This window comes from Microbacterium sp. NPDC078428, from assembly GCF_044542535.1.
Classification (GTDB): Bacteria; Actinomycetota; Actinomycetes; order Actinomycetales; family Microbacteriaceae; genus Microbacterium; species Microbacterium limosum.
The window spans coordinates 1-56,229 of record NZ_JBITUP010000005.1 but is presented as its reverse complement, the minus strand read 5'-3'; the positions used below and the strand labels follow the sequence as shown (position 1 = coordinate 56,229).

The following is a 56,229-nucleotide window of genomic DNA, read 5'->3' as shown; positions in this document are numbered from 1 at the left end:
GTCGATCGCGTGCGCGAGGAGGCCGAGCGGCTGCACGCCTACCTGACCGGCGAGCGCTGGTTCCAGCGCATCGAAGGCGATCGTCCCGCACAGATCGCCTACTTCTCCCCCGAGTTCGGGGTCGACGGCTCCCTCCCGCAGTACTCCGGCGGCCTCGGCATCCTCGCGGGCGACCACCTCAAGAGCGCCTCCGACCTCGGCGTCCCGCTCACGGGCGTCGGCCTCTTCTACCGCGCCGGCTACTTCCGCCAGTCCATCGGCGACGACGGCTGGCAGCGGGAGAGCTACCCGCTCCTCGACCCGTACGGCCTCGGTCTCACCCTGCTGAGAGAGGACGACGACACGCCCGTCGAGATCTCGCTCACGATCCCCGGCGACCGCGTACTGCACGCCCGCGTGTGGATCGCCGACATCGGGCGCGTGCCCCTCCTCCTCCTCGACTCGGAGACGCCCTCGAACACCGAGGAGCTGCGCCGCGTCACCGACCGCCTCTACGGCGGCGGCGGCGAGCACCGCCTGCTCCAGGAGCTGCTGCTCGGAGTCGGCGGCGTGCGAGCGGTGCGGGCCTTCACCCGCCTCTCGGGCCGCCCCGAACCCGACGTCTACCACACCAACGAGGGTCACGCGGGGTTCCAGGGCCTCGAACGGATGTCGGAGTACATCACCCGCGACGGGCTGGACTTCGGCGCGGCTCTCGCGCAGGTGCGGGCATCCACCGTCTTCACGACGCACACCCCGGTGCCCGCCGGCATCGACCGCTTCCCGAAGGACCTCGTCGCATCGTTCCTCGGCGGCGGCCTGCTCGCGGGCGTCGACCCGCAGCGCGCTCTCGAGCTGGGCCTGGAGAGCTGGGACGGCGGCGATCCCGACGTGTTCAACATGGCCGTGCTGGGCCTTCACCTCGGCCAGCACGCCAACGGCGTCTCGCTGCTGCACGGGCGCGTGAGCCGCGGCATGTTCGGCCGGCTCTGGCCAGGCGTCGACACCGACGAGGTGCCGATCACCTCGATCACGAACGGCGTGCACCCCCCGACCTGGTTGCACCCGACGCTCAAGGCCCTGAGCGAACGCGCGTTCGGAGACGCGCTCGTCGAGACGCACGACTGGCGGGATGCCGCGGTCGTCTCCGACCGCGAGCTCTGGGACGCCAAGCAGTCGATGAAGGGCGAGCTCGTCGAGCACGCCCGCAGCGCCCTCTGCCAGCCCGACATCCTCGACCCCGGCGTCCTGACCATCGGCTTCGCCCGACGCGTGCCCACCTACAAGAGGCTCACGCTCATGCTGCGCGATCCGGAGCGCCTCACCCGCATCCTCACCGACCCCGATCGCCCCGTCCAGATCGTCGTGGCCGGCAAGTCGCACCCCGCCGACGACTCGGGCAAGATCCTCATCCAGCAGCTCGTCCGGTTCAGCCGCGATCCTCGGGTGCGCGGGCGCATCGTCTTCCTGCCCGACTACGACATCACGCTCGCCAAGACCCTCTACCCGGGGTGCGACGTGTGGCTGAACAACCCGCTCCGGCCGCTCGAGGCCTGCGGGACCTCGGGGATGAAGGCGGCGCTCAACGGAGCGCTGAACCTCTCGATCCTCGACGGCTGGTGGGACGAGTGGTTCGACGGCGAGAACGGGTGGGCGATCCCCACGGCCGACACCGCCGCGTCCGACGAGGAGCGCGACGACGCCGAGGCGGCCGCACTGTACGACCTCATCGAGCACCAGCTCACCCCGGCGTTCTACGAGCGGCAGCACGGGATGCCGGGGCGCTGGCTCGCGATGCTGCGTCATACGATGACCGACCTCGGCACGAAGGCGACGAGCGACCGCATGGTGCGCGAATACGTCGACCGCCGCTACACCCCCGCCGCCGTCCACGACGCAGCGCTGCGCGCCGACGGATTCGCGGGCGCCAGGGAGCTCGCCGCCTACACCGCGCGCGTGAGGGCGGCTTGGCCGGCCGTGCACATCGTGAGCGTCGACAGCTCCGGCATCCCGCAGCAGGCGCAGGCGGGCGGCACCGTGCCCGTGTATGCCGAAGTGGCGCTGGGGGGCCTCGCTCCCGAGGACGTCGCCGTGCAGCTCGTGTACGGCGCGACGGACGCCGACGATGCGATAGCGGCCGAGCGCCACATCGTGCGCCTCTTGCCCGAGGACGCACGGCCCGACGGGGTCACCGCCTTCCGCGGCCTCCTCCCGCTCGAGATGACGGGCACGTTCGGCTACACCGTGCGGGTGGTGCCGACGCACCCGCAGCTCGTCTCCGATGTCGAGCTGGGGCTCGTCACCTCCGCGTCGTAGCCCGTGAAGCCCTTCATCCTGATCGCGACGCGCGCCGAGGACGAACCCGCCGACGAGGAGTACGCCCTCTTCCTCCGGGCGAGCGGTCTCGACGAGCGTGACCTCGTGCGGATCCGACTCGAGGCGGGCCCCCTGCCCGCGCTGGACCTCGACGCGATCTCCGGCATCATCGTCGGCGGCGGCCCGTACAACGCCTCCGATCCGATCGAGCTGAAGTCGCCCGCCCAGCGCCGCGCGGAGGCGGAGCTGGCGACGCTGCTCGACGAGGTCGTCGCCCGCGACATCCCCTTCCTCGGCGCGTGCTACGGCATCGGCACTCTCGGGCTGCACCAGGGCGCGGTCATCGACCGCCGCTACGGCGAGCCCATCGGGGTGACGACGGTCACGCTGACGGATGCCGGGGCAGCCGACCCGCTCTTCGCCTCGATGCCCACGCGATTCTCGGCGTTCGTGGGCCATAAGGAGGCGGCGTCGACCCTGCCGCCTCACGCCGTGCTGCTGGCGGGTTCGGCCGCCTGCCCCGTGCAGGCGTTCCGCATCGGGCGGAACGCCTATGCGACGCAGTTCCACCCCGAGCTCGACCTGCCGGGCATCACGACCCGCATCCACGCCTACGCCGGGTACGGGTACTTCGCCGCGGGCGAACTCGAGGCGACCCTGGCCGCCGCCGCGCGGGAGCCGGTGGAGCACACCGACCGCGTGCTGGCGAACTTCGTGTCCCGTTACGCCCGCTGATCCCCCGCCGGGCGCGGGACGCTCTGGACCGCGACCTCCACGGCGGGCCGGACCTTGGCCAGCTGCGGCGCCAGCCCCAGGTCGACGAGCACGATGCGGCCGGCGAACTCCGGCCCGCGCCCCGTGACGAGGCCGGTCTTGAGGGCGCCCATCGTCACGGTCGTGTCAGCGGGGAGGACGACGCCGTCGCTCTCTCCCGTGTCGGGGTGCAGTCCGCTCGGCAGGTCGACGGCGAGCACGGCGGCGTCCGAGGCGCGGATCGCGGGCGCGAGTGCCTCGACGGTCGCGCGGGCGAGGCCCCGCAGTGCCGGATCGTTCGAGGTGCCGATGCCGAGGATTCCGTCGATCACGAGCCGGTACCCGAACGCCGCGTCGCGCACGTCGTCGAGATAGCGGCAGGTCGCACCCGCGCGGCGCGCCGCCCCGAGCGCCGCGCTGTGCGCGCCGTCGGAAGTGAGGAGCATGTCGACGCGGCATCCCCCGCTCGCCAGCTCGGCGGCCGCGAAGAGCGCGTCTCCGCCGTTGTCGCCGCGGCCGGCCAGAACCAGGACGGGGCCCGGCTCGCCGTCGAGCATCGCCCGCGCCTCGGCCGCGATGGCGGAGGCGGCGCGCTCCATGAGAGGCTCACCGGCATCCAGCAGCGGCTTCTCGGCGGCACGGACGGCCGCCGCCGTGTAGGCGGGCAGCCTCGCGGGCGACGAGCCTTCGGAGCGATGCGGCGTCGCATCCTGTGTCATCGGTGGTCCCCTTTGTCTGATGGCGAGAGCGCGTCCTCTCGCTCCTTCTCCTCGTCGCGGCGCGCGGCCGTCAGCTCGTCGGCGGCCTTCTGGACGGACCGCTCGGCGCGCTTGACGCGGCGCTGCGCGAACGTCGCCGAACCGTGGCGGGACCGCACTCGATCCTGCTTCTCCTCCATGCCCGTCAGCACGTAGGCGGAGGCGAGGAGCAGCACCTGGCTCGAGAGGTTGAACCAGAGCAGGAGGGCGATGAGGGCGGCGAAGGAGGCGAGCAGCGGGTTCGACCGCGCGCCGCCGACGAACAGGCCCGACAGCTGCTGCAGCACGACCAGGCCCACGCCGCCGAGCAGCGCGCCCGGCAGCACCGTCCGCACCGACACCTTCAGACCCGACAGCACGACGAACACCCCGGCGATCACGAGCACGTCGATCACGAAGACGACGGCGGTGGACATCAGCCACGTCGCCCAGCCGGCGAGGGGGTGATCGGCGGGGAGCCCGAACCATCCGGCGACGACGTCGATGAGTCCCGTGGCGAGGAACGTCACCCCCGCGGCGACGGCGAGCAGGACTGCCACGCCGATCGCGACCGCGAGGTTTCGCAGCATGGCCCACACGATGAAGATGTCCTGGTTCGGCTCGTCGGCGAGGGTGCGGATGGCGGCGCGCACCTGCGAGACGGAGCCGATCGCCGCCGCGATGAGACCGAGCGACGAGGCGACACCCGTGATGGTCAGGCCGGCGGGGGCCTGGATGTCGGAGGGATCGACGATGCCGTCCTCGCCGACGAGACCCGGGATGAAGGAGTTCACGGCATCGAGCAGCGTCTGCCACGCGACGGGATTGCCCGCGAGCCAGAGGGCCGCGATGGAGAACCCCAGCAGCACGGCGGCGAAGACCGCGAACAGGAGCCGGTAGGTGACGCTGTCGGCGAGCATCGGACCACGGTGCTCCGAGTAGAGCAGGAAGGCGCGCACGGGCTTCTTAGACAGCGCCCACGCGATCGCGCGCTGGATGATCGAACCGGATGCCGAGGTCTGCGCCATGCGTCCCAGGCTATGCCTGCCGCGGCATCCCTCGCCCGGGGTTGACACCCGGGCGGCGCACCCCCGGGAGGACGCTCAGCCGTCCGCCCCTCTCCCGCGGATAGGATGACCGCGGGAGAGGGAGGGCTCGTGCGCGGAATCGCTCAGACGCTCGTGCTGACGGGGGCGGTGCGCGCCGCCGACATGTCGGCCGTGCTCGCCCGGTTCGGCGAGACGCCCGAACTCGAGCGTCACCTCGTCGATTCACGGGTCGTGACCGAGCTGCAGCTGGCAGAGGCGGTGGCGCTGCACACCGGGAACCGGCTGGTCGACCTCTCGAACGCCGTGCTCGACCAGTCGATCGTCTCGCTCGTGCCGGGCGCGCTCTGCCGCCGCTACCGCGTGATCCCCATCGAGCGTGTCGGCGAACGCCTCACCCTCGCGATGCTCGATCCCACCGACATCATCGCCCTCGACGACGTGACGAGCCTCACCGATATGCGGGTGGAGCCCGTGGTCGTGGCCGCCGACGCCCTGCAGCAGGCCTTCGAGCGCTACCTCCGCTCCGATGAGGAGCTCAGCGACCTGTCGGAGCAGATCGGCGAGACCGGAACCACGCCGGGCGCGGTCTTCACCGAGTCGCTCGACGAGCAGGACGCCGACGCGCCCATCGTCCGGTTCGTGAACCTGCTGATCGCGCAGGCCATCAACGACCGCGCGAGCGACATCCACGTCGAGCCGGGTGAGCACGAGCTGACCGTCCGGTTCCGCATCGACGGCGTGCTGCACGAGATGCAGCGCGCCGACCGCGGCATCCAGGACGGCATCATCTCGCGGCTGAAGATCATGTCGTCGATCGACATCGCCGAGCGGCGCCGCCCGCAGGACGGCCGGCTCTCGGTTCAGCACGAGGGACGCCAGATCGACCTGCGCGTGGCGACGCTGCCGACCGTGTGGGGCGAGAAGATCGTCATGCGCATCCTCGACACCTCGGGGCAGAGCATGGCGATGAGCGATCTGCAGATGTCGCCCGCGAACCTCGAGCGCTTCGCGGAGGCGATCCATCGCCCCCACGGCATGGTGCTCGTGACGGGGCCGACCGGGTCGGGCAAGTCGACGACCCTCTACACGGCGCTGCGGGACGTCGCGAACCCCAAGGTCAACGTCATCACCGTCGAAGACCCCGTGGAGTACCGGATCGCCGGCATCAATCAGGTGCAGGTCAACAACCGGGCGGGCCTGACGTTCGATGCGGCGCTGCGGTCGATCCTGCGCAGCGATCCCGACGTCGTGCTCGTCGGCGAGATCCGCGACCACGAGACCGCCGTCATCTCGATCGAGGCCTCGCTGACCGGCCACCTCGTGCTCTCGACGCTGCACACCAACGACGCCCCCAGCGCCCTGACGCGGCTGATCGAGATCGGCTGCGAGCCGTTCCTCGTCGCGACGGCGCTCACCGCGGTCGTCGCCCAGCGCCTCGCGCGGCGGCTGTGCGTGCGCTGCCGCGGGCCCGTCACCGAACCCACCGGCGTGCTCTCGGCGCTGGGGTTCCCGCACGACCCCGCCGACCCGCCGCAGCTGTTCCGCGCGGTCGGGTGCCCCGCGTGCTCGGGCACGGGCTACCGCGGCCGGATCGCGCTGCACGAGGTGATGACGCTCACCGAGGAGATCGAGCAGCTCGTCGTGACGCGCGCGACCGGCACCGAGATCCGCCAGACCGCGCTCGCGCAGGGCATGACCTCGCTGCGCGAGGACGGCTGGGTCAAGGTGGCGCAGGGGCTGACGACGATCGAAGAGGTGCTGCGCGTCGCGGCGTGAGCGGCGTCGCGCTCAGCCGGTGGCGCCCATCTCGCCGTAGAGGCTGAAGATCGGCATGTACAGCGAGACGACCATGCCGCCGATGATGATGCCGATGCCCACGATGAGCACGGGTTCGATCGTCGACGCGAGTTGGTCGGTCGCGGTCTCGACCTCGTTCTCGTAGACGTCGGCGATGCTCGCGAGCATGTCGGCGAGGGTTCCCGACTCCTCCCCGACCGACACCATCTGGGCGACCATCGGGGGGAACACGCCCGCCTTGGCCAGCGGCACCGAGAACGACCGGCCCTGCCGGACCGAATCCTGGATGTCGTGGACCGCGCGCTCGACGGCCCAGTTGTTGGATGCCTGTCCCACGATCGCCAGGGCCTGCAGCAGCGGCACGCCCGCGTGCAGCATCATCGAGAGGCTCCGGGCGAACCGCGCGACGGCGATCTTCGTCACCAGTGTGCCGAACACCGGCATCCGCAGCTTCAGCGGGTCCATGACGCGCCGCACCCGATCGGTCGTGCGGTTGCGCACCCACCAGACCCAGCCCAGCCCGGCCGCAACGCCCAGCAGCGGCAGGATCCACATCATGTTCTTGGACAGCGTCACGAGCAGCTGAGTCGGCAGCGGCAGCTCCGATCCCATCCCCGCGAACATGCCCTCGAAGATCGGCACGATGAACGTCACCATCGCCAGGACGCCCACGAGCGCGACCACGAGCACGACCATCGGGTAGGTCGTCGCCGTGCGGATCTTGTTCTGCAGCTCCGCCTCCCCCGCGTAGGTCTTCGCGATCGACGCGAGCGACTGCCCGAGGAATCCGCCGGTCTCCCCCACCCGCACGATGCTGATGAGCAGGGGCGGGAAGACCTTGGGATGCCGCGCGAGCGCCGCCGAGAACGACGACCCCGACTCGACATCCGCATGCACCGACACGAGGGCGCGCTGCAGCGTCTTGTCCTCGGTCTGCTCGATGAGGATCGACAGGGTGCGCATGAGCGGCAGGCCGGCGTTGGTGAGCCCTGCCATCTGCTTGGCGAACATCGCCAGCTCGGCGACCTTGACGCGCTTCTCGAAGCCGGGGATCTGCAGCTCGGCGTTCAGCCCCGTCTTCGACACGGCGGAGACCTGCAGCGGCGTGAGCCCCTGGGCGCGCAGCTTCGCGGTGACGGCGTGCTCGCCGGCGGCCTCGATGACGCCCTTGACGACGCCCCCGCCCGTGAGGTCGACGGCCCGGTAGCTGAACTCTTGGATGCTCGGCATCACTGGCTCCAGCCGGAGAGCTGCCGCTCGCCCCCGTGCATCGACCACGCATCGGCGTCGAGCTCTGCGGGTCGCACGCGCACGTCGTCGAGGCTCTTGGGATCGGCCGCATAGCTCTTCGCCACGGCGAGGGAGACGGTTCCGGCCTCGACGAGGCGGCGCAGATCCTGATCGAGGGTGTGCATCCCGAGAGCCGATCCCGCCTGCATGGCCGAGTAGAGCTGACCCACCTGCCCCTCGCGGATGAGGTTGGCGACGGCGGGCGTGTTCACGAGCACCTCGGTCGCGATCGTGCGGCCGGCGCGCTGCGCGAGGGGCAGGAGGCTCTGACTGATGATCCCCTGCAGCGTGTCGCCCAGCTGCGTGCGGATCTGATCCTGCTGGTGCGAGGGGAAGACGTCCACGATGCGGTTGATGCTCTTCGCCGCGCCCTGCGTGTGCAGCGTGGAGAGCACGAGGTGGCCGGTCTCGGCGGCCGAGAGCGCGGTGTGGATGGATTCCTGGTCGCGCAGCTCGCCGATGAGGATCACGTCGGGGTCCTGACGCAGGATGCGCCGCAGCGCTTCGGCGAACGAGGCCGTGTCGGTGCCGATCTCGCGCTGGTGGACGAGCGAGCGCTTGCTCGTGTGCTGGAACTCGATCGGGTCCTCGATCGTGATGACGTGCGCGGGCAGCGTCGAGTTGATGATGTCGACCATCGCCGTGAGCGTCGTCGACTTCCCCGAGCCGGTGGGGCCCGTGACGAGCACGAGGCCTCGGGGCCGCAGCGCGAGGTCGCCGCAGATGGCCGGAGCGCCGAGCTCGGCGAGTGTCGAGACGCGGGTGTTGATGAAGCGCAGCGCGACGGCGGTCTGCCCCACCTGGCGGAAGACGTTGACGCGGAAGCGCCCGAGATCCGCAGCCGTATAGGAGAGGTCGACCTCGCCGTGCGCGGCGAAGTCGGCGCGCTGGTCGGGCGTGAGGATTCCCGCGACGGCCGCCTCGAGCCACGCGGCCGGCAACGGCTCCGTGAACCCCGGCACGGGGGCGAGGTCGCCGTCGATGCGCAGCTGCGCCGGCGCGCCGGCCGTGAGGTGCACGTCGGACGCGCGGGCGGATGCCGCGGCGTGCAGGATCGGGTCGAGGGTGGGGGTCATCGGGGCCTCCTCAGCCGTCCAGTCGGACGAAGGTCAGTGCGGCGACGGTCAGGTCGTAGCCGTCGGTCGTGGGCGAGAGCGCGGCGTGCTCGATCGAGACGAGTCGCGGACCGCGGCCGAGCGCGTCGATGAAGGCGACCGCCTGCGCCGGGTCGGCGGCCTGCACGGCGATCGAGAAGGGCACCTGCGTGCGCGGCGATTCCGCGTCGGGAGCGGGCTCCGCGCCGGGCGGGGCCGACGGTGCGGGGGCGGGGGTGGATGCCGCGGCCTCCTCGGGCACGGTGGCCGCGGCATCCTGCTGGTCGGAGTCGGCCGCGGCGGGCTCGGTCCACGTCTCCGGGTCGACGGCGGCGACGCTCACGATGGTCACGCCGGTCTCGGCGGCCGCGGCACCGACGATCTCGAAGACGTCGTCGCTCCGGACGTCGGCGGGGATCTGCTCGCGCAGCTCGGCGACGTCCGCCGAGATCGCGTCGAAGCGGGCGGCGTCGGCGCGGAGCGACTGCACCTGCGCGTCGTACACGACGTTGCCCTGCTCGACGGTGGCCGCCGCCTGGTGGGTCTGGTCGGCCTTGAGGAACAGCGGCAGCGCGGCGAGGAGCACCCCGGCCAGCAGTGCGCCCAGCACGACGAGCGCGCCGGCGACGTTGATGAGCTGTTTGGCGATCATCCGGTGGGCTCGCTCTCTGCGACGGCGTCATCGGCGGCGGGGTCGCCGTCGGCGGCGGGCGCGTACGCGTCGGAGTACACGCTCTGGTCGAAGGTCACGGTGAGCCCGTAGACGTACGTGCGCGCCGCCCCCTCGCCGGTCTCCGACGTGACGTCGCGGGCGTCCGCCGAGAGCACGCCGGGAAGCGCGCGCACCGCGCGGACGGCGGGAGCGATGTCGATCGCGGTGGGTGAGGCGAGCGTCAGGCTGCCTTCGAGGCCCGGCGTGGCCTCCCGCTCCTCCTCCCCGACCGGCACCCCTCCGACGGTGAGATCGAAGCCCGTCAGCCCGACCCCCTCCGGCAGGGCGGGCGCGAGGGTGTCGAACACGCCCTGCCACCGGAGATCGGCGGCCATCGCCTCCGAGCGGAAGGCGGTGAGCTCCGCCTCGGTCGACAGCGCCCGACGCACGTCCTGCAGCGTCGCCAACTGGGCGAGCAGCTCGGTCGTGCGGGTCTGCGCGGCGGCGTGACGCTGGTCGGCGGCGAGGGTCATCGTGTAGGCGGCGGCGCTGAGGGCCAGGATGCCGGCGAGAGCGGCGACGAGTCCCCAGCCCCACCGGCGCAGCAGGGCGTCGCGCTCTCGGCGCTGCGTCTCGCTGCGGGGCATGAGGTCGACGGTGGGCGGGCGCGTCATCGCAGACACGGCGGCGCGCCGGTTCAGCGGCAGGCGCAGCTGCCTGCGGCGCGGCGTCAGGCGCGAGACCACGCAGGCACCTCCCTCAGGAGCACACCGAGCGCGGGCACCAGGTCGAGCGGCAGATCGCCCTCGGACGGCGCCCCCGGCCCCGGCAGCAGCTCACCGGCGGTGACCGCGAGCATCGGCACCCGCATGGCCTCGCCGAGCGCCGCGTCCATGCCGGAGGCGGCGAATCCCGCGCCGCTGACGAAGACGCCGGAGACCGGGCGGATCGTGCCGGGCCGCTCGTCGTAGAACGTGATCGTGTCGTGCACGCGCGCCACCATCTCCGCCACGACGGGATCGAGCGATCCCGCGCGCGCCGACGCCCGTGCGCGCAGGGTGGGGACCGACGGCGTGTCGAGGCTCGGGGCGCCGTCGGCCGCGCCCGACGTCCCGCCCGCCAGCGCCAGCTCGCGCACGGGTGCGGGCACGGACGGATCGCCGGCGCCCGCACGGGCCGCGTCCGCGCGACCCCGCACGACCGCGGTCGGCAGCGTCGCGGGGATGATGCGCACGAAGCGCGGCACGCCGGCATCCACGATCACGACGCAGCTCGTGTGATCGCCGAGGTGCACCATGGCGACGCAGTCGGTCGGGGCGAGCTTCTGCGCGGCCCGGGCGAGGCCGAAGGGGGCGAGGTCGACGACGTCGACCTTCAGGCGTGCCTTCGCGAGCGTGCGGATGAGGGTCTCGACCGTCTCGGCGACGGCGGCCACGAGCAGGCCGTGGATCTTCCCGTCGTGCTCCAGCGTGGGATAGAAATCGAGCACGGCCTGCGCGACGGGAACGGGCAGCAGGTCCTGCACCTGGAAGGGCAGCGCCTGGCGCAGGTGCTCGGGCTTCATGGCGGGCGCGACGTGCTCGCGGACGAGGATGCGGCGACTGGCGATCGCGAGCACGACGCGTCGTGCGCGGAATCCCCCGCGCGACCAGAGCTGCTTGACGGCGACGGCCACGGCATCCGGGTCCAGCACCTCGGAGTCGCGCGCGGCGCCCGGCGGCAGCGGCACCTCGGCCGCCGCCACGACCGCGGGGGTGCGCCCCGTGCTCACCTCGACCGCGCGGACGCTCTCCTCGGTGATCTCCAGCGCGATGCGTGTCTTCGCCACGATGTCCCCCTCTTCCCGCTCAGGCGGGAATCGCCCAGTCGATGTACGCGCGGGCGATCTGCTCGCCCGCAACGATGCCCACCCACGCGCCCGCCAGCATCCACGGGCCGAACGGGATCGCCTGCCGGCGTCCGGCACGGCGGGTCAGCAGCAGGATGACGCCGTACACGCCGCCGAGCAGGAACGCGGCGAAGGCGCCCACGACGAGGGCACCCCACCCCAGCCACCCGAGGTAGAGGCCGACGACGGCCGCGAGGGTGACGTCTCCCCCGCCCATCCCGTCGGGGCGGATCCACCGCAGCAGGAAGTAGAAGGCGTAGAGCGCCGCCGCCCCGATCGCTGCGCGGCCGAAGATCGCCCACGGCACGCCCAGCACGCACGCGACGGCGAAGAGCGCCGCCGCCACCGCGAACGTGGGGATCACGATGCTGCGCGGCAGACGCAGCGTGTCGAGGTCGACGAGGGCGAGCGCGATGCCCGCCGCCGCGAACCAGAGGAAGGCGGCGACGAGCGGCGCGCTGTACACCGGGGTGCCCGAGAGCCGCTCGGCATCCATGGCCGCCCACACCACTCCGACGAAGGCGAGCGCCGTAGCGAGCTCGACCAGCGGGTAGCGAGGCGAGATGCCCGTGCCGCACGAGGCGCACCGGCCGCGCAGCACGATCCACGAGAGCACGGGGACGTTCTGCCACGCGCGCACGGGGGCCCCGCACGCGGGGCAACGGCTGGACCCGGTGAGCGGGATCCCCGCGGGGACGCGGTAGACGACGACGTTGAGGAACGACCCGATGACCAGGCCGAAGACGCCGGCGAGGACGAGCAAGTACGCCTGCAGGGCGGGGGTCATGGCACGTCCCTCTGGGAGAGCAGCTCGCCGAGGGCCTGAGCCCCGCCCCCGCCGTCGTCGTCGTTGCTTCCGGAGGGCATCCCGGGGAGCAGGATCGGGTCGCCGTAGAACGACAGCCCCCCGCCGTAGTCGAACGAGCCGCCGTAGAAGGCGCCCTTCCATGAGTCGTAGCCCATTCCCGCCACGTCGATCTCGCAGGGCGTGTAGGCCATCGCCGTCACGCCGGCGCTCATGACGGTGCCGTTGATCAGGATGTCCCTGCCCGAAGAGCAGGTGGGAAGGCCGTTCGCCGTCGTGTCCTCGACGATGAACCAGACGTGGGGTTCGGCGCCGGATGCCGCCGTGAACGTCAGCTGCGTGAGGTTGAACTTCTTCGCCAGCAGCACGAGGTTGTGCCCGAGTGCCACGTTCGGCTGCGTCCCGCTGTTGGAGCTCAGCTCCGAGCACGCGCGCGCGTCGAGGATCGTGGGCCCCGGGAGATCGTCGAGGTCGTGCCAGCCCGTCGCGGGGTGGGAGTTGAAGAACGCGCACGTGCCAGGCCCGCTTCCGGATGCCGCGAGGGTGATGACGGAGTAGCCCGGCCAGTCGGAGGCCTGGTACCGGTAGTCGAACCACGGGTCGAACGTCGGCGCGGCGGCGGGCGGCGATACGGACGCCGGTCGGTTGATGACGCCCGCGACCGTGCCCTCGTTCATGGTGAGGGTGCGGCCGGAGGGAAGCGTGAGCGATCCCTGCAGGTGCTGGCGGGAGAGTTTGACGTCCCCGGCCGCGAGGAGGTCTCCTCCCACCGTCTTGCTGTCCCAGCCGAACTCGATCGAGCCGGTGGCCGTGAGGGTTCCGCCCACCGTGCCCCGCACGATGTTGGTCCCCGTGCCGGCGACCGACACGCTGCCGCGTACGGTGTCGGATGCGTTGGACATGTCCATGGTGCCGCCCGCCACGACGGCCCCCATGACGTCGCAGCCGCCGCGCGTGATGAAGTTCCCGCTCAGGATGATGTTGGCCGGGATGACCGCCTGGCACGTGAAGTCGCCCGTCGGGATCACGATCGAGAGCAACTCGTCGTCGAGCGTGTGGGTGAGCACCTCGTCGGTGAACGTCGTCTTGCCGAAGAACACCATGTCGCCGGCGCCGCCGACATCCTCCGCGCTGAACCGGTAGACCGCCTCGACGGTCACGGATCGCCCGTCCGCTCCGAAGCCGGTCGCGACGAATCGAGCCCGCTCGCCCTCGCAGATCGTGGCGGCCTCGTAGCGTGGCGGTGCGTCGTGCGCGAGCGTGAGACCGCACACCGACGAGGTGCGCCGGGCGGCCGCGACGGCATCCGCGAGCCCGGCGTCGGCGGCCGCCCGCGCCTCGGCGTTCGAACGGCTGCCGACGAGCGACGCGGTCGTGTTGGTCACGATCGTGGCACCCGAGAGCGCCCCGATGCTCAGGACGAGCATGACGACGAGCACGACCACGAGCGTGGAGCCGCGATCGGCGGGATCTCCGGTGTGCTGGGGGGCCCGGCGCAGGGTCAGCATGAGGACGGCGCCGCTTCGGAGAGGGCCTGCGGAGCGACGGCGGCGGTGACCGGAACGCTCACGGAGCCGGCGGTCACGATGAGCGCGATGTCGACCTCGCCCCCCTGCCCGGCGTAGGTGAACGGCACCCCGCCGGCGAGGTTTCCGCTGACTCCCCGCGCCAGCACGCCCCACGTCGCGGGGTCGGAGTCGATCGGTCCCGTCGCCTGAGCACGATAGGTGAGCGATCCGTCGGGCGTCAGGGCCCACGCTCGGCACTCCCATCCGGAGGGCCCCGTCGCCACTCGCGCCCGCAGCACCGATCCGCTCACGCTCACCGCGTCGGCGTTGCGCACCGACGCCTGCAGGGAGTCGGTGATCACCTGCGCTGCGCCGGTCGCGGCGTCGCGCTCGCGGGTGGCCTGCACGCCCTGCATCCCGGCTCCGAACAGGGAGGCCATGAGACCGAGGAAGAGCACGCTGACGGAGACCGTGACGATGAGCTCGACGAGCGTGATGCCGGCGTCCGGGGAGGAGCCGGCGCTCTCGCCATGCGGAGCGGGGATGGTGCGCATGATGACTCCGGGTCGGAGGGTCATGGGGCGGAGACGACGATGCGTGTCGCGACAGTGGCGAGGGGCGAGCCCGGCGACGCCGATGCGTACGCGATCGCCGTGACCGTGACGGTGCCGGGGTATTCGCCGGGGCAGCCGGAGACGAGGACGTCGGCGAGCAGGCCCGATCCGGACGGACCCGGTCTCGCCGTGACGGCCGCGCTCTGCACCGACGTGCAGGTCGTGGCGAGCTCGTGCGGTGCGAAGTCGGCGCGGATCGGCGCGAGCTGCGCCGACGCGAAGGCCGTCGCCGCGACGAGCGAGCGGTTGGTGTCGCTCGTGCGGGTGCCGGTCATGAGCAGCGGCAGCAGCGCGAGGGCCAGGATCGCGACGAGGAACATCGCGATCACGAGCTCTACGGCGCTGAAGCCGTCTTCGCGGGTGTCGTGCTGTCGCATCGCGGGCCTCCCCGCCGGATGGACGGATGCGCGGGGCCGGGCCTGTCGGCCCGGGTCCCGCGCATCAAAGGGACGCCGAGGTCAGGAACAGCTCGGGCCGGAAGTGGCCGTGCGGCCGCCTGACACTGCTGTGCCCTCAGAAGCCTCGGTCGCTGTCACACAGAAAGCGTCGAGGGTCGGGGTGGCACTGATCGTCACGATGACATCGTCATCGCTCAGATTGCCAAAGGTTGGCGTTTCACCCTGCGCGAGCGCTGCGGCCGCCTGGGAGGCACCGTTCGCGGCCACTGCGTCGAGCGCGCTCTGCTCCGCATCGTCCTGGATGCCGAGAAAGACGGGAATCGCCACGGCGGCGAGGACGCCGAGGATCACGACGACGACGATGAGCTCGATGAGCGAGAAGCCCTTCTCGCCGGATTCTTCGCGGCGCTTGCGCTCCGCCTGGATGTAGGTGCGAACGAATGAACGCATGCTGAGTACTCCCCTTGATTGCCCGAATAAGAGATCGAACCCTCGGTCGGCGGCGTTCGCGGGGACGATCGTCACGTCTCGAGGGTCGGAGGGCCACCCGCCGAAACGGATGTGCTCTCGGAGGGAATCATTAGGGACTTCTCATCTTTGAGTCAAGCGACGATCTCGATGTGAAACACGGAATGCAGTGGCCGCGGGGTGAACAACGGCGTGCGCGGTCGACACGTCGATCGATAGAATCCCTGGTGAAGCACCATTCTTCCCATATGCAACACCAGTCACATTCGCCCCACACGCGAAACAAGGTTGTTACACATATATGAGATAGCTCTCATCTGTTGCCAGAGGGTTCTCATCTTTTCGGGTACTCCCGCGCCCCCGGACCCCGACGGGATCCGGGGGCGGGATGTTCGACGCCCCGCGCAAGAGGGAGGGGCTACGGGGCGCCGAACCCTGGAGCTCAGCCGACGGCGCCGAGCTGGTCGTAGAGGCCGAAGATGGGCAGATAGAGCGAGACGACCATGCCGCCGATGAGCGCGCCGATCACCACGATGAGGATCGGCTCGATCGTGGAGGCGAGCTGCGCGGTCGCGGTCGCCACCTCCCGCTCGTACAGGTCGGCGACGCTGCCGAGCATCTCGGCGAGCGTGCCGGACTCCTCGCCGACCGACACCATCTGCGCGACCATCGGCGGAAAGACCCCCGAGGCCGCGAGCGGCACGGCGAACGAGCGGCCCTGCCGCACCGACTCCTGGATGTCCGTGACGGCGCGGGCGACGACGCGGTTGTTCGAGGCCCCGCCGACGACCGAGAGCGCCTGGAGGAGCGGCACCCCGGCATCCAGCATCAACGCGAGACTGCGGCTGAACCGCGCGACCGCGATCTTGGTGGCGAGCGACCCGAAGACCGGCAGACGCAGCTTCGCCGGGTCGATGACGGCCCGCACGCGGTCGGTGTCCTTCGCGCGCACCCACCAGACCGCGGCCGCGACCGCGAGCACGCCGAGCACGGGGAGGATCCAGAACATGTTGTCGCTCGCCGTGACGAGCACGCGCGTCGGGAGCGGCAGATCGCCCCCCATGCCCTCGAACATCCCCTCGAAGATCGGCACGATGAAGGCCACCATCCCCAGCAGGGCCAGCAGCGCGATCGTGAGCACGATGACGGGGTAGGTCGTCGCGGAGCGGATCTTGTCGCGCAGCTCGGCCTCGTCGGCGTAGGTCTTCGCGACCGACGCGAGGGATCGCCCGAGGAACCCGCCGCTCTCCCCCACCCTCACGAGGTTGACGAGCAGGGGCGGGAAGGCCTCGGGCTCTCGCGCGAACGCCGCCGAGAGCGACAGGCCGCCCTGCACGTCGTCGTGCACCCGCACGAGCGCGGTGCGCAGCGCGCGGTCCTCGGTCTGCTCGGTCATGATCTGCAGGGCGCGCAGCAGCGGCAACCCCGCCCCGACGAGCCCCGAAAGCTGGGCGGAGAACACGGCGAGCGCCCGCACCCCGACGCGTCGGCGGAGGCCTGGCAGGGTGATCTCGCGATGCAGACCGCCGGTGCGCACGGGCTCGACGTCGAGGGCGGTCAGGCCCTGCGCCCGCAGTTTCGCCGCCACCGCCTGCGTGCTGGCGGCCTCGAGGGTGCCCCTCACGAGTGCCCCGCCGTCGTTGTCGAGGGCGCGATAGGTGTACTCCTGAACGGCTGTCACGACGCGCTCCCCCACCGTTCGAGCTCGCGCACGTCGCCCGCGCGCAGCGACCACGCCTCGGCGTCGAGGTCGGTCGGCTGCACGTGCACGCCGTCGAGGGTCGCGGGATCGTTCGCCGTCGCCCGCGCGACGTGCCTCGCCACCTCGCCCCGGCCGACGAGCCGCGCCAGGTCCTGATCGAGCGTGTGCATGCCGAGCGACCGCCCCGCCTGCATCGCCGAGTGCAACTGGGCGACCTGCCCCTCGCGGATCAGGTTCGCCACGGCGGACGTGTTCACGAGCACCTCGGTCGCGACGGTGAGCCCCGGGTCCTGAGCGCGCGGCACGAGCGTCTGGCTGAGGATCCCCTGCAGCGTGTCGCCCAGCTGCGCGCGCACCTGCTGCTGCCGCGAGGAGTCGAACGCATCGACGATCCTGTTGATGGATTTCGCCGCCCCCTGCGTGTGCAGGGTCGACAGCACGAGGTGTCCCGTCTCGGCGGCCGAGAGCGCCGCCTGGATCGACTCGGTGTCGCGCAGCTCGCCGATGAGGATCACGTCGGGGTCTTGCCGCAGCACGCGCCGCAGCGCCTCGCCGAACGATCCGGTGTCGGCGCCGATCTCCCGCTGATGGATGAGCGAGCGCCGGCTGCGGTGCACGAACTCGATCGGGTCCTCGATCGTGACGACGTGCGCTGGGCGGGTGCGGTTGATGATGTCGACCATCGCCGTCAGCGTCGTCGACTTGCCCGACCCCGTCGGGCCCGTCACGAGCACGAGACCGCGCGGACGCAGCGCGAGGTCGCGCACGATGGGCGGCACCCCGAGCTCGTCGAGGCCGTAGACGCGCCCGGGCACGAGACGCAGCGCCGCCGCGATCTCGCCCAGCTGCCGGAACACGTTGACGCGGAACCGCCCGATCCCGGGCGCCGTGTACGACAGGTCGACCTCGCCATGGGCGTAGAAGTCGTCGTGCTGGGCGGGCGTGAGAATCCCCGTGATCAGCAGCTCCACCTCTTCCGCGGGCAGCGGATCGGCGTATCCGGGCAGGGCGGCGAGATCCCCCGCCACCCTGATGAGGGGCGGCTGCCCCGCCGTCAGGTGCACGTCGGATGCCGCGGCTCGCACCGCGCGCCGGAGCAGCCGCTCCAGCGGGCTCGCGTCGATTCTCTCGTCCATGGCGATCCCCCTCATTCCCCGGGCGCGACGAACGTCGTCGCCGATACGGTCAGTTGTGCGGCCCCGCCCGAGTCGGACAGGGCCGTCTGCACGACGGCGACCAGACGCGGTCCCGCCGTCACGGCGTCGAGGAAGCGCGCGGCGCGCAGCGGGTCTTCGGTCTCGACGACGATCGTGAGCCCCACCTGCTGCCGCGACGCGTCGGCGGCGGGTGCTGGCGTTTCGGGGGCGGATGCCGCGGCATCCGTCTCCCCGGTCGACCCGGCGTCGTCGGCAGTCGCCTGCGCGGACTCCGCCGACACGTCCGCCGGGCGCGCGGTCCACGCCTCCGGCTCGCCTGCGCTCGCGCTGACGAGCGTGACGCCCGTCTCGCCCGCCGCCGCGGCGATGCGCTCGAAGACGTCGTCGAGGTCGGCGGAGGCGGGGATCGCCTCACGGAGGGCGGCCAGCTCGGTCTCGATCTCGCCGCGCCGGTCCTCTTCGGCGGCGAGCGCGGTCACCTGATCCCGATAGGCGAGATTGCCGGCCGCGGCATCCGACGCGCTCTGCGTCGTCGCCTGCGCCTGCACGAAGAGCGGCAGGGCGATCATGAGCATGCCCGCGACGGCGACGGCGAGCACCAGCAGCGCGCCGACGATGTGGATGACGCGGGTGGGCACCGTGGCGTTCATCGCCCCTCCTCCGGGGTGCCGGCCGGGGCGAACGACCCGGTGTAGACGGACTGGTCGAGCTCGATCCCGAGCACGGAGGTGTAGAGGCGCGGGCCGTCGGTCGCCCCGGAGCTGACGTCGCGGCCGTCGGCGGCGAGCACACCCGGCACGGAGCGGACGGCGCGGATCGCCTCCGCGACATCGACGGGGCTCGCGCTCTGCAGCGTCAGCGTGCCCGTCACGGCCGCCGCCTGAGCAGCATCCGCCCCCGCAGCATCCGCGGCCGGCGTGCCCGGCAGGGCCGTGAGATCGAAGCCGGTCACGGTCGTGCCGGCGGGCAGGGCGGCCGCGATCGCCGTCAGCTCACCCTCCCACGCGACGTGGCCCGCCATGGCCTCGGCACGGAAGGCCTCGAGCGCCGTCGTGTCGGCGAGCGCGCTGCCCACCTCCGACAGCGCCTGCAGCTCGGTGAGCAGCGCGGTCGTGCGCGCCTGCTCGGCCGCGAGCGCCTGCTGCGCAGCGAGGTTCGCGGTGAAGGCGGCGGCCCCGGCGGCGAGCACGACGGCGAGCGCCCCCACGAGGCCCCACCCCCACGCGCGCACGAGCGCGGTGCGGCGGCGGCGTTCGATCTCCGCCCGCGGCATGAGGTTCACGCGAGGGATGCCGCGGGTGACGCTCGCCCCCGCGCCCGTCGGGATCCCCGCCTGCTGGCCGGTCATCGGGTCTCTCCCCGCAGCACGCCCGCGAGGGCGACGAGCGCGAGCCCGGCCTCGGCCTCCGTGCGGCGCTCGGGCCGCTGCGGGAGGATGCCGGGGACCTCGACCTCCGAGACGGGGAGGTCGAGGGCGCCGATGAGGGCGCCGCGCAGGCCGTCGATGCGGGTACCCGCCCCCGACAAGTGCAGGGCCGAGACCCGCGGCGCCCCGGGACGCTGCGCGTGGAACCCCAGCGTCGCCCGCACCCGGTCGACGAGGTCGAGCACGGCCGGGTCGATGGCGGCGGGGGCCTGCGGACGCAGCGGCGCGCGCCGGACGGAGGGCGCGGCATCCCCGCCCGCCGGCACCGTCTCGAGCATGCGCTCGAGCGCGGCGTCGAGGTCGACCCCGTCGGCCGCGCCCAGGACGGCGGTGGTCGGCATGTCGATCGGGAGCACCCGGACGAGATGCGGCACACCACCCGTCGCGATGACGACCTGCGTCGTGTGATCGCCGATGTGCACCATCGCGACGGTCTGGTCCCCGGCGATCTCCCGCGCGGCCCGCGCGAGCCCGAACGCCGCCAGATCGACGGCGACGACCTGGAGCTTGGCCTTCGCCAGCGTCTGGACGATCGTCTCGACGGTCTCGGCGACGGCGGCCACCAGCAGGCCCGTCACCCGGCCTCCGCCCTCCGCGACGGGCCAGAAGTCGAGCACCGCCTGCTCCGCGGGGACGGGCAGCAGGTCCTGCACCTGATAGGGCAGCGCGCGCCGCAGCAGGTCGGGGCGCATCGCCTGCGTCGTGTACTCGCGCACGAGCACGCGACGGCCGCCGATCGCGAGCACGACACGGCGGCTCGTGATGCCCGCGCGGCTCCACAGCTGCCGCAGCGCGAGCGCGACGGCATCCGGATCCAGCACCTCGGAATCCCGCGCCGCCCCCCGCGGCAGACGCACCTCGCCCGATGCGAGCATGACGGGCGCGCGACCGGTCGACACCTCGACGGCGCGCACGCTCTCCTGTGTGATCTCGAGCCCCACCAGCGTTCTCGCCATGGCACTCCCCCTCTTTCTCCCCAGCCGCGGCCCGCGCCGCGGTCCCCCTATATCGACAAGAGCCCCGTGTACCCGCGGGCGAGGGCCTCGCCGGCGAAGATCCCGATCCATGCACCCGCGAGCATCCACGGCCCGAACGGGATCGCCGTCCGCCTTCCCGCGCGGCGCAGGGTCATGAGCGCGAGCCCGAAGACCCCGCCGAGCACGAACGCCGCGAAGGCCCCGACGGCGACGGCACCCCAGCCGAGCCACCCGAGGTAGATGCCGACCACTCCCGCGAGCTTGACGTCGCCGCCGCCCATCCCGTCGGGCCGCGCGAGGCGCAGCACGAGGTAGAACAGGTACAGCAGCAGGCCCGCCACCACCGCCCGCACCAGCGCGGCGGGGTCGGCCCCGGCAGAGACAGCGGCGGCGAAGAGCACGAGCGCCACGAGGTAGCTCGGCAGCACGATCGTGTTCGGCAGCCGGCGGGTGTCCTGATCGATGAGGGTCAGCACGACGCTCACCGCCGCGAAGTACAGGTACGCGACGAGCTCGATCAGCGTCGCGCCGACGGGCAGCGACGACGAGCCGAGGGACGCCGCGGCGATCGCCGCGAACGCGAGCGCCGTGACGAGCTCGACGAGCGGGTACCGCGCCGAGATCGGCGCGCGGCATCCCGCGCAGCGGCCCCGCAGCGCCAGCCAGGAGGCGATCGGCACGTTCTGCCACGCCCGGACGGGCCCGTCACACGCGGGGCAGCGGCTGTCCCGCGTCAGCGGGATCCCGGCCGGCACGCGGTACGCGACGACGTTGAGGAACGAGCCGATCACGAGGCCGAAGGCCCCGGCCAGCACCGTGTATGCCGCGATGAGGGCGGGCGCGGCGCTCACGGGATGTCCCGCTGCGAGAGGAGCGCGCCGAGCGTCTTCGCGCCGCCGCCGGTGGACCCCGATCCGCCCGGACCGCTGCCCCACTGACCGGGCAGAGCCAGGGAGTGGGTGTGGATGCCGACGGTGCCGCCGTCGTCGAGGGTGCCCGCGTACATGGCGCCCGTCCACGTGCCGCCGTTGCCGATGCGGATCGCGCAGGGCGTGTAGGCCATCGTCTTCACGCGGACGTCGATCGCGGCATCCGTCTCGATCGTGCGGCCCTTCGTGCACGTGGGGGCCTTGTCGGCCACCGGGTCGGGCACGACGAACCAGGCCTGCGGGTCGGTGCCGGCCTTCGGCGTGAGCGAGAGGTTGCCGAGCGTGAAGCGGTTCGCGACGAGCACGAGGTTCACGCCCAGCTGCGCGGTCGCGTTCGCGCCCTGCGCCGTGTCGATCCCGGGGCAGGCCGTCGTGTCGACGACGGTGTTCGTCGTGAGGTTCTGGATGTAGGACGACCAGAAGGTCGTGAACTTCCCGACGATGTTCGCGCACGAGTAGGGGGCGGATGCCGGGGTGACCGTGACGATGTCGTATCCCGGCCAATCGGCCGACGCGTACGCGTAGTCGAACCACGGGTCGAAGACGGGCGGGGCGACGGCCTCGCGGCGGATGCCGTTCGCCTGGCCCGAGAACACCTTCGGGCTGCTCGTCGCGGCGCCCGCATCGGTCCACGCGATCTGCAGCTTCGCCGACGACGGCAGCGTCAGCGTGCCGCCGATCCTCGAGGGGTTGTTGCCGATCGCGACGGCGCCGCCCGCATACACGTCGCCCTGCACGACGTCGGAGTTGTTGAGGTAGACCGCCCACCTGCGATCGGCCGGGTTCGCGCCGCCCGCGTGCACGTCGCCGTCGATCGTGCACCCGGACTGCCCCTTGACCGAGCCCGCCGTGAAGACGTTCGCCGGCACCTGCGTCTTGCACTCGAAGAGGCCCCCGGCGGGGAAGAGCACCGTCGCTCTCCCCTGCGTCTTGGGCATGACGTGGTTGGTGAAGTACACCGAGTCGCCCGCGGGGTTGAAGAACACCAGCTCGGGGGCTCCGCCGAAGGACGGCGCCTCGGTGTACGCGTACACGGCGCGCGTGGTCGTGGCCCCGCCGTCGGCGCCGTGGCCGGTGGAGGTGAAGGTCACCCGGCCGCCGGCGCACGCGCTCGTGACGGCGTAGCGCGGGGCGGTGGAGGCGAGCGAGAGGGAGCAGAAATCCCCCGTGCGCCGGGCATCGGCGAGGGCGGCGGAGATGCCGGCGTCCGCGGCGGCCGCGGACTGCACCCCGCCCCGCACCCCCGCGATCGACGAGGAGGTCGCGGTGACCACCGACGCGGCGGTGAGCGCGACGATCGTCAGGACCATCATGACGACGAGCACGGACACGAGCGTCGACCCGGCGTCGTCGGGCCGGACCGAGGCGCGGGCGCGCGGGCGCGCGCGGCGGGTCACCAGCATGCGCTCGCCGTCCCGTCCTGGTGCGCCTGCGAGAAGGCGCCGCCCGCGACGGGAACCGTCGCCTCGCCCGAGGTGACCGTCAGCGCGAGGGTCAGGCTCGGCCCCGACGCCGTGAACGGCGCACCGCCCGGTCCCCGCCCGGCCACGCCGGTCGCCAGCTCCGCCCACCCCGCGTAGCTCCCGGGCAGGGCGATGGCGGATGCCGACGAGCGGTGCACGAGCGCGCCGTCCGGAGTGAGCGCCCAGGCCTCGCAGGTCCAGTCCGAGGCCCCCGTGGCGACACGGGCACGGAGCACGTTCCCGTCGACGCGGAAGTCGGAGGCGTTGCGGATGCTGGTCTGCACCGACGTCGCGATCAGCTGCGCCTTTCCCGTCGCCTCGTCGCGCTCGGTGGCCGCGGCACCCGCACCCAGCCCCGTCGTGAAGAGCACGGCCAGGATGCCGAGGAACGCGGCGCTGAGCATCCCGTACATGATCAGCTCGACGAGAGTGGCGCCCGCGTCGTCGACGGGGCGGCTGTGCACGCGCGTCATGCTCGGCTCACCAGGATCTCGGTGCGCACCGTCGCGAGCGGCTGGCCGTCGTCGCTCACGACGACGTCGACGCGGACGGTGCCCGGGTACTGCGCCGGACACCCGTCCGGAAAACTCAGTGCGACGGACAGCCCCGTGCTCGCGTCGATCCCCCCGGTCGACGCGAGCACGGAGCCGCAGCTCGTCGCGGTGGACGAGTCGGGGAATGCGGCGCGCAGTTCCGCGATGCGGGCGTTGGCGACGACCGTCGCTGCCGCCTGATCCCGGTTCTGCACGCTCGACGCCGTCACGGTGATCAGCAGCGGCGCGACCGCCAGTGAGATCACCATGAGCAGCAGCATCGCGACGACGACCTCGACGAGGCTGAAGCCTCCGTCGGCGGTGCGCCGGGCGCGACCCCCCTGCTGCCCTGTGCGCGACATCCCCATCTCGCTCACCCTCCCCAGTGCGAGCTGCGCATCCCTGACGGGATGCTCCTTCCCCAGATGCCTCCGAAGAGGCTGTTCCTCTCGGAACGTGCCCCCGAGGGGGCGTTTCCCCAGATGCGGGACCGGTGCGGCCGAACCGCGGTGAACCGGCCCCACGTGTGTGGGCCTAACGGCTGCCGATCAGCAGCCGGGGCCGGCCTTCTGCGACGTCACGCCGGTCTTCGCGGCGGTGACGCAGATCTTGTCGAGCTCGGCGCCCCCGACGGTGAAGGTGATCTTGCCACCGTCGCCGAGGTTGGTGAGCGTGACATCGCCGACGGCCTTGCCCTGGGCGACGCCCGAGGCGACCTGCGTCGCCGCGTTCGCCGCGACCGTCTTGAGCGCGTTCTCGTCGGCGGTCTTCTGGATGTTCGCGAAGATCGGGATCGCGACCGCCGCGAGGACCCCCAGGATCACGACGACGACGATGAGCTCGATCAGCGAAAAGCCGCCCTCATCCGTCTCCTCACGGCGACGGCGGGCGGCCTGGATGTAATTGCGAATTGATGCACGCATGTGCGTATCTCCCCAGTGGAATCGCTTGTACAGGTCAACTCTGACGTGTGCAGGTATTCCGGATATCCCCAGATATCCCCGATACCCCAGCCCCCAGAGCTGGGTACATGGGACTCACGTAACGCGAACCCCTCCCCGCATTGATCATGAGACGCCTCTCATCTTCATGTCAACTCCGGCTCATGTAACGAAATGATAACGGCGTATGGATCCCTGATCAGGAGATATTTCTTGTCTGCACTTCACCCGGAGTCGGTGGACAGAAGATGAGAATGAGACCCGCGAGGGGTCCGGAACATGAGGCGCACCCCGCGACCCCGCCGACGCCCTCGGCATCGCACACCCCAAGGGTCGCTGCTGCATGATTCTCCTCGCGTATGCGTCGTGGGTTCACCCCCAGCATCGCAGACCTCGCCTCAGGCGGGGCGGTCTGCGGATGCCGGATGTCGCACCCCCGGGCGAGACTGCCCGGGCGCATCTTCTTGCGCGGAGAACCCCGCCGGGGGCCACGGGACGGATGCCCCGGTCGGCCGGACATCCGCGGGAGACGCCCGAAGCTTCGAGTAAACATCGAAGGTTCACCCATCATCGCCATGGTGAATGTCGAACCTACGTTCTACTATTGCGGGCATGGTCACGGCGCTGCGCACTCGCGAGGCGGCTCCCCCGGAGGAGCTGCGGCGGCTGCGCGCCGAGATGGATCGGGTTCGGGGGCGCCGGGTCTCCGCACCCGTCTTCCCGGTGCATCCCCGCCTGGCCGACCTGCTCCCCGAGCGCGGGCTGCGCCCCGGATCGGTGTACGCGCTCGAGCCCTCCCCGAGCCTGCTGCTGGGCCTCATGGCCACCGCATCGCGGGCGGGGTCGTGGTGCGGGGTCGTGGGTGTCCCCTCGCTCGGCGTCGAGGCCGCCGAGGGCTTCGGGCTCGACCTCTCCCGGCTCGTCCTCGTGCCCGAGCCCGGCGCGCGCTGGCTCGCCGTCGCGTCGGCCCTCGCCGAGGTGCTGCCGCTCGTCGCGGTGCGCCCGCCCGAGCGGGTGCGCGAGAGCGACGCCGCACGCCTCACCGCCCGCCTGCGCGACCGCGGCTGCGCGCTGCTCACCCTCGGCGACTGGCCGGGCGCCGACGCGCTGCTCAGCACCTCCGATCCGCGCTGGCAGGGCGTCGGAGCCGGTGACGGCTACCTCGCGGGGCGCGAGGTCACGGTCACGGTCTCCAGCCGGCGGTTCCCCGTGCCGCGCAGCACGCGGGTCATGCTGCCGGATGCCGCGGGCGCCGTCGATGCCGCCGTCGCCACGTCTGCGGGGACGGCCGTCCGGGGCGCCGTCGCCACCGACCCCTCCGCCCTCGAGGGCGTCTCGCGGGGGCGCGGCGCGGGTCCCGTCCCGATCCGGGCGGCGGGGTGAGCGCCGTGACTCCTGCGCGCGCCGCGGACGGCACGCCGTCGCCCCCGGCATCCACCACCCCCGTGCGCACGCTCGTGGTGTGGGTGCCCGACTGGCCCGTGCACGCCCTGCTGCGGGAGCGTGGATCGACGCTCGACGAGGCGGCGCCCATCGCGGTGGTGCGGGGCAACCGCATCGTCGCGTGCTCGGAACGGGCGCGGGCGCAGGGGGTGCGCCGGGGTCAGCGGCGCCGCGACGCGCAGGCGGCCTGCCCGGGCCTGCACCTCGTCCCCGACGACGAGGCCCGCGACAACCGGGGCTTCCTGCCGGTGGTCTCCCGCATCGAGCAGCACGCCCCCGGGGTGCAGATCGTGCGGGCGGGGCTCGGGGCCCTGCGCGCCCGGGGGCCGGCGCGGTATTACGGCGGCGAGGATGCCGCGGCGCGCGTGCTGCAGGGCGACCTCGCCCGCGCGGGCCTGCCCGAGACCCGCGTCGGCATCGGCGACGGCCCCTTCACGGCAGAGCAGGCGGCGCGGCTGACGAGCCCCGACGCGCCCGTCCGCATCGTGCCGCCCGGGGAGGCGGGCGCGTTCCTCGCGCCGCTGTCGGTGCGCGCCCTCGCCGACGACGAGATCATCGGTCTGCTCGCCCGCCTGGGGGTGCAGACGCTCGGTGCCTTCGCGGAGCTCGACGAGGAGAAGGTGCGCGAGCGGTTCGCCGACCGCGGCATCCGCCTGCACCGCCTCGCGCGGGGGCTCGATGCCCGCGCCGTCACGGCCCGCACGCCCCCGCCCGAGCTGGAGCGGGAGGTGTCGTTCGAGCCTCCGCTCGAGCTGGTCGACCAGATCGGGTTCGCGGTGCGCGTCACCGCCGATGCGTTCATCTCGGCCCTCTCCGAGCGCGCCCTGGTGTGCACCGAGCTGCGCGTCGAGCTGCTCGACGACCGGGGCGGGAGGTCGGAGCGGGTGTGGCTGCACCCCACCACGTTCGATGCCGCGGCGGTGGTCGACCGCGTGCGCTGGCAGCTCGAGGCGGCGATCGGCGGCGAGCTGACCAGCGGCGTGTCGCAGGTGCGCCTGGCCCCCGAGTCCGTCGACGAGGCCGCCCACCACGAGCCGGGCCTGTTCGGACAGGGCCCCGGCGAGCGCGTGCACCACGCCCTCTCGCGGGTGCAGGCGATGCTCGGGCATCGGGGCGTGCTCACCCCCGCGATCGGGGGCGGTCGCTCCCCCGCCGAGCGGCAGGTGCTGGTGCCCTGGGGCGACCGGGTCACGACGGCCGCCGATCGCGGGCAGCCCTGGCCCGGGTCGCTGCCCGCCCCGCACCCCACCACGGTGTACGCGGCGCTGCCGCCGATCGTGGTGCTCGACGCCGAGGGCGCCCCCGTCACGATCGACGCGCGCGGCCGGATGAGCGCCCCGCCCGCCTCGCTCGGGCGCGAGGGGAGGCGACGGGATGTCGCGGCCTGGGCCGGCCCGTGGGCGCTGCGCGAGCGCGACTGGGATCCGCAGCGGCGGCGCCTCGCCTACCGCGTGCAGGCGGTCGATGACCGGCAGGAGGCCTGGCTGCTGGTGTACGAGGACGAGGCCTGGCACGCCGAGGGGAGGTACGACTGATGGGATTCCGCAATCCGCCGATCCCGTGGTCGCAGCTCGAGCGCATCCTCAGCACCACGCGCCCCGAGGCCGCGCCGCCCCACGCCGACGGCGGCGACAGCCCCGCCTGGTCGCGCAAGCGGGGCGCCTACGTCACCCCGCCCATCCGGCGACCCGAGACCGCGGTGCCCTACGCCGAGCTGCACGCGCACTCGTCGTACTCGTTCCTCGACGGCGCGTCCTCGCCCGAGCAGCTGATCGAGGAGGCCGAGCGCCTGGGGCTGTCGGGCCTCGCCCTGACCGACCACGACGGCTTCTACGGCCTCGCGCGCTTCGCCGAGGCGGCGGAGTCGTTCCACGTCACGACGGTGTTCGGGGCCGAGCTCTCGCTCGAGCTGCCGAAGCCGCAGGGCGGCGAGGCCGACCCCGCCGGGCGGCACCTGCTCGTGCTCGCGCGCGGTCAGGAGGGCTACCACCGGCTCGCGGCGGCGATCACCGCCGCGCAGCTGCGCGGGGGCGAGAAGGGGCGGCCGGTCTACGACCTCGGCGAGCTCGCCGACCGGGCGGGCGGGTCGCGGGACCCGCACTGGGCGATCCTCACCGGATGCCGCAAGGGCGCCGTCCGCCGGGCCCTCCAGGAGGAGGGGCCGGATGCCGCGGCCCGCGAGCTCGACCACCTGGTCGACCTGTTCGGTCGGGCGTCGGTCTTCGTCGAGCTCACCGACCACGGCGATCCGCTCGACTCCCGCCGCAACGATCTGCTCGCCGCCCTCGCCGCCGACCGGGGGCTGCCCACGCTCGCGACGAACAACGTGCACTACGCCACCCCCGACAAGGCGCGCCTGGCGTCGGCGATCGCGGCTGTGCGGGCGACCCGCAGCATGGACGACCTCGACGGCTGGCTGCCCGCCCACGGGTCGGGGCACCTGCGCTCGGGCGCCGAGATGGCCGATCGCTTCGCCCGCTATCCCGGCGCGGTCCCCCGCACCGCGACGCTCGCCGAGGAGCTCGGGTTCCCCCTGCGCAAGGCGAAGCCCGCGCTGCCGAAGCAGGAGGCGCCCGACGGGCACACCCCCATGTCGTGGCTGCGGCACCTCGTGTGGCAGGCGGTGCCGGAGAAGTACCCGCGCCTGGCCGAAGAAGACCGGCGACGCATCGAGAACGAGCTCGCCGTCATCGAGAAGAAGGACTTCCCGGGGTATTTCCTCATCGTGCACGACATCGTCGCCGAGGCGCGGCGGCGCGGCATCCTGTGTCAGGGCCGGGGGTCGGCGGCCAACAGCGCCGTCTGCTACCTGCTGCACATCACCGCCGTCGACCCGATCCTCTACCGGCTGCCGTTCGAGCGGTTCCTGTCGTCGCTGCGCGAGGAGGAGCCCGACATCGACGTCGATTTCGACTCCGATCGGCGCGAGGAGATCATCCAGTGGGTCTACGCCCGCTACGGCCGCGAGCGCTCCGCCCAGGTCGCCAACGTCATCCAGTACCGGCCCAAGAACGCCGTGCGCGACATGGCCCGCGCCCTCGGCTTCTCCCCCGGTCAGCAGGACGCCTGGTCGAAGCAGGTCGAAAGGTGGGGTGCCGAGCTGTCGTCGATGCCCGATCACGACATCCCCGAGCAGGTGGTCGAGTACGCCGGCGAGCTGCTGAAGGCGCCGCGGCATCTCGGCATCCACTCGGGCGGCATGGTGCTCACCGACCGCCCCGTGGGCGAGGTCGTGCCGATCGAGCACGCGCGCATGGAGAACCGCACCGTCATCCAGTGGGACAAGGACGACGCGGCGTGGATGGGGCTGGTCAAGTTCGACCTGCTGGGCCTCGGGATGCTCGCGGCCCTGCAGCACTGCTTCGACCTGATCCGGGACGCCACGGGCGAGGAGTGGACCCTCGCGACCCTGCCGAAGGAGGAGCCCGCGGTCTACGACATGCTGTGCCGGGCCGATTCGATCGGGGTGTTCCAGGTCGAATCGCGCGCGCAGATGGGGCTGCTCCCCCGTCTGCAGCCGCGCCGGTTCTACGACCTCGTGGTGGAGATCGCCCTCATCCGGCCCGGGCCGATCCAGGGCCGCGCGGTGCACCCGTTCGTGCGGCGCAAGATGGGGCTCGAGGAGGTGGTCTACCCCCACCCCAAGCTGAAGCCCGTGCTGGAGCGCACCCTCGGCATCCCCGTGTTCCAGGAGCAGCTCATGCAGATCGCGATGGCGGTGGGCGAGTGCACGGGAGAGCAGGCCGACCTGCTGCGCCGGGCGATGGGGTCCAAGCGCGGGCAGGAGAAGATCGAGTCCCTGCGCGAGCATCTCTACGCCGGGATGGCCAGGAACGGGCTCGTGGGGGCGGCCGCCGACGACATCTACGCCAAGATCCAGGCGTTCGCCGACTTCGGGTTCGCCGAGTCGCACTCGCTCTCGTTCGCGCTGCTGGTGTACGCCAGCTCGTGGATCAAGCTGCACTACCCCGCCGCCTTCCTCGCGGGCCTGCTGCGGGCGCAGCCGATGGGGTTCTACTCGGCCGCCACGCTCGCCGCCGATGCGCGGCGGCACGGGGTCGAGGTGCGCCGCCCCGACCTGCACCTCTCGGGCGCGACGGAGACCCTCGAGCCGCTCGTCCCGAGCGCGGAGCGGACCGCGACCCCCACGGGCACGGACGAGTGCCTGCACACCCCGCAGCCCCCCGCGGGAGAGTTCGACCGGGCAGCGCCCGATGCCTCGGCATCCCACCGCCGCGACGGGGGGTTCGCCGTGCGGCTCGGGCTCGCGGGCGTCACCGGCATCGGCGCGAAGGTCGCCGAGCGCATCGTGGCCGAGCGGGATGCCGCGGGGCCCTTTCGCGACATGCACGAGCTCGTGCGCCGCACCGACCTCACCGCCGCGCAGCTGGAATCGCTCGCGACGGCGGGGGCCTTCGAGTGCCTGGGTCTGACCCGGCGCGAGGCCATCTGGCAGGCGGGCTCCGCCGCACAGGACCGGGCGCAGTTCCTGCCCGGCACCGTCTTCGCCGTGCAGCCGCCGCTGTTCCCCGACCTCTCGAACCACGATCGCCTCGCCGCCGACCTGTGGGCGACGGGGGTCTCGCCCGACGACCATCCGATGACGCACTACCGCGAGCATCTCGCCGCCCGCGGCGTGCTGCCCTCGGCCGCGCTGCGCACCCACGAGACGGGGCGGCGGGTCGAGGTCGCCGGCCTCGTGACGCACCGGCAGCGCCCGGCCACGGCATCCGGCATCACCTTCCTCAACCTCGAAGACGAGCACGGGCTGGTGAACGTCATCTGCTCGGTCGGGGTGTGGACCCGGTACCGGCGCATCGTGCGCGACTCCCCCGCCCTCATCGCGCGGGGGATGCTGGAGCGCTCGCAGGAGGGCGTCACGAACCTCGTCGCCGACGGCTTCGAAGACCTGCGCGTGGGCATGCGGCACGCCTCCCGCGACTTCCGCTGAGACCCGGGCCCCGCCGGCTCGCGGCCGTCGCCTCCGGCGCCCACGCGGTCGCACCCGAGGATCCCGAACGAACTCCCCGACGCGAAGGTGCGAGAGCATAGAGGCGTGACCTCCCCCACTCCCGACCTCGGCCTGCTCTTCGACGTCGACGGCCCCCTGGCAAGTCCCGTCTCCCGCACGATCGCCATCGACAGCATCCTGGACGACCTGCTCGCGCTCACCCGCGCGGGGGTTCCCGTCGCCTTCATCACGGGTCGCTCCGACGCCTTCATCCGCGATCAGGTGGTCGCGCCGCTGCTCGCGCGAGGCCTCGGCGACGTGCTCCGCACGCCCGGCGCCCGCATGTTCGGCGTGTACGAGAAGGGGGCCGCCTGGTCGACGATCACGCCAGACGGTCTCGGCGACGTCGAGGTCGACCACGAGGTCGCCCCGCCGCGCGCCCTCGTCGACGACATCCGCATGATCGTCGAAACCGACTACGACGAGCTGGTCTTCTTCGACGACACCAAGCGCGCGATGATCTCGGTGGAGCAGCGCGTCGACGTCGACAACGACACGTTCCACGCCCACCGCGACGGGTTCGACAAGGCGGCCTTCGACGCCGCGGTGCGGCACGGCGTCGGGGTTCGCTACGGCGACCGCACGGCTCCGGATGCCGCGGGCCGGGTGCCCTTCCGGCTCGACCCCACGATCATCTCGACCGACATCGAGTCGGTGCTGCTCGACAAGGACCGGGGAGCCCGCCGCGCGCTCGCCCATTTCTCCGAGCACGGCGAGCTGCCCCGCACGTGGCGCACGATCGGCGACTCTCGCAGCGACTACAAGATGGCCGACGAGCTGCACGCCGCCGGCTTCGACGTCGCGCACGTGGATGTGCGCCCCTCCGACGGCATGCTCGAGCGTCCGTACGACGTGCTCACGCAGGGCGATCTCATCCACGACGAGGCGGGCGCCGCGTTCCTCCGCTCGTGGGTGCAGCACCTCGGCGTGACGCCGCCCCCGCGCTGACCGGCGCACGCCCCGACCCCCGCCAACGGTCGCGACACGCCGCGGCGCGTCGCTCGCACGCGGCGTGTCGCGACCGTTCGCGCGGCGCGAGGGGCGTCAGAGCGTCGGCCGACGGGTGTCGTGGTCGCGCACCTCGGCGACGGCTCCTCGGCCATCCCGCACAGTCACGACGAGCGTCGCGACGACGACGGCGGCGATCACGATCAGAACGACGACGAGTGCGAGCAGCGAGATCACGACGATCACCTCCGGGACGTAAGGGGTACGTCCCGATGGCACCACTCGCGGACCGCGCCGACAACGGTCCACTTCCCCGGTCATGGCCTCGAGGGGATGCCGATCCGCCGCATTCCGCGCAATGAACCGGTCCGCCCGAGCCACCGCCCCCGGATTGGCTCTACGCCACGAGGTCGGAGGTCTTGCCCGGCGCACGGCGATGCGAGCGGCGCGCGCTGAAGGGGAGAAGCGCGTCGACCACGACCTCGGGCCGCTCGATCGCCGCGAAGTGCCCCGCTCCGGCGATGACGTGGTGCCGATGATCCGGGATGATCCGGCCGAGCACCTCCGCGTCCCCCGCGCCGACGAACACGTCGTCGGCGCCGCTGACCGCCCGCACGGGGCACTCGATGCCGGCCCACGCGGCGATGTCGTACGCGGAGACGGCGCGGGCCGCGGCGGCGAAGGCCGCGGGGCGCAGCTCCCGCGAGAGCGCGTCGAACACGCTGGAGTCTACGACGCTGCGGGCCGCGAACAGCGGCGACGCCAAGGGCGCGAGGATGCCGATGCGGTGCAGCATCCGCCCGATCCCCCGCCCCGCGGCGCCCAGGTACGCGAGCGTCCTCATCGCGACGAGCATCCCCGCGAACCACGGCAGCCGCACACCCCCACGCCAGGGGCGGCGCACCGCGTCGAGCACGGCGGGACCGCTCGGGGAGACGACCCCCACCGACATCGCCGCCTCCGGATGCCGGGCCGCCAGGTCGAGCGCGACGAAGCCGCCGAGCGAGTGCCCCATGAGCCGCCAGCGGGAGTAGCCGAGGGATGTCGCGATGTCGAACACGGTCGTGCTCATGTCGGCGACGCCCGCGCCCTCGAGCACCGCCTCGCTCTCTCCCCAACCCGGCAGGTCGATCGCGATGACGTCCTCCATCGGCCACCCGAGCCGATCCGCCGCCTCGATGAGCGGCACCCACGTGCTCCACGATCCCGCGGCACCGTGCAGAAGAATCGTCGCCGGCCCGTGGGCCGAGCGGCGTCCCGCATGGACGACGACGTCGCCCAGGATGCTGGGGGCGACGATGCGCTCGAGCCCGAGGGTCCGGGGATCGATGTCGAGGGAGATGGCGGGCGAGGCGCCCGAGCGTGCGGGCACCGGAAGAGTCACGCCTCTCTTCGGCGGTAACGCGGGTTCGAATCCCGCTGGGGTCACCAACAAGAAAACCCCCGGTCATCCGGGGGTTTTCTTGTTCTTGCCGAAAGGCTCGAACGGGCGCTATGCGGCTTTTGGCAACAGATTGGCAACATCTGATTGCATCGCCGCGAGGTTCAGCGCCGTGGCAACACCGTCGAGGTCGTCGTCGAACAGGTCGGCGTACACGTCGAGGGTCACCGCGGCGGAGGCGTGGCCGAGCATCCGCTGGACGGCCTTCACGTTCGCGCCGGCGCTGACGGCGAGCGAGGCCGCGGTGTGGCGCAGCTCGTGCGGGGTGAGGCCCTTGATCCCGACCGCCTCGGCAGCGGTGTCGAACCAGCCGACCCGGTAGACGTGGTTGCGGAGCCAGGTGCCGGTGCGGATGCCGTAGAACACCGGGGCGTCGCCGGGGCGTCCGGCGATCTGCGCGCGGAGCAGCCCGACGAGGAACGCGGGGATCGGGATGCTGCGGTGCTCGTAGTCCTTCGGAGGCTCGATGCGCTGGTAGCCCTTGTCGGCCACGACGGTCTGCTCGACGGTGAGGCGCGGGTGCTTCGCGTCGAGGTCGAGGTCGCGGATGCGCAGCCCGGACAGCTCGCCCCAGCGCAGGCCGCAGTATGCGAGCACGAGGACGACGAGGCCGTAGCCGTACTCGCGCCCGTCCTTCATCTCGTCGATGGCCTGGGCGAGCGCGGCGACCTGATTGTGGGACAGATACCGCTTGCGGGACTTGGTGGGCTTGGGGAGCTTGAGCCGGGCGGCGGGGTTGGAGGGCAGGCGCTCGTCCTCGACCGCGAATCGGAGCGAACCGGAGAGGACGTTCACGATCTTGCGGACGGTCGCCGGGGCGCCGGGGAGGGCCGAGGCCCACTCCTGCACCCGCAGGCGGGTGAGGTCGCCGATCGGGATCTTCCCCAACTCGGGGACGATGTGCTTGGCGATGATGTTCTCGACCCGGCTGCGGGTGGTCGCCCGGAGGTCGCCGCGGGCGGCGATCCAGGTCTGGAGCCATTCGGCCACGGTCACCCGCGCCCGCGACGGGTCGAGGTAGCGGCCCTGGGCGATGTCGACCTCCGTGGTCGCCAGGAACAGTTCGGCCGCCTTCTTGGTGGTGAAGCCGCGCTTCTGCGTCTGCTTCTTGTCCGGGCGTCGGTAGAGCGCCCGGTAGCGGCGGCCCTTGGCCGTGTCGTAGGACTCGATGCTTCCCATGACCGGCTCCTACTGCTCCAGCCCGGCGAGGCGCTGCACGTCGATGCGGCGGTAGACGCGCTTGTGCCGGGTGAGCCGAATCGGCTCCACCGGGGCCTGGCCCGCCAGGGCGAGGGTGCGCAGCGTCGTGCGGTGGATGCCGAGCAGCGCCGCCGTCTCCTCCTCGGAGTAGAACAGGCGCTCGGGCTCCCGAGCGTCGAGGGGCGATGCGCTCTGACCCATCACGGCCTCCTTCGAATCTACGATCACATCCGCGATTGCTGCTGTCGTCTTAGATTAGACCAACACGCCAATCACAGCAAGAGTTTTAGTTGCTCGTGTCGCTCGGTACACTCGGGATGTGACCGCAGCCCCGCGCAGACCCGGCGACCAGTCCTATGACGGCCTGATCGTCTCGGCCGATCTGCCGGACGGCTGGCATCTGCCGAGCCGGTTCCCCGGCGAGCGGGAGGACGACGCCAGCGCGCAGATCGACGCGCTCCTGGGCTACAACGATCAGGCGACGACCGAGGCCGACCGGCAGGCGCAGCTCGACTCGGAGCAGAACGAGACGATCGACGGCCGCTGGCGCTACATCGAGCACACGGCCACCGCGACCCGCGTGTTCATCCGGCTCCAGCGCCAGCAGTTCGCCGTCCCCGAGGAGGTGCGCATCACCGGGGTCGTCTACCTCCCGTGGCGGCCGGGCGATCCCGTCTCCAGCCAAGACCTCCGCACCCTGCCGACCGCGCGCATCGAGGCGGCGATCAACGAGCGCCTGTTCGCCATGAAGCGCACGGTGACCATCACCGGCGGGAAGATCGTGCTGCCCTCCGGCCGGAAGGTCAGCGAGCGGGATCTGCTCAAGCCGCTCGGCAACCCGAAGCGCACCCCCGACTTCTACGAGCTGGTCGCCCTCCAGTACGGCAAGCTCTCCGCGCAGGGCGACGCGGCCCCGGCGGTCACGATGGCGAAGATCAACGGCGTCGCCCACGCCACCGCGCAGGGCTGGCTCGTCCGCACACGCTCCCGTGGACTGCTCCCGCCTGGCCGCCGCGGATAGGTCGCGGGGGAGCGGCCCGGCGCTCGCTCACGCGCGGTTCAGCGAACGTCCGGTGATGAGGATGCCGCGCTGACGGAAGGCCCGCGGGCTCTCCTGCTCGGCCTCGGTGCGGAAGATAGAGGGAACCGCCGGATACCAGCCGTCTGCGCGACGGGCGGGGTCGAGCGCCCAGGCGGGCACCGCCCAGCCGTCGCGCTCGGCGAGGTGGTCGGCCAGCGCCGCGAACGCGGCGTCGAGCTGCATGGAGCCGGTGGGCGCCGGCTCGTCCGCGAACACCTGCGCGGCGAGCGCGATCCCGCCACGGCGGAGGGTCGAGGTGTGGTCGTCGAGGGTCTGGAGGATGCCGAAGCGCCAGCACGTCTCGGGCGTGTCCCCGGCGACCAGGAGCACGGCGCAGCGGGCGGCGTTGTCGGCGGCGGTGTGGCGCACGCCGACGCCCGCGCCCGGCACAGTGGCCGGCGCGCTCTGCGCGCGCGCCAGCAGCGCGCCGATCGGCAGCACCTCGCCCTGGAACCCCACAACGGCCTCCATTTCCTCGGCTCCCATTCTCCTGGAGCCGCGGTCGGATGTCCCGAGGCACCGTGCCCTGGCGCGTGGCGGCGCGTACCCTGGGGCTATGACCACCGTTCCCGCGCCGAGGTTCCGGGCGAGCCCGGCCGTCGCGCTCGGCATGGTCGGCGTCGCGGTCGTGGCGATCCCGGCCGGCCTGTTCGGGGCCGCGTTTTCGATGGCGGCGGTGTTCCTGTTCGGGGCCGTCGCGGAGCTGGCCGGGGTGATCGGGTGGCTGCGCCGTCAGCGATGGGGCTTCCTCGTCCTCGCGCTCGGCGCTGGACTGATGCTCGGTGCCGCCGCGTACATCGTGCTCGGGCTGATCCAGCCCGACGGCGCCGGAAGCGGCGGCGGGTTCGGCGGGCTTCCGGCTCCCTGACGCCCGCCTACCGGCTCAGCCCGCGGTCGGGCGGCGTCGGCCCGGCCTGATCGGGGCGACGGGTGAAGTCGTGGAGCTGGGCGGCGCGGGCCTCGCGTGCGGCCAGGGCGCGCTCGGCGGCCTCGCGCTGAGCCTGCTCGTGCTCGGCGCGCGCTTGGATCAGGGCGGCCGCCTCGACGGGCGGCAGGGCCTCGATCGCGGTCAGGTCGCGGCGCGCGGCCTCGGCGCGTTCCCGCCACCGGACGGCCTCGGCTCCGGGCCGGCTCGGTGCGCGGTCGCCGAGCAGCCGCCTGCGGAGGTTCCCGCGCTCCTGCGCCTGGCGTGCGGTGAGGCGCTGCTGCTCCTGGCGCGCGTCATCGGCGCGTTCGCGCGTCTCGGTCACGCGGGGGTCGCTGTCAGCCTCCTGCTGCGCAACGGACGCCGCCCAGGGCTCGACGCTCTCGGGCGTCTCCGGCAGACGGCCCCAGCGTCGCCGCCCGCCCGTCTCGATGCCGCGGTACTCGTCGCTGGCGGTCGTCAGCGCGCGGCCGGCGCTGCGCTTGCGGAGCCCGCGCGCCGCGCGGTGCGCGGTTGCCGCGTCCCGCATGCGCGCCCGCGCGTCGAGGTAGGCGGTCCCGTCGGCGGTGGCCTGCTCGATGAGCGGGCCGACGACCTCGGCGCGCACGCGCTCGGCATCCCATTCGGCCCCCGCGAGGATCGTCTGCTGCGCGTCGGCCTCGGCCCGATGCTGCCGCGCCTGGCCGTCCAGTGCGGCCACGGCCCGCTCCCACTTCGCCGCCTCGCGCTCGGCGCGCTCGATCCGCTCCGTCAGCCGGGCGCGCTCGGCGTTCACGACGTGCACCGGCCCGTCCGCGACGACGCCCGCGACGGTAGCCTGCGCCCGCTCGGTCGCCTCGCGCAGTCCGCGATCGGCGCGGTCCCGCTCGAGCGCGGCCATGAACTGCTCGCGCGCGTCCCCGAGGTCCGCGGCGACGACGTGCAGCCGGTTCTCCTCCTGCCCGCGGGTGAGGCCGACGTAGACGCCGGCCGCATCCAGCGCATCCGACAGCACGGTGTGCGACGCGGGGGCGGTCATGCCCTGGACGCCGTAGGCGGTCGCGGCGTAGGCCAGGTGCGCGTGCTCGGCGACGTACTCGGCGGGCAGATGCACGGTGCGCTGCTGCTTCCGCTGGCTCGCGGCGTCCCGCACCCACAGGCTGCCGTCGCCGCTGACGTGCTGGACGATCCAGGTCTGCCGGTTCGCCACGCCCGCCTCCGAGTCGTTGCGGCGGGTCTGGATGAGGTCGCCGGTGCCGATGCTCAGGCCGTCCGCGCCGTCGATGGTGCGGGCGTCGTCGACCGCGCCCGCGCGCACCCGGTCCTCTCGGATCAGGGTGTTCAGCTCGCGCGCCTCGTCGTTGGTCGCCGCGGTGATTGCGGCGCCGTCGATCCGCTCGGCGGCGACCGCGGCGCGCAGCGCGTCGGCGTCCTCGTGGAGCCGCACGAGTCCGAGCGCGTGGAGCCGGTCGAACAGCCCGGCCGGGTCGCGGCCGGCGCGCAGGTCGAGAGTGAGCTGCGCGTAGTCGGGGTCCGCGAAGCGGTGCAGGCTCGTCAGCGAGTAGACCCTCGGAACGAGCGCGGCCGCGATGTCGAGCACCCCGCCGCGCCCCACGGCGGGGAGCTGCGCCCGATCCCCGACGAGTGCGAGCGTCGCGCCGGCCTCGTCCGCGACGGTCAGCAGGGCGAGGGCGGTGTCCTGGTCGAGCATCCCCGCCTCGTCCACCACGACCCGCTCCGCGGCGGCCAGCCGGTTCTCCCTCGCCGGACCGCGGTAGGTCGCGCCTGTCACCGGGTCCGTGTCGCCCACGGCCAGCCGGGTCCAGACCCCATCGGCGTTCCACCGGAACCCGTGGTCGTAGACGAGTGCCGCTACCGAGTCGGTCGGCACGCCCAGCTCGACGGCGGCGACATCGGCGGCCTTCTTCGTCGGCGTCACCACCCGCACGCTCCGACCGTTGCGCTCAGCGGCGCGGATCGCGGCCCCGAGCATGGTCGTCTTGCCCGCACCCGCCGCGCCCTCCACGACGACGAGCGGCCGGGTGGAGGCGAGCGCGGCGGCGGCGCGCGCCTGGTCCGCATCCAGCCCCGGCTCCTGCACGCGCGGGGATGCGCCGTGCGCCGGCCGGGTGGCGCGTGCGGCCAGTCGGTCGCGCAGCTCCGTCTCGACCGCGACGACGTGCAGCGTCGTCAGGTGCGCCACATGATCCAGCCGTCGCGCATCCGGCGGCAGGATCGAGAGGCAGTCGTCGGCGGCCAGCCGGGTCGTGATGGTGATGAACTCGCGCAGCTCCTCGCGGGTGGCGCGCACCCCGGCCTCGGTGACGATGCGTGCCACCTGCTCCTGCACGTCATGCACCGTCCATGCGGATGCAGCAGCCGCGCAGCGGTCGAGCGCACGGGAGGCGACCTGTTGCACGGCCAGCTCGTCCAGCGTGCGCAGGGGTTGCACGGTGGCGCGCGGCAGGTCCGGCGTGTAGCCGGCCTCCTGCAACTCGCGCAGCCAGCCGGTCTCGGAGCCGAGCACCCTGGGCTTCTTGCTCGGCCGCTCGTGATCCCACGCCTTCGCGTGCAACCGGGCGCGCACGACCGGCCCCGGCTCCTGGCCGGGATGCGCGGCCTCCCACTCGGCCTCGAACTTGGCGAGGTTGCGCGCCACCTGCTGCCCGCGCTTGGACATGACCGCGTTCCACTGCACCAGCTCCGCGACCTCCCCGGTCACCGGGTCAAGGGTGAGGCCGTGCGCGTCGAGCACCGCGGCGAGCTGCGGGTGCGCGGCGATGACCGCCGTGCCGAGGGCGCGGATCGCGCCCTGCTGCCGGAACAGCGCCGCGGTGTAGAGCCCGCGCCAGCGACCGGCCGCCCACACGCGCGTCCCGATCTGGAAGTGGATGTGCCGGTGGGGATCGCCGGCACGGGAGGTCTTGTGCGAGACGGCGACGGTTTCGAGCTGCTCGATCGGCACGACCTCCTGCTTCCCGCGCGAGCCGACGCGGGTGACCGAGTGCTGGCCGAGCCAGGACCGGATCTCCGCAACCGCGTCCCGCTGGGCGGCGTCCAGGGCCTCGGACACCTCCGGGTGCAGGGCGGCCGCGATGGACAGGGACTTGGGGACGTTCACGACCATCTCCATGAACCGGGGCGACCCCCGGCCGCCCTCGCCCCGCAGCCGGGGTTGCCCCATCGACTCCCCGGTGAGCGGGTTGATCCAGTCAACCCACTGGCGGTACTCCTCGGCGGTCAGCCCGAGCTCGCCGATCACCCGGCCCTCGGCGTCGACCGCCGTGAACTCGGCCAGGGCGGTCCCCGCCCCCAGGTAATACTCGTCCGCCCGCGCACGGTCGGACTCCAGATAGCGCAGGGCATCCGAGCCCGTGCCCCGGAACGGGATCACGCCGCCTTTCGTAGCTCGCCTCCTTACTCAAATGACAGCTACCGTATTAGGTAGGATACGTCCATTCGGAGTAGGGGAGGTTGGGAGTCAGGCGTGAATGGGAGTTTGGGGTGATTGGTGAGGGAAGTAGAGCGTTGGACGATGAGGGAGGTTGTCGGGGTAGAGCGCGGACTGTTGGGGGAAACGCCTGCGAGGGTGTGCACTCGGGCGCTGTGCTTGCGCCACCTGCTCCACAGCAGTCAGACTCCGCGACCGCCGCTGTCAGCTACGTCCGGTGACGCCAGCGATAGACGCCTACCGCTACGACAGCGGCAGCCACGCCAACGAGCAGGATGGGTGACTCGAATGCGCCGGCCGCCCCCGCGCCGGCAAGCGCCGCAAGTAGCAGTCCGTCAAACGCCCAGACCAGCCGTGCACCCGCACCCAGGTCGCCCATCGGTGTCGGGATCGGGGTGAGCAAGGCGGGCGGCAGCGAACCTTTCAGGGCATTGCTGACGCGGGCGATGAGGGTGAGCAGCCCGGCGGCGAGCGAGCTGACGATCGGCGCAGCGGCCGCGATGCCGGCGACGATGGAGCAGACGGCGACGGCCACGAGCAGGACGATGACGACAACGGCCAACGGGAACAGGGCGTGATTGGCGAGCAGGCGTTCATCGCTGATCCCGTAGAGGGGGAAGTCTGATGCGACACTCGCCGCGTGCCGAATTCCATCGGTGAGCGGGCCGAGGCCGGCGAACAGGAGGACACCGGCAGCGGCGCCGAAGAGCCATCCTGGAGCGGCTGGGGCGAACGCGAGCGCGATGAGCACTCCTGCCGAGGCCAACACGAGCAGGCCGACGATGAGTCGGCCCGGTGTGCGGGTCGCGCCGATCGCGTCACGGAATAGGAACGTCAGCGACAGCCGGCCTGTCGATCGGATGGCCCGAACGTGCCGGCCGAGGTGGGGTCGCCCCTGGTAGACCGTGGCCGCTGCGCCGAGGTCCAGGCCCGCTGCATGTGTGGTTGCGGACTCCCAGCGCGCGGCCTGCGCCAGCAACTCCGCGACACGGAGCCGGTCCAGCAGCACCGGCACCACCGCGACAAGGGCGGCGGTCAGCGCCGCAAGCAGCGCTAGGACATGCGGTGAACCGCTACCGGGATAGGCAAGTCCGACCCAGCCCCACGGGACGAACGCATGCAGGGGTGGGACTACGGCGGTGAGCGCCCCGAGCGCGAGCAGGCTAAGGGCGATCAGCACGGCGGCGCGGGGGAACGACTGCCCCGCGAGCCAAGCGACGGTCGTGATGATGCCGACGAGCGCGCCTGCCGCGACGAACAGGACGGCGCTGAGAGGGTCGGTCAGCCCGCGGCACGCAAGGCTGCCCCCGACCAACGCCGCCGCGAGCGTCGTCATGGCGATCACGAGCAGACCAGCGCGCAGGATGGGTCTGCGGAACGTCTCGAACCGAGGTAGGTCGCTGCCTGCGAGGGCATGTGTCAGGAACGGTGGCAGTAGCGCGGGGCCACGGTCCCGACCCAGCAGCAGCGCGCCCGCCCACAGCGCCGCGACGACAAGCGCCGTCACCCCCGGCGCAACCGGGGACATGAATATGGCAATCCCCGCCGTGCTGGTCGCACTCAACCACAAGGCCCGCGCGAGCGGGACGATGGTGACGAGGGCGACCATGAGGACCGCGTAGGCAACATAGGCGCGATCCCCGGTGGTGTGCGCGTTGCGCGCATGCCAGATCCCGAGCGCGGCGCGTGATCGGGTGCTCATGCTACCGCGTCCAGCCGGAGCGTCTGGTCGGCCAGGGCGTCCGCGAGCACGGAGCTGTGCGTGGCGACCACGAGCGTCGCTCCCTTGCTGCGCCGAGCGTGCAGAGCGCGGACGACGGACTCGACGTGTTCCGGGTCCAGCCGCTGCTCCGGCTCATCCAGGATCAGCACCTCGAACGGACGCGCCAGCACCAGGGCGAGGCCGAACAACTGTGTCTGCCCGGACGACAGTTCGTGCGGGAACCGCTCTGTCAGCGCACCCAACCCGAGTTCCGCAAGCACATCGCGCGCGAGGTTGGCTGCGCCCTGCGGATCATCCAGCCACGTCGTTGCGACCAGCACGGCGTGATCGAGCACGGTCAGGTCGGGAGCCATCGGCGGCAGGCCGATCATCGTGGCGACCCGGCGACGGAACCCGCGGTCCCGCTCGACCACCAGTTCCCCGCCGATCCGCACTGTCCCGCTCGACGGCTTCCTCACACCAGCCAGCACGCGCAGCAAGGTGGACTTTCCGCTTCCGTTCCTGCCGCGCACAACCAGGGCCTCGCCTCGCCGGGTCGTCACCGAGACAGGAGCCAGCAGCGTCACGTCACCCGCAACGACACCGGCCTCGATCACCTCGATCACAGACTCAATGCTTTCACGCCGAGAAGTTACGGTCCAACGTAAGGTCGTAGGTATGACGTCAATGGAAGGATTCGAGGCGAGGCTATCAGCGGTCGAAAAGGCCCTAGCCTCCTTACAGGCCGCGACCGCGGTACCAAGCGATGTCGCTTCTTCTAGCGACGGTGCGCTGTGGGCGCTGGAAGGTCTGCGGTCGCGCGCCCCCCAGGGTGGTGCCGTGCTCTATACGGGTACCGTCGATCTGCCGACTGGCGGCACCGTGCAATGGCAGTACGCCCTTCCTGCGGTGGCTGTGTTCGAGCAGGACTGGTCCGAGCAGTCAGTCGCCCTGACCGCGCTCGGACATCCGGTGCGCTTGCAGATTCTCCATGAGGTGCTGCGCGGCACGAACACCGTTGCGGCGCTGGTCGAATCGTTGGAAACCGGCACGAGCGGTCAGATGTACCACCACCTGAAGGAGCTCACGGCGACCGGCTGGCTGGCCTCGGAACGACGGGCTGTGTACGAGGTGCCGGCGGCTCGGATCGTGCCCCTGCTGGCGATCCTCGTGGCGGCGGGCACGCCCGGATGAGCCGCGCTGTTCCCAAGTGGCTGTCGCGGGTGCTCGGCTTGCCCGGCTCGGTATCGTTTCGTCGCTTCGACGCCATCGTGGACGCCGCGAGAGCGCACGCCGACGAGCTGCGGGGGCTCATCGACCCCGCACTCCGGGCGGAGGCGGATTCGCTGTCCTTCGAGACGGGCGGCTCGCTCGACGCGGATGTGACCGCCCGGTTCCTGGCTGTCGCGCGGGAGGCGGCCGCGCGCACAGTCGAGCTGACGGCGTTCGATGAGCAGCTTGTGGCATGCTGCGCGTTGCTGTCCGGGCAGGCGGTCGAGATGGACACTGGCGAGGGCAAGACGCTCGTGGGCGCGCTCGCCGCGGCAGGGCACGCGCTGGCCGGCAGGAGAGTCCATGTCATCTCCGTGAACGACTACCTGGCCGAGCGCGATGCCGATTGGATGGGGCCATTCTTCGCCCTGCTCGGGGTGCGCGTTGCCTGGGTCGGACAGCACACTTCGCACGAGGACCGGCAGCGCGCCTATCGGTGCGATGTGGTCTACACGCCCGTGAGCGAGGTCGGGTTCGACGTGCTGCGCGACCGCTTCGCCGTCACCGATGACGAGCGGGTGGCCCCGGTGTTCGATGTGGCGATCGTGGACGAGGCCGACGCGGTGATGATCGACGAGGCAATGGTCCCGCTCGTGCTCGCTGGCACCTCCGACCACCGCGCCGGGGACTTCACCGAGGCGACGCTGCTGGTCGAGGAGCTGGAGGACGAGCAGGACTTCACGATCGACGCCGACCACGCGACGGTCACGCTCACCGACGCCGGCCTGGACCGGCTGGAGGCGAAACTCGGCGTGAACCTCTACGCAGGCGAGCACATCGCCACCCTGACCCGGATCAACCTCGCCCTGCACGCCCGCGTGCTGGTGCGCCGCGATGTGGACTACCTCGTGACGGACGGCCGGATCAAGCTCATCAACACCGGCCGAGGTCGCGTCGCCCACATGCAACGCTGGCCCGACGGACTGCACGCGGCAATCGAAGCGAAAGAACACCTGAGCGTGAGCGCGCCCGGCGTGATCCTCGACACCATCACGATCCAAGACCTCCTGCTGGCCTACCGCACCCTGTCCGGCATGAGTGGCACCGTCACCGCCGTTGCCGAGGATCTGATCGAGTTCTACAAACTCCCCTCCGGCCGAGTGGAACGACACCGGCCGAATATCCGCGCCGATGAGCCAGATCGCGTGCTACTCACCACAGCCGACAGGCTCGCGGCGATCGTGGACGAGATTCGGACGCGACACGCGACCGGGCAGCCGGTCCTCGTCGGCACACAGAACGTCGCGGAGTCAGAATCCCTTGCGGCGATGCTCGCCGGCGATGGGATCGAGGCGCGGGTGCTAAACGCGAAGAACGACGCCGAGGAAGCCACGATCATCGCGCAAGCCGGCGAGTACGCCGCGGTGACCATCTCCACGCAGATGTCCGGGCGCGGTACGGACATCCGCCTCGGCGGGGCCGACGAGCACGACCGCGACCGCGTCGTCGCGGTCGGCGGTCTGACCGTCATCGCCACCGGCCGCTACCCCTCCCGCCGCCTCGACGCACAGCTCCGCGGCCGCGCAGGACGACAGGGCGACCCCGGCACGAGCCTGGCAGTCGTCAGCCTGGACGACGAACTCGTGCAGACCAACGTGCCCCAGCATGTCCTCACCACGATCGAGCGTGCCGGCCAGTCGCTGACGATGGAACGGCGTCGGCAGATCGTGAACACCGCCCAGCAGATCGCCGAGGGCATCCGACTCGACCGGCACCGCAACACCTGGGCCTACAACCGTGCCATTGCTGCGCAACGAGCCACCGTCCTCGCGCACCGGAGAGAGGCGGCGTCCGGCGACGTCGCCATGAGGATGCTGCGAAGCCTCATCCCTGACCATCTCGCCGCGCTGGAACGTGCTCGCGGGAGCGCGGTCGCGGACACGGTTCGCACCGTCGCCCTCTACTACCTGGACGACCATTGGACGGAGCACCTCGCGCTGCTCCAAGAGATCCGCGACGGCATCCACCTCCGCTCGCTCGCCGGACAACGCCCCGCCGACGAGTTCCACCGGATCGCCCTGCGCGAGTTCCACGGCTTCCTCGATGCCGTCTACCAGGACGCCGCCGCCTTCATCGACGGCCTGCGCCCCGAGGATGTGGGCCAGAACCTCGAAGCCCTCGGACTCCGACGACCCTCTGCCACCTGGACCTACATGGTCACCGACGACCCCCTCGGAAGCCCCGGCGACCGGCTCGCCAAAGAGCTTGGCAAACGCTGGCGCTCCAAAGTCCTGCGGATCGAGTGAACTCAGCGTCCGATGCTCGGCGGCTGGTGACCGGGTGCGTCACGCGACGGGGCTGGGCGGTAGGGCGGGAGTGAGCGCCGGAGGGTCTGCCCGATCCTTCCTACGATCCCCGGTGGCTCGGGCACGGCGATCTTCAGGGCGATACGGCGGTGCGCCTGCTGCTCCTCCAGCGCCCGCACGTCGGCGCTCGGCCCGTTCCTCGCCAGCTCGATCATGCGGGCGGCGTCGTCTTGCAGCCGCCGGTAGGCCGGCGCGGTCCTCGGGCTGAGGTAGCCGCGCCGGGCGTGGGCGGCGCCGAACACGGCGCCGTAGTCCGCGAGCCAGCCGACCGCTTCGGCCAGGGCGAGCTGTCGGGTCTGCTCGCCGCGCAGCGCCTCGGCCGCGCTCGCCTCGTGCTCCCATCCGCCGGCCGGGGCGCGGTGGTTGTCGTAGAGGCGGCGGTCGCGGGCGTAGACCTGGATGCGGGAGACGGCGGGCAGGGCCTCCAGCGCGGCGACGACCTCGGGTGAGCCGGTCAGCGCCGTCTCGTGCGCCTCGGGCGGGGTCCAGCGGCCGACCTCGCCGCGACGGGCGCGCAGGAACCGCTCCTCCGCCGCCAGGCGCGATACCGGGGCGGGGGTGGCGACGGCGACGACCTCGACCCGGTAGCCGGCCTCCGCGAACCGGGCCGCGGTGCCGGTGACCATCGCCGGATCGCGGAAGGTGCCTTCCAGCAGGACCGGGTAGCCGTGCTGAATCGCATGGTCGAGGGCGAGGCGGATGAGCCCGCCGGAGGTCGGCGCGGTCGCGGCTGGCATCGCCAGCGGGTCGTTCACCGCGAGGTCGCGGTAGCCGGGGTGGTAGGCGCGCAGATCGTCCCCAGTGATCGACACCAGCTCGGGGTGCTCCGCGAGGATCGCCGCCTGCGCCCTGGTCTTGCCCGCGGCGGGCTGGCCGCCGAGCAGCACCAGGAGCCGGTCGCCGGCCGGGACCGGCGGGAAGATCGCCTGCCGCACCGCGGCGTCGAACACCTGCCGCAGCCGCGCCTCGTCGGAGGCGGCGGGATCGCTCACGCGATCCGGCGAGTCGCCTGGCCGGTCAGCGCGTCGATCTCATCGAGCCACGCCTGCTGCTGGGCGATCAGCCCGAGGCGGTCGTCCGGGTCCAGCGCCGTGCGCTGCTGATTCACCAGGCGCACCCGCGCGGCCCAATACTCGCGCTCGCGCTCGTCGGTCGTGGCGAGCTGCCGCTCGATCAGGACGGAGGCCAGGGTGGTCGCGCCCTGGGCGGTCATGTCGTAGAGGGCCACAGCGCTCACGCGGGGCTCGTCGTCGTACCAGGCGCGCAGGGACTCGGCCGGGATCGCGCTTGGAATCGTCACGCTCATGGGATCACCTCTGCTTCGTCGTTGCTCATTCTACCTTGCCGGTCTGCTCCGGCCCCGGACCCGCTCCCTGCTGTCCGCGGGGTCGGGACGGAGGGTGCAACATCTGAGCGCAGCGAAGCGGTGTTGCGGCATCCGGCGCGACCCCGCAAGCTGGGAGAGCGGGTCAGGCGCGGAGTTCAGTCTGTCTCTCCGCGGATCGCTGCGAGGTCACCGCAGGCCATGCGTTCTTTCGGGGAACCTGTCGCGTGAGTGCGAGGACGAGCGCGACCGCGGCCATGACGATCCAGGCCACCCAGCCGAGCGGCCCGACAGCGGCAGGGTTCGCGGTTGCTCCGGCAGCAATGACCAGGGCGGAGAACCCGCCGGCGGCGTTGAAGGCGCCGTGGGCGATGACGGAGGGCCAGATATTGCCAGAGCGGATGCGGAGCCAGCCGATGAGGATGCCGTAGGCGATGCAGCCGACGATCATCAGCAGGAGACCGTAGAGGTTGGGCTGGGCGAAGTTGTAGCCGAGCAGGATGACAGGGGCGTGCCAGAGGCCCCACGCAGCGCCGCTCATCACGAGCGCCGGCCAGGTGCCGAGTGGCCGGAGCGCCGGCAGGAGGAAGCCGCGCCATCCGGTCTCCTCGCCGAGCGTGAGCAGGCTGTTGATGAGCGCGCCGATGGGGATCTCAACGAGCTGGATGATGGCGAGGAGTTGGACCGGAATCGGGAGAGTCGTCCCGACCGGCAGGAGTGCGTCGAGGGTGTGGGCGAAGCCGGAGAAGTTCACTAGGTCCAACTTGGTGAGGCCGAGCGCGGCGGCGAGGAACACCGTCACGATCGGCAGGAGTGCGCTACCAATCAGGCCGACGACGGCGAGCAGGATCGTGCGACGGACCGGGCGGATCGGCCACCAGCCGAGCCGGCGCAGGATCGCCCGCCCGTGGGTGCGCTGCACGACGATGACGGCGAAGAACGCGGCGGCCGCGGGCGTGTACATCGAGGCGCTGATGAGCAGGATGCCGAGCGGACTGGTCAGTGCGACGCCGCCGATCCACAGCGGGAGGTCGATGGCCCAGGCCAGGGCGCAGGCCAGCAGGTAGAAGGTCACTGCCGGAACCCACTGCACCCGTTCGGTGCTGGCAGGCTCGGCCTCGGGCGCACCGATCATGGCGTCACTTCGCCAGTTCGGGCGGGAGGATGAACAGGCCGGCAATGCGCTGATCGTCGCGGAAGGTGATGCGGGCCACGAAGTCGCCTGCCTCGAATACCAGCGGCGTGTTCGTGATCGTGAGGTCTGCGGCACGGATGGTATCGACATCGCCGCGATGTTCGTAGGCGCCGGCAGTGCCGATGATCTGCGCCCACGCGGCGGCGAGTCCGTCGGCGTTCAGCTTCTCGGCCATCGTCGCATCGAAGCGCGCAGCGACCTCGTTCCAGCGTGAGCGGGCGAGGTCGTCGATGACCGTCTCGGCGAGTGCGGTGGCTTCAGGCAAGGGCGTGGTGTTCATGGCTTCTCCTGTTCGTGGGTCGATCGGCTTCCCGAATCGCTGGAATGCTGCCTGGCGTGAGATGCCCAGCGCGTCGCCGATCTGCTGCCAGGTCCGACCGCCCGCCCGCGCCCGCTGGACCGCCGCCGCGACAATGTCGGCGGAGCGGCCTTGCAGGTCGGACGTCAGGCGAACGGTGGTCAGTAGCTCATCCCCGCTGTCGAGCACAGGGACGGCGAGGATCGCGTCCAGATCGTTGCGCAGTGTCCCAAGCATTGACGTCAAGGAATCGGTCACTCGTAAACTATATCTTTACATACTGGCGATGGGTGAATCGGCCGGTGAGGGCGACGCGGCTTGCGGCCTCTCGCACGCTTCCGCAAGCTGGGAGAGCGGGTCAGGCGCGGGCTTCTCGTCACACTCGACAAGCGGCCGGAGGCACCAGGATTACCCGCCCCCGCGGGGGCGGAAACGTGGCAACATCTTGGCAACGAACGCTGATGACGAGACGTTCTGCGACGCACGCGACGCACGCGGAATCCCTGTAAACACAGGGCAGAACGGGGTCGGGTACGCAGTTCCGGGGGAGCCGATTCCCCTCTCTTCGGCGCCGACGCCCGATCGGATGCCTCAGCGGGCGCTCGGGCCGCCCGATCGCTCCGTCGGCCGCGGGAGCACGTTGCGCAGCGCGTCTGCGAGCGTGACGAGCCCGACGTACCGCGAGCCGTCCATGACGATCGCCAGTTGCTGGCTCTCGCGGCGCATCCGGGCGAGCGCCTCGTGCACGAGCGTGCCCGACGCCACGACGAACGGTGCGCGTGCGAGCTCCCGCGCGGGGCGGTCGGGGCTCTCCAGCAGCGTGTCGCGCACGTGCACGACGCCTTCGATCCCCTGCTCGGGCGAGCCCAGCAGGATGCGCAGGTGACCCGACTCCTGCGCCGCCCGTTGCACGTCCGCCACCGTCGCGTCGTGCGCGACCGACGTGGGCACCACGTCGTGGGGTACGAGGTCGTCGACCGTGAGGGTCTCCAGTTCCATCGCCCCGCGCAGCGAGGCCTGGTACGAGGAGTCCAGCGCCCCGACCGCGGCGGAGTGCTCCACGAGGTGCCGCAGGGTGGCCGTGTCGTACCCGCCCGCGGCGGCGCGGTCGACCGGCTCGATGCCGCTGGCCGCGACGAGACGGTTCGCCATGTTGTTGATCCACAGCAGCAGGGGACGGAACACCCAGATGAATGCTCGCGCCGGCAGCGCGATCAGCAGGGCAGACCGCTCGGGATGCGCGATCGCCCACGACTTGGGCGCCATCTCCCCGACCACGAGGTGGAGGAAGGTCACGATGAACAGCGCGAGGGCGAACGCCACGACATCCGCCCCCCACGCGGGCATCCACGAGGAGAACAGCGGCAGCAGCCACGCGTCGACCGCCGGCTTCGTGACGGCTCCGAGCGCGAAGGTGCAGGCGGTGATGCCCAGCTGAGCACCCGCGAGCATGATGGTCAGCTCGTTCGAGCCGCGGATCGCCGCCCGCGCCGAGCGCTTCGTCGTCGCCAGTTCCTCGAGCCGGTGGCGCCGCGCGCCGAGCAGCGCGAACTCGATCACGACGAAGAACGCCGAGAGGGCGATGAGGGCGATCGTCGCGACGATCACGATCCATGCATCGGTCATCGCTGCTCCTCCTCTCCCGATCCTGCGGCGTCCCGGTCGGCATCGCCGCCGTCCGCGTCCGCCTCGTCCTCCTGCACCTCGTGCAGCCTCACCTCGACGAGCGCCGGCACGTGGCGGCTCACCTCGAGCACGCGCACGTCGAGCCAGCGCTCGGCGACGGTGTGCCAGACCACGTCGGATGCCTCCTGCGGCAGATCGATGCGCACACGGTCGCCGACCCGGGGCAGGGCCCCGACCGCGGCGATCACGAGCCCCGCGACGGTCTCGTAGTCGCCCCGCGGCAGATCGTGACCGATCTCGCGCTCGGCCTCGTCGAGGTGCACGTCGCCGCCCATGCGCCACGCGTTCTCCCCGACGGATTCCACGCCCGCCGGCAGCTCGTCGTCGTGCTCGTCGGTGATCTCCCCGACGACCTCCTCCGCGAGGTCCTCGAGGGTCAGGATGCCGGTGAACCCGCCGTACTCGTCGATGACGCACGCGAGCTCATTGCGCTCGTAGGTCATCAGCTCGAGCGCGTCGGGCAGGCTCATCAGCTCGGGAACGACGGTGGGCCGCCGCATGAGGGTGCTCACGGCATCCGCGCTGCGCGCCGCACCGGCCGCGAGCACGTCGACGAGGTGCACGACACCGAGCGGCTGGTCCTCGTCGTCGATCACCGGGTATCGCGTGTGAGCCTCGGCCATCAGCGCCCGTACCTCCGCGATCGTCGTCTCCGGACGCACGACGCCCACGCGGGAGCGCGGGATCATCGCGTGCTCGACATCGCGGTGCGGGAAGTCGAGGATGCGATCCAGCATGCGGGAGAGCTCTTCGGGCAGATCCCCGCTCTCACGGGAGTCGGCGACGATGTGCTCGAGGTCGTCGGCGGTGGCGCTCGAGTCGACGTCGTGCACGGGTTCGATGCGCAGCAGGCGCAGGAGCGCGTTCGCCGCGTGGTCGAAGACCGTGATGAGCCATCCGAACACCGTCAGGTAGAAGAGGGTGGGCGCGGCGAGCGCGCGCGCCAGCGGACCGGAGTTCGCGATCGCGAGGTTCTTGGGATATAGCTCGCCGAAGATCATCTGCACGACCGTCGAGACGACGAGGGCCGCGACGGTTCCCACCGTGACGCTCACGGCGGGTGGGATGCCGACGCCCCCGAGCAGCACGCCAAGCGACTCCCCAACGAGGGGCTCGGCGACGAATCCGACGAGCAGGCCCGTCACGGTGATGCCCAGCTGGGCGCCGGAGAGCATGAAGGAGGTGCGGCGGGTCACCTTGAGGGCACGTGCGGCCGCGGCATCCCCCGCCTCGGCCTGCGCGCCGAGCCGTGAGCGGTCGACGGACATGTACGCGAACTCTTGAGCGACGAAGAAGCCGTTCGCCGCGATGATCGCGAGGATCACGATGATCCCGAGGAGGAGCGTCAGGACGGCGATCAGCATGTCGCGCGCATCCCTCTCCCCGGCTCGAACCGGGCGCGCGTCGGGGTCGGACCGACGCGCCGGGGTCTATCTACGGGATCTTCGGATGGGCTGGTGAAGCGAACCGCGCAGCTCACAGTGTTTCGATGCCTCCAGGGTGTGGAATCCCACATTAGCGGGACAGCGAGGAAAGCGCCTCGATGTCACTTTTCGAGATCAGTGGTGTAAGAGGCACCGCCTCCCCGTAGGATGAAGGCTCACGCGATCGGCAGTTGCCTTTGGCGCGACGACGCCTCAAGGGCAGTAAGGAAACAACAGCATGGCCACCGGAACCGTCAAATGGTTCAACGCCGACAAGGGATTCGGCTTCATCGCACCCGACGACGGCTCCGCCGACGTCTTCGCGCACTACAGCGCAATCGCCTCGCGCGGCTTCCGTAGCCTCGACGAGAACCAGCGCGTCGAGTTCGACACCGCCCAGGGCCCCAAGGGTCTCCAGGCCGAGAACATCCGCCCGATCTGATCGGGTGAGACGAAAAGAGGGCGATTCCGCACGGCGGGGTCGCCCTCTTTCGCATGCGCCGACGCCGTAAAGTCGAGTCGTGACATCCGTCCTCTGGTACATCCTGCCCCTGGGTGTCGCGATGGCCCTGAGCGTGCTGCCCCTGCTGGCGGCGGTGCTGATCCTGCTCCGCCCAGATCCGCTGCCGGTGGGCGTTGGCTATCTGGCCGGTTGGGCGATCGGCGTGCTCGTGCTCGTCACCGTCTTCACGCTCGCCGCGAGCTTCATCCCCGCGGGCCGCGGCACCAGCGTCCCGGGATGGGCCCACACCGCCGAGATCGTGCTCGGCGGTGCACTCGTGGCGTGGGGTGTGTGCTCGATCGCGCGGGCGCGCTCGGCGCCCCCGACCGCGCCGTCGTGGACGCGCGCCCTCACCTCCATCGGGCCGCGCCGGGCGGCCGCCTTCGGGCTCGCGATGAACCTGCGCCCGAAGAACCTCACGCTCGCGGTCGCCGCCGGGCTCGCGATCGGGTCGGCATCCCTCGACATCGTCGACAGCGGGCTCGCGATCGCCGTCTTCACGCTCATCGGCGTCTCGACGGTGGCCGCGCTCGTGCTCAGCTATCTCTTCGGCAACCGCCGCGTTCGCCCCACGCTGGAGCGCCTCAGCTCCTGGCTGCTCTCGCACGCGAGCACCGTCCTTCGCGTCTCGCTGGTCGTGGTCGGTGCGATGCTCGTGGCCATCGGGGCGAGCAACCTGGTGGCCTCGTGACCGTCTCGTTCCATCACGCGCCGGTCTCCGGCGTCGATCCCGTGCTGCTCTACCGGATGCTTCAGCTGCGTGTCGAGGTCTTCGTCGTCGAGCAGGACGCCGCGTACCCCGACCTGGACGGGCGGGATGTCGAGCCCGGGGCCGAGCTGGTGTGGGCGCAGCGGGGGGATGACGTGGTCGCGACCCTGCGGGTGCTGCGGGAGCCGGGCGCGATGCGCATCGGTCGCGTCGTCGCCCATCCGAGCGTGCGTGGCACGGATGCCGCGGCGCGGATGATGGCGTACGGCGTGGCGCTCTGCGAGAGCTTCGCCCCGCACCTCCCGATCGAGATCGACGCCCAGAGCGCGCTTGCGGGCTGGTACCGGAGGTTCGGTTTCGAGGTGAGCGGCGAGCAGTTCGTGGAGGACGGCATCCCCCATCTGCCCATGACGAGGCCCGCCGCGGGCTGAGCGGCGGAGCCACCGAGGGGGCGACGCGCGCGTGCATCCCGGCCCCGCCCGCGGGAAGTTCGCTAACGTGGGTCGGCGAACCGCGATAACGCGCGCCCGATTGTTCGCGGTGGGGCGTCTGCGTAGGAGGCTGTCCATGACCATCAAGGATGATCACCCGGCAGAAGCGGGGGCTCCCACGCCGCCCCGGCCGACGCCGAAGAAGGTGCTCAAGGAGGTCACGCATCCCGCGCTGATCCCGGGCATCGGGGTGGAGGACACCCCTCGCACGTTCGGCACCAACTGGGCGGTGTTCGGCATCGCGGGCGCCCTCGTGCTGGCCGTCGTCATCTGGGGCTTCGCCGCGCCCGACAGCATGGGCGCCGCGGGATCGGCCTCTCTCTCCTGGGTCACCACGAACTTCGGATGGCTGTTCTCGCTGCTGGCGATCGTCACGATCGGCTTCATGCTCGTCGTCGGATACGGCCGAACCGGCGGCATCCGGCTCGGCGCCGACGACGAGAGTCCGGAGTTCTCGACGGTGTCGTGGATCGCGATGCTGTTCTCCGCGGGCATGGGCATCGGCCTGCTCTTCTGGGGACCGGCCGAACCCCTCACCTACTTCAACGCGGTGCCCCCGGGCTTCGAGGCGGAGGCGGGGTCGCGCGATGCGATGCTCCTCGCCCTCGCGCAGTCGACGCTGCACTGGGGCCCGATGGCATGGGCCTTCTACGCTCTCGTCGGCGGCGCGATCGCCTACGCCGCGTATCGCCGAGGGCGCGCCCCGCTCATCTCGGCGATCTTCCGCCCCATCTTCGGAGAGCGCACCGATGGACCCATCGGCGCCGTGATCGACGTGTTCGCGATCATCGTCACCCTCTTCGGCACGGGCGTCACGCTCGGGATGGGCGCGCTGCAGATCGCCAGCGGCGTGGAATTCGTGACGGGCCTCGGGCCGTTCGGCAACGGCGCCCTCATCGTCATCATCACGGTGCTGACCGCGGCATTCGTCGTCTCGGCCGTCTCGGGCATCAAGCGCGGCATCCGCGCCCTGTCCAACATCAACATGGTGATCGCGGGGGTCATCGGGCTGTTCATCTTCATCGCCGGCCCCACCCTCTTCCTGCTCAACATCATCCCCGCGAGCGTGACGGCGTTCTTCGGCGAGCTGTGGACGATGCTGACCCGAAACCCGGCCCAGGGCGAGGATGCCTCCGCCTTCATGGCCGGCTGGACCAACTACTACTGGGCCTGGTGGATCTCGTGGACACCCTTCGTCGGCATGTTCATCGCGAAGATCTCCCGCGGGCGCACGCTGCGCGAGTTCGTGACGGTCGTCATCGGCGTCCCCTCCGCCGTCTGCGTCGCGTGGTTCGGCATCCTGGGCGGCACGACGATGCTGTTCGAGTCGGAGGGGCTCGGCATCAGCGACGCCGGGTCGAACGAGGCGATCCTCTTCGCCGTGTTCGACAACCTGCCCTTCGGCGCGGTGCTCTCGGTCATGGCGATGATCTCGATCATCCTCTTCTTCGTCACCTCGGCCGACTCGGCCGCCATCGTCATGGGCTCGATGAGCCAGCGCGGCAAGCCCGAGCCCTCCACCTGGGTGACGATCACGTGGGGGGTGCTGCTGGGCGCCGCAGCGCTCGCGCTGCTGCTGGTCGGCGGTCAGACCGCGCTCTCGGGACTGCAGTCGATCATGGTCGTCTCGGCGCTGCCGTTCGCGATCGTCGTGATCGGCATCATGATCGCCTGGGCGAAGGAACTGCACACAGACCCCTACATGCTGCGCCGTCAGTACGCGCGCGCGGCGATCGCGCAGGGTGTGCGCCGCGGCATCGCGGAGCACGGCGACGACTTCGTCTTCGGCGCCACCGAGGTCGAGGCGAACGAGGGCGCGGGTGCGGGCATCGACACCGACGACCCCGCCCTGACGGAGTGGTACGAAACGGCGACGGGTCAGCTCCCCGTGGTGTCGGCAGAGGACGTCACCCGCAACCTCGATCCGGGGCGTATCCAGAAGCGCGGCCCGGAAGACCCGAGCCACACCGCGTCGGGTGATGCGTCGCTGACCGTCGGAGAGGATCGCCGCGCCCAGCGGGAGGCCCGGCGGGCGCGCGGCGCGGAGGACTGAGCCGCAGGTCGGGTGCGCGATCGCGATGGGCGCGGGGGTTTCGGCCTCCGCGCCCATCGCGTGTGTAGGGATGCCTCAGCGGCCGAACAGGCGCGCGAGGAATCCGCCTCCGCTTCGCTGCGCCCTCGCGGCCTCGATCTCGGAGCGGGAATGCTCGCCCTTGCACCACTGCGAGGAGGCGACCGAGCGCTTGACCTGCGCGATGTGCTGGCCGCACCCCGCCCAGGTCGTCTTTCCGCACACTCGACAGGTCACGGGCTGGCACATGGTTCGCTCTCCTTCACGTCGGGTACCCCTGGGGGTGTACTCGACTATACCCTAGGGGGTATCCGCAGTGCGAATACGGAGCCGCAGCCGACCGTCTGCGGAGCCGATGAGGAAGAGCCGGGTGCTGGCACTCGCGGCGGGCGGCTCGCCGCGGCATCCCGTCCCCTCCGGAATGTGGCTGGAACGCGCGGGGCACCCGTTCCCGTTCCGTCGCCCGACGCCCGGCGCGCGGACGAATGAGCGGAAGCCGCTCTGCGCGAAGACGATTTCGCGGCTCAGGGCGCCCCTCGGCTCCTACCGCGGAAGCACGGTGAGCACCCGCTGCACGTGATCGCGGAACTCGCTCATGAAGGTGCGGAGGAACTGCTCGGTGTCGGCGTTGCTGACCGATCCGTCCTCACCGAAGACATCCGCCGAGAAATGGATGTATGCCTCGGGCGCAGTCATCTGCCGCGCGTTGCAGAAGCTGAGAACCCCGCGGAGGCTCTGCTGCGCCACGGCCGTACCGATCTGCCCGATGGAGGCGCCGATCACCGCGGCCGGGATGTGATCGAACGAGTTCTGCCCCCAGGGGCGTGACGCCCAGTCGATGGCGTTCTTCAGCGCTCCCGGAATCGACCGGTTGTACTCCGGCGTGACGAACAGCACCGCATCGGCGGCGGCGATCGCATCCTTCAGGGCCCTGGCCTCCGGCGGGAAGTGGGCGTCGTAATCCTGGCTGTACAGCGGCAGATCCCGGATCGGGATCTCGGTGAACTCCAGATCATCGGGGGCCACACGGATCACAGCCTTCGCGAGGATGCGGTTGATGGATGTGGAAGAAAGACTCCCGACGAAGTAGCCAACTTGATATGACATGACAGCTCCCGACCTATGGCTATGGGGTCATTGTCCACCTCGCGACGCACAATAAACAGGGCCCGACGAGGCTCACCTAAAGTGCCCGCGACACGCCCTCGGTGCCTCATTTGAGATTGCCCGCGAAATGGTGACGCTCGGGGCATGGGAAGTGAGTTGTCGATGGGTGCGCGTGTCGAGATCACGA

The 56,229-nt window shown here is 71.7% G+C and carries 53 protein-coding genes (1 of these 53 only partly in view); 15 read left to right on the top strand and 38 right to left on the bottom strand.

What is annotated here, in order from left to right; all coding sequences use genetic code 11:
• Positions 1-2,295, top strand: partial view of an alpha-glucan family phosphorylase gene (glgP, locus tag ACIGCK_RS10255; protein WP_396665868.1) — the 3' portion only. 225 nt of this gene lie to the left of the window's left edge; 2,295 of the gene's 2,520 nt are visible here — the last part of the coding sequence; its start codon lies off the left edge, out of view; the stop codon is at positions 2,293-2,295.
• Positions 2,296-2,298: 3 nt separating this feature from the next.
• Positions 2,299-3,030, top strand: a complete 732-nt coding sequence (locus ACIGCK_RS10250; protein ID WP_396665866.1) for a glutamine amidotransferase — start codon at positions 2,299-2,301, stop codon at positions 3,028-3,030.
• Here ACIGCK_RS10250 and ACIGCK_RS10245 read toward each other — a convergent pair.
• Together ACIGCK_RS10245 and ACIGCK_RS10240 are read right to left on the bottom strand one after the other, a co-directional pair.
• Positions 3,018-3,767: an NAD(P)H-hydrate epimerase gene (locus ACIGCK_RS10245; protein WP_396665864.1), complete on the bottom strand. Its 750-nt coding sequence runs from the start codon at positions 3,765-3,767 to the stop codon at positions 3,018-3,020. The two genes, ACIGCK_RS10250 and ACIGCK_RS10245, sit on opposite strands and share 13 nt — an antisense overlap.
• A complete protein-coding gene (locus tag ACIGCK_RS10240; RefSeq protein ID WP_396665863.1) occupies positions 3,764-4,813 on the bottom strand; it encodes a YihY/virulence factor BrkB family protein in 1,050 nt (349 codons plus the stop codon). Before ACIGCK_RS10240 ends, ACIGCK_RS10245 begins: the two co-directional genes overlap by 4 nt.
• Positions 4,814-4,942: 129 nt before the next feature.
• Here ACIGCK_RS10240 and ACIGCK_RS10235 point away from each other — a divergent pair, with 129 nt between their 5' ends.
• Positions 4,943-6,610 carry a GspE/PulE family protein gene (locus ACIGCK_RS10235; RefSeq protein ID WP_396665861.1) on the top strand — a complete coding sequence of 556 codons (1,668 nt, stop codon included), beginning with the start codon at positions 4,943-4,945 and terminating at the stop codon, positions 6,608-6,610.
• 12 nt (positions 6,611-6,622) lie between these two features.
• Here ACIGCK_RS10235 and ACIGCK_RS10230 read toward each other — a convergent pair whose 3' ends face one another.
• The 20 genes from ACIGCK_RS10230 to ACIGCK_RS10135 form a co-directional block, all read right to left on the bottom strand.
• Entirely contained in the window at positions 6,623-7,861 is a 1,239-nt protein-coding gene (locus ACIGCK_RS10230; RefSeq protein WP_330171516.1) for a type II secretion system F family protein, read from the bottom strand.
• Positions 7,861-8,997 (bottom strand): type IV pilus twitching motility protein PilT, encoded by a 1,137-nt coding sequence (locus ACIGCK_RS10225; RefSeq protein ID WP_396665859.1) that lies wholly within the window; start codon positions 8,995-8,997, stop codon positions 7,861-7,863. The genes ACIGCK_RS10230 and ACIGCK_RS10225 overlap by 1 nt, the downstream gene beginning before the upstream one ends.
• Positions 8,998-9,007: 10 nt before the next feature.
• On the bottom strand, positions 9,008-9,667 hold the full coding sequence (locus ACIGCK_RS10220) for a hypothetical protein (protein ID WP_396665857.1): 660 nt from the start codon (positions 9,665-9,667) through the stop codon (positions 9,008-9,010).
• Positions 9,664-10,413 (bottom strand): hypothetical protein, encoded by a 750-nt coding sequence (locus tag ACIGCK_RS10215; RefSeq protein WP_396665856.1) that lies wholly within the window; start codon positions 10,411-10,413, stop codon positions 9,664-9,666. The genes ACIGCK_RS10220 and ACIGCK_RS10215 overlap by 4 nt, the downstream gene beginning before the upstream one ends.
• The gene (gene pilM / locus ACIGCK_RS10210; RefSeq protein WP_396665855.1) at positions 10,398-11,495 is read right to left on the bottom strand and encodes a type IV pilus biogenesis protein PilM; all 1,098 of its coding nucleotides are present in this window, start codon (positions 11,493-11,495) and stop codon (positions 10,398-10,400) included. The genes ACIGCK_RS10215 and pilM (ACIGCK_RS10210) overlap by 16 nt, the downstream gene beginning before the upstream one ends.
• Before the next feature lie 19 nt (positions 11,496-11,514).
• Positions 11,515-12,342 (bottom strand): prepilin peptidase, encoded by an 828-nt coding sequence (locus ACIGCK_RS10205; protein ID WP_396665854.1) that lies wholly within the window; start codon positions 12,340-12,342, stop codon positions 11,515-11,517.
• Positions 12,339-13,868: a hypothetical protein gene (locus ACIGCK_RS10200; protein ID WP_396665852.1), complete on the bottom strand. Its 1,530-nt coding sequence runs from the start codon at positions 13,866-13,868 to the stop codon at positions 12,339-12,341. The genes ACIGCK_RS10205 and ACIGCK_RS10200 overlap by 4 nt, the downstream gene beginning before the upstream one ends.
• Complete coding sequence (locus tag ACIGCK_RS10195) at positions 13,862-14,446, bottom strand: hypothetical protein (RefSeq protein WP_396665850.1); 585 nt, start codon at positions 14,444-14,446, stop codon at positions 13,862-13,864. The genes ACIGCK_RS10200 and ACIGCK_RS10195 overlap by 7 nt, the downstream gene beginning before the upstream one ends.
• Positions 14,443-14,859, bottom strand: coding sequence for a prepilin-type N-terminal cleavage/methylation domain-containing protein (locus ACIGCK_RS10190; protein ID WP_396665848.1), 417 nt, complete (start codon positions 14,857-14,859; stop codon positions 14,443-14,445). The genes ACIGCK_RS10195 and ACIGCK_RS10190 overlap by 4 nt, the downstream gene beginning before the upstream one ends.
• A gap of 81 nt (positions 14,860-14,940) precedes the next feature.
• On the bottom strand, positions 14,941-15,405 hold the full coding sequence (locus tag ACIGCK_RS10185) for a prepilin-type N-terminal cleavage/methylation domain-containing protein (RefSeq protein ID WP_396665846.1): 465 nt from the start codon (positions 15,403-15,405) through the stop codon (positions 14,941-14,943).
• Positions 15,406-15,790: 385 nt separating this feature from the next.
• Positions 15,791-17,029 carry a type II secretion system F family protein gene (locus tag ACIGCK_RS10180; RefSeq protein WP_396665845.1) on the bottom strand — a complete coding sequence of 413 codons (1,239 nt, stop codon included), beginning with the start codon at positions 17,027-17,029 and terminating at the stop codon, positions 15,791-15,793.
• Complete coding sequence (locus tag ACIGCK_RS10175; protein ID WP_396665843.1) at positions 17,026-18,186, bottom strand: type IV pilus twitching motility protein PilT; 1,161 nt, start codon at positions 18,184-18,186, stop codon at positions 17,026-17,028. Before ACIGCK_RS10175 ends, ACIGCK_RS10180 begins: the two co-directional genes overlap by 4 nt.
• A gap of 11 nt (positions 18,187-18,197) precedes the next feature.
• Entirely contained in the window at positions 18,198-18,857 is a 660-nt protein-coding gene (locus tag ACIGCK_RS10170; protein WP_396665842.1) for a hypothetical protein, read from the bottom strand.
• A complete protein-coding gene (locus ACIGCK_RS10165; protein ID WP_396665840.1) occupies positions 18,854-19,555 on the bottom strand; it encodes a hypothetical protein in 702 nt (233 codons plus the stop codon). Before ACIGCK_RS10165 ends, ACIGCK_RS10170 begins: the two co-directional genes overlap by 4 nt.
• Complete coding sequence (gene pilM / locus ACIGCK_RS10160; protein WP_396665838.1) at positions 19,552-20,589, bottom strand: pilus assembly protein PilM; 1,038 nt, start codon at positions 20,587-20,589, stop codon at positions 19,552-19,554. Before pilM (ACIGCK_RS10160) ends, ACIGCK_RS10165 begins: the two co-directional genes overlap by 4 nt.
• A gap of 47 nt (positions 20,590-20,636) precedes the next feature.
• The gene (locus ACIGCK_RS10155; protein ID WP_396665836.1) at positions 20,637-21,461 is read right to left on the bottom strand and encodes a prepilin peptidase; all 825 of its coding nucleotides are present in this window, start codon (positions 21,459-21,461) and stop codon (positions 20,637-20,639) included.
• Complete coding sequence (locus ACIGCK_RS10150) at positions 21,458-22,942, bottom strand: hypothetical protein (RefSeq protein ID WP_396665835.1); 1,485 nt, start codon at positions 22,940-22,942, stop codon at positions 21,458-21,460. The genes ACIGCK_RS10155 and ACIGCK_RS10150 overlap by 4 nt, the downstream gene beginning before the upstream one ends.
• Positions 22,933-23,475, bottom strand: coding sequence for a hypothetical protein (locus tag ACIGCK_RS10145; protein WP_396665834.1), 543 nt, complete (start codon positions 23,473-23,475; stop codon positions 22,933-22,935). The genes ACIGCK_RS10150 and ACIGCK_RS10145 overlap by 10 nt, the downstream gene beginning before the upstream one ends.
• Complete coding sequence (locus ACIGCK_RS10140; protein WP_396665832.1) at positions 23,472-23,897, bottom strand: prepilin-type N-terminal cleavage/methylation domain-containing protein; 426 nt, start codon at positions 23,895-23,897, stop codon at positions 23,472-23,474. Before ACIGCK_RS10140 ends, ACIGCK_RS10145 begins: the two co-directional genes overlap by 4 nt.
• Positions 23,898-24,083: 186 nt before the next feature.
• On the bottom strand, positions 24,084-24,458 hold the full coding sequence (locus ACIGCK_RS10135; protein WP_330171497.1) for a prepilin-type N-terminal cleavage/methylation domain-containing protein: 375 nt from the start codon (positions 24,456-24,458) through the stop codon (positions 24,084-24,086).
• Between the two features lie 630 nt (positions 24,459-25,088).
• Between ACIGCK_RS10135 and ACIGCK_RS10130 the strand changes: the two genes are divergently transcribed.
• The 4 genes from ACIGCK_RS10130 to ACIGCK_RS10115 all read left to right on the top strand — a co-directional run bounded on the left by ACIGCK_RS10130 (position 25,089) and on the right by ACIGCK_RS10115 (position 31,878).
• Complete coding sequence (locus ACIGCK_RS10130) at positions 25,089-25,859, top strand: hypothetical protein (protein ID WP_396665830.1); 771 nt, start codon at positions 25,089-25,091, stop codon at positions 25,857-25,859.
• Positions 25,860-25,864: 5 nt separating this feature from the next.
• Positions 25,865-27,454: a DNA polymerase Y family protein gene (locus ACIGCK_RS10125; protein ID WP_396665828.1), complete on the top strand. Its 1,590-nt coding sequence runs from the start codon at positions 25,865-25,867 to the stop codon at positions 27,452-27,454.
• On the top strand, positions 27,454-30,870 hold the full coding sequence (locus ACIGCK_RS10120; RefSeq protein ID WP_396665827.1) for an error-prone DNA polymerase: 3,417 nt from the start codon (positions 27,454-27,456) through the stop codon (positions 30,868-30,870). Before ACIGCK_RS10125 ends, ACIGCK_RS10120 begins: the two co-directional genes overlap by 1 nt.
• A 105-nt stretch (positions 30,871-30,975) precedes the next feature.
• Entirely contained in the window at positions 30,976-31,878 is a 903-nt protein-coding gene (locus ACIGCK_RS10115; protein ID WP_396665825.1) for a hypothetical protein, read from the top strand.
• A gap of 96 nt (positions 31,879-31,974) precedes the next feature.
• Here ACIGCK_RS10115 and ACIGCK_RS10110 read toward each other — a convergent pair whose 3' ends face one another.
• From ACIGCK_RS10110 to ACIGCK_RS10095, 4 genes are all read right to left on the bottom strand, one after another.
• Positions 31,975-32,115 carry a hypothetical protein gene (locus tag ACIGCK_RS10110; protein WP_396665823.1) on the bottom strand — a complete coding sequence of 47 codons (141 nt, stop codon included), beginning with the start codon at positions 32,113-32,115 and terminating at the stop codon, positions 31,975-31,977.
• A gap of 160 nt (positions 32,116-32,275) precedes the next feature.
• A complete protein-coding gene (locus ACIGCK_RS10105) occupies positions 32,276-33,250 on the bottom strand; it encodes an alpha/beta fold hydrolase (RefSeq protein ID WP_396665822.1) in 975 nt (324 codons plus the stop codon).
• A 120-nt stretch (positions 33,251-33,370) separates the two neighbouring features.
• Positions 33,371-34,498 (bottom strand): tyrosine-type recombinase/integrase, encoded by a 1,128-nt coding sequence (locus tag ACIGCK_RS10100; RefSeq protein ID WP_396665820.1) that lies wholly within the window; start codon positions 34,496-34,498, stop codon positions 33,371-33,373.
• Between the two features lie 9 nt (positions 34,499-34,507).
• A complete protein-coding gene (locus ACIGCK_RS10095; protein ID WP_146318766.1) occupies positions 34,508-34,720 on the bottom strand; it encodes an AlpA family transcriptional regulator in 213 nt (70 codons plus the stop codon).
• 118 nt (positions 34,721-34,838) lie between these two features.
• Between ACIGCK_RS10095 and ACIGCK_RS10090 the strand changes: the two genes are divergently transcribed.
• A complete protein-coding gene (locus ACIGCK_RS10090) occupies positions 34,839-35,540 on the top strand; it encodes a hypothetical protein (protein ID WP_206494817.1) in 702 nt (233 codons plus the stop codon).
• A 27-nt stretch (positions 35,541-35,567) separates the two neighbouring features.
• Here the strand turns inward: ACIGCK_RS10090 and ACIGCK_RS10085 are convergent, their stop codons facing one another.
• On the bottom strand, positions 35,568-36,071 hold the full coding sequence (locus tag ACIGCK_RS10085; protein ID WP_396665818.1) for a hypothetical protein: 504 nt from the start codon (positions 36,069-36,071) through the stop codon (positions 35,568-35,570).
• Positions 36,072-36,156: 85 nt separating this feature from the next.
• On the opposite strand from ACIGCK_RS10085, the gene ACIGCK_RS10080 reads away from it, so the two are divergent.
• The gene (locus ACIGCK_RS10080; RefSeq protein ID WP_396665817.1) at positions 36,157-36,468 is read left to right on the top strand and encodes a hypothetical protein; all 312 of its coding nucleotides are present in this window, start codon (positions 36,157-36,159) and stop codon (positions 36,466-36,468) included.
• A gap of 7 nt (positions 36,469-36,475) precedes the next feature.
• On the opposite strand, the gene mobF is transcribed toward ACIGCK_RS10080, so the two are convergent.
• The 3 genes from mobF to ACIGCK_RS10065 all read right to left on the bottom strand — a co-directional run bounded on the left by mobF (position 36,476) and on the right by ACIGCK_RS10065 (position 42,283).
• The gene (mobF, locus tag ACIGCK_RS10075; protein WP_396665815.1) at positions 36,476-39,898 is read right to left on the bottom strand and encodes a MobF family relaxase; all 3,423 of its coding nucleotides are present in this window, start codon (positions 39,896-39,898) and stop codon (positions 36,476-36,478) included.
• Positions 39,899-40,163: 265 nt separating this feature from the next.
• Positions 40,164-41,657, bottom strand: coding sequence for a hypothetical protein (locus ACIGCK_RS10070; protein ID WP_396665814.1), 1,494 nt, complete (start codon positions 41,655-41,657; stop codon positions 40,164-40,166).
• Complete coding sequence (locus tag ACIGCK_RS10065; protein WP_396665813.1) at positions 41,654-42,283, bottom strand: ATP-binding cassette domain-containing protein; 630 nt, start codon at positions 42,281-42,283, stop codon at positions 41,654-41,656. Before ACIGCK_RS10065 ends, ACIGCK_RS10070 begins: the two co-directional genes overlap by 4 nt.
• Positions 42,284-42,497: 214 nt before the next feature.
• Between ACIGCK_RS10065 and ACIGCK_RS10060 the strand changes: the two genes are divergently transcribed.
• Together ACIGCK_RS10060 and secA2 are read left to right on the top strand one after the other, a co-directional pair.
• Positions 42,498-42,851, top strand: coding sequence for an ArsR/SmtB family transcription factor (locus ACIGCK_RS10060; protein ID WP_396665811.1), 354 nt, complete (start codon positions 42,498-42,500; stop codon positions 42,849-42,851).
• The gene (gene secA2 / locus ACIGCK_RS10055; protein ID WP_396665810.1) at positions 42,848-45,175 is read left to right on the top strand and encodes an accessory Sec system translocase SecA2; all 2,328 of its coding nucleotides are present in this window, start codon (positions 42,848-42,850) and stop codon (positions 45,173-45,175) included. The genes ACIGCK_RS10060 and secA2 overlap by 4 nt, the downstream gene beginning before the upstream one ends.
• Before the next feature lie 2 nt (positions 45,176-45,177).
• Here the strand turns inward: secA2 and ACIGCK_RS10050 are convergent, their stop codons facing one another.
• The 6 genes from ACIGCK_RS10050 to ACIGCK_RS10025 form a co-directional block, all read right to left on the bottom strand.
• Positions 45,178-46,227, bottom strand: a complete 1,050-nt coding sequence (locus ACIGCK_RS10050; protein WP_396665808.1) for a zeta toxin family protein — start codon at positions 46,225-46,227, stop codon at positions 45,178-45,180.
• Complete coding sequence (locus ACIGCK_RS10045) at positions 46,224-46,541, bottom strand: hypothetical protein (protein WP_396665806.1); 318 nt, start codon at positions 46,539-46,541, stop codon at positions 46,224-46,226. The genes ACIGCK_RS10050 and ACIGCK_RS10045 overlap by 4 nt, the downstream gene beginning before the upstream one ends.
• A gap of 163 nt (positions 46,542-46,704) precedes the next feature.
• Positions 46,705-47,694, bottom strand: a complete 990-nt coding sequence (locus ACIGCK_RS10040; protein ID WP_396665804.1) for a lysostaphin resistance A-like protein — start codon at positions 47,692-47,694, stop codon at positions 46,705-46,707.
• A gap of 4 nt (positions 47,695-47,698) precedes the next feature.
• The gene (locus ACIGCK_RS10035) at positions 47,699-48,310 is read right to left on the bottom strand and encodes a DUF3887 domain-containing protein (RefSeq protein WP_396665802.1); all 612 of its coding nucleotides are present in this window, start codon (positions 48,308-48,310) and stop codon (positions 47,699-47,701) included.
• Between the two features lie 333 nt (positions 48,311-48,643).
• Positions 48,644-49,678 carry a hemolysin family protein gene (locus ACIGCK_RS10030; RefSeq protein ID WP_396665801.1) on the bottom strand — a complete coding sequence of 345 codons (1,035 nt, stop codon included), beginning with the start codon at positions 49,676-49,678 and terminating at the stop codon, positions 48,644-48,646.
• Positions 49,675-51,102, bottom strand: a complete 1,428-nt coding sequence (locus ACIGCK_RS10025; protein WP_396665799.1) for a hemolysin family protein — start codon at positions 51,100-51,102, stop codon at positions 49,675-49,677. Before ACIGCK_RS10025 ends, ACIGCK_RS10030 begins: the two co-directional genes overlap by 4 nt.
• Positions 51,103-51,400: 298 nt before the next feature.
• Between ACIGCK_RS10025 and ACIGCK_RS10020 the strand changes: the two genes are divergently transcribed.
• The 4 genes from ACIGCK_RS10020 to ACIGCK_RS10005 all read left to right on the top strand — a co-directional run bounded on the left by ACIGCK_RS10020 (position 51,401) and on the right by ACIGCK_RS10005 (position 54,917).
• Complete coding sequence (locus ACIGCK_RS10020) at positions 51,401-51,604, top strand: cold-shock protein (RefSeq protein ID WP_396665797.1); 204 nt, start codon at positions 51,401-51,403, stop codon at positions 51,602-51,604.
• A gap of 79 nt (positions 51,605-51,683) precedes the next feature.
• Entirely contained in the window at positions 51,684-52,355 is a 672-nt protein-coding gene (locus tag ACIGCK_RS10015; protein WP_396665795.1) for a GAP family protein, read from the top strand.
• A complete protein-coding gene (locus tag ACIGCK_RS10010) occupies positions 52,352-52,804 on the top strand; it encodes a GNAT family N-acetyltransferase (protein WP_396665793.1) in 453 nt (150 codons plus the stop codon). The genes ACIGCK_RS10015 and ACIGCK_RS10010 overlap by 4 nt, the downstream gene beginning before the upstream one ends.
• Before the next feature lie 136 nt (positions 52,805-52,940).
• Positions 52,941-54,917 (top strand): BCCT family transporter, encoded by a 1,977-nt coding sequence (locus ACIGCK_RS10005; RefSeq protein ID WP_396665791.1) that lies wholly within the window; start codon positions 52,941-52,943, stop codon positions 54,915-54,917.
• 75 nt (positions 54,918-54,992) lie between these two features.
• Here the strand turns inward: ACIGCK_RS10005 and ACIGCK_RS10000 are convergent, their stop codons facing one another.
• A complete protein-coding gene (locus ACIGCK_RS10000) occupies positions 54,993-55,184 on the bottom strand; it encodes a hypothetical protein (protein WP_330171485.1) in 192 nt (63 codons plus the stop codon).
• Positions 55,185-55,478: 294 nt separating this feature from the next.
• Positions 55,479-56,042 (bottom strand): NADPH-dependent FMN reductase, encoded by a 564-nt coding sequence (locus ACIGCK_RS09995; protein ID WP_396665789.1) that lies wholly within the window; start codon positions 56,040-56,042, stop codon positions 55,479-55,481.
• Positions 56,043-56,229: the final 187 nt, after the last annotated feature.

Coding starts and splice junctions, on each gene's coding strand:
- ACIGCK_RS10245 (WP_396665864.1), bottom strand. CDS start 3,767: ATGACACAGGATGCGACGCCGCATCGCTCCGAAGGCTCGTCGCCCGCG.
- ACIGCK_RS10240 (WP_396665863.1), bottom strand. CDS start 4,813: ATGGCGCAGACCTCGGCATCCGGTTCGATCATCCAGCGCGCGATCGCG.
- ACIGCK_RS10230 (WP_330171516.1), bottom strand. CDS start 7,861: ATGCCGAGCATCCAAGAGTTCAGCTACCGGGCCGTCGACCTCACGGGC.
- ACIGCK_RS10225 (WP_396665859.1), bottom strand. CDS start 8,997: ATGACCCCCACCCTCGACCCGATCCTGCACGCCGCGGCATCCGCCCGC.
- ACIGCK_RS10220 (WP_396665857.1), bottom strand. CDS start 9,667: ATGATCGCCAAACAGCTCATCAACGTCGCCGGCGCGCTCGTCGTGCTG.
- ACIGCK_RS10205 (WP_396665854.1), bottom strand. CDS start 12,342: ATGACCCCCGCCCTGCAGGCGTACTTGCTCGTCCTCGCCGGCGTCTTC.
- ACIGCK_RS10200 (WP_396665852.1), bottom strand. CDS start 13,868: ATGCTGACCCTGCGCCGGGCCCCCCAGCACACCGGAGATCCCGCCGAT.
- ACIGCK_RS10195 (WP_396665850.1), bottom strand. CDS start 14,446: ATGACCCTCCGACCCGGAGTCATCATGCGCACCATCCCCGCTCCGCAT.
- ACIGCK_RS10190 (WP_396665848.1), bottom strand. CDS start 14,859: ATGCGACAGCACGACACCCGCGAAGACGGCTTCAGCGCCGTAGAGCTC.
- ACIGCK_RS10175 (WP_396665843.1), bottom strand. CDS start 18,186: ATGGACGAGAGAATCGACGCGAGCCCGCTGGAGCGGCTGCTCCGGCGC.
- ACIGCK_RS10170 (WP_396665842.1), bottom strand. CDS start 18,857: ATGAACGCCACGGTGCCCACCCGCGTCATCCACATCGTCGGCGCGCTG.
- ACIGCK_RS10165 (WP_396665840.1), bottom strand. CDS start 19,555: ATGACCGGCCAGCAGGCGGGGATCCCGACGGGCGCGGGGGCGAGCGTC.
- pilM (WP_396665838.1), bottom strand. CDS start 20,589: ATGGCGAGAACGCTGGTGGGGCTCGAGATCACACAGGAGAGCGTGCGC.
- ACIGCK_RS10150 (WP_396665835.1), bottom strand. CDS start 22,942: ATGCTGGTGACCCGCCGCGCGCGCCCGCGCGCCCGCGCCTCGGTCCGG.
- ACIGCK_RS10145 (WP_396665834.1), bottom strand. CDS start 23,475: ATGACGCGCGTGCACAGCCGCCCCGTCGACGACGCGGGCGCCACTCTC.
- ACIGCK_RS10140 (WP_396665832.1), bottom strand. CDS start 23,897: ATGTCGCGCACAGGGCAGCAGGGGGGTCGCGCCCGGCGCACCGCCGAC.
- ACIGCK_RS10135 (WP_330171497.1), bottom strand. CDS start 24,458: ATGCGTGCATCAATTCGCAATTACATCCAGGCCGCCCGCCGTCGCCGT.
- ACIGCK_RS10130 (WP_396665830.1), top strand. CDS start 25,089: ATGGTCACGGCGCTGCGCACTCGCGAGGCGGCTCCCCCGGAGGAGCTG.
- ACIGCK_RS10120 (WP_396665827.1), top strand. CDS start 27,454: ATGGGATTCCGCAATCCGCCGATCCCGTGGTCGCAGCTCGAGCGCATC.
- ACIGCK_RS10100 (WP_396665820.1), bottom strand. CDS start 34,498: ATGGGAAGCATCGAGTCCTACGACACGGCCAAGGGCCGCCGCTACCGG.
- ACIGCK_RS10095 (WP_146318766.1), bottom strand. CDS start 34,720: ATGGGTCAGAGCGCATCGCCCCTCGACGCTCGGGAGCCCGAGCGCCTG.
- ACIGCK_RS10085 (WP_396665818.1), bottom strand. CDS start 36,071: ATGGAGGCCGTTGTGGGGTTCCAGGGCGAGGTGCTGCCGATCGGCGCG.
- ACIGCK_RS10080 (WP_396665817.1), top strand. CDS start 36,157: ATGACCACCGTTCCCGCGCCGAGGTTCCGGGCGAGCCCGGCCGTCGCG.
- ACIGCK_RS10070 (WP_396665814.1), bottom strand. CDS start 41,657: ATGAGCACCCGATCACGCGCCGCGCTCGGGATCTGGCATGCGCGCAAC.
- secA2 (WP_396665810.1), top strand. CDS start 42,848: ATGAGCCGCGCTGTTCCCAAGTGGCTGTCGCGGGTGCTCGGCTTGCCC.
- ACIGCK_RS10045 (WP_396665806.1), bottom strand. CDS start 46,541: ATGAGCGTGACGATTCCAAGCGCGATCCCGGCCGAGTCCCTGCGCGCC.
- ACIGCK_RS10040 (WP_396665804.1), bottom strand. CDS start 47,694: ATGATCGGTGCGCCCGAGGCCGAGCCTGCCAGCACCGAACGGGTGCAG.
- ACIGCK_RS10030 (WP_396665801.1), bottom strand. CDS start 49,678: ATGACCGATGCATGGATCGTGATCGTCGCGACGATCGCCCTCATCGCC.
- ACIGCK_RS10025 (WP_396665799.1), bottom strand. CDS start 51,102: ATGCTGATCGCCGTCCTGACGCTCCTCCTCGGGATCATCGTGATCCTC.
- ACIGCK_RS10020 (WP_396665797.1), top strand. CDS start 51,401: ATGGCCACCGGAACCGTCAAATGGTTCAACGCCGACAAGGGATTCGGC.
- ACIGCK_RS10005 (WP_396665791.1), top strand. CDS start 52,941: ATGACCATCAAGGATGATCACCCGGCAGAAGCGGGGGCTCCCACGCCG.
- ACIGCK_RS10000 (WP_330171485.1), bottom strand. CDS start 55,184: ATGTGCCAGCCCGTGACCTGTCGAGTGTGCGGAAAGACGACCTGGGCG.
- ACIGCK_RS09995 (WP_396665789.1), bottom strand. CDS start 56,042: ATGTCATATCAAGTTGGCTACTTCGTCGGGAGTCTTTCTTCCACATCC.